Here is a 57671-nt window from a genome sequence, read left to right as displayed (position 1 = left end):
ACGAGGATATGGCGAGGCTTAAGCAAAGTCGTGTCTCTAAGTTCAATATCGGCACCTGCTTACGTCAAGCCTTAGGTAACAATCTACGCGGCTATATGAATGATGAACCTGAGAAGTTTGATAGAATTTACTTCATGCAAAAAGCAATGCCGTACGTAAAAGATGAAGCTATTCGAAACTTCGAACTTTTATCTTAGAATTAATACCCCAAGTGTTAAAGCTTGGGGTATTATTGATTTATAAACCAATATTTAACGGGAAAGAAGTTAGGTATGGAAGTTGAAACTAACGAGATTGTACATGTGCCTAGTGATTTAGACTCTCTGAAAGAGTTAATCGTCAAACGCTATGACAATTTGAGTCAACGCTTACAGCAAGTCGCGGACTATGTGTTAGCCCAGCCTATGCTAGTTGCCGTTGAGACGATGGCGACCATTGCGGAACAAGCAAATGTCCCATTGTCGACATTAAGTCGATTTTCAAATGCGATGGGCTTTAGTGGGTTTAGCCAAATGCAGGCGCTGTTTAGAGACCAATATCTAAATAGACCTCGGGATTATAAAGACCGAGTGCGTAAAGCCAGAGACCAAGTAACATATCAACCAGAATCGCCAACCGCTATTTTTAATGATTACGGTGTCGCTAACGTTGAAGCGATAGAAAAGTTACAAGTATCAGTTTCACCACAGAAGCTTGAGAGAGCCGTGAGCCTGATGGATCAAGCCGAAACAATATATATACAAGGGATGCGCCGAGCTTATCCAGTTGCTTTTTACCTTTGGTATGCTTTGATGAAGTCAGATAACAATGTTGTCTTGCTTGACGATCATGGAGGGATGCTGACCCCTATGATCCGCAATATGAACGAGAAAGATGTATTGCTAACTGTGACTTTTGCCCCCTATGCAATAGAAACCAGTAATGTCATCGAGTGCGCTCATGACCGAGGTGTTCCTATCATCGCGATTGCAGATAACCAGATGATGGCGCATGGCAGCAAGATGGACGTGTGTTTTGAAGTGGAAGAAGGGGAAGTGATGGGCTTTCGCTCACTGAGTTCTTCGATGTACCTAGCTCAAACATTAGCCGTGAGTTTGATGTGCCGTGAGATTAAATAGCGTTTACCTCAGAACGTTCTAGATAACACTAAAAAGCCGATAATTATCGGCTTTTTTAATGTTTGTGAAGAACCTAAATAAAGTCACTTCCGAGCATAGAAAAAGCTACCGTATTGGTAGCTTTTTTTGGCTCACGGTTTGGTTATGAGAACAAACGCTTCATTCCTGAAAGCATGCTGGTGGCTGTCTCGTAATGATCGCCTTCCCAAAGTTGATCATTGAGAAACTCACCAGAATAGAACCCGTCATATCCCGTACTTTGAATGGCTGACGTCCATTCTTGTAGTGGAATTTCACCTTGGCCTAGCAAGCAATTTCTAAGCTCTTTCTCATCGACCCAAGGCGCACCAATTCCAGGGCGGTGTCCATCGGAAAGGTGAACATTGTAGATGAGCGATTTATCGACTTTTGCCATGTCTTCCGGTGTTGCCCCGCGGCATGCCCAGAAGTGCCAAGTGTCGAGCACAAAGCCAAAGTTATCTCGGTTGACTGCATCATGTAATTGATAATATTGCTCTAACGTAGCAATGGGGGTCCATGCTGCACCTTCGTATTGGAAGCGGATTCCATGCTCTCTTCCGATATCGGTTATATTGCGGATGTTTTGCGCAGTAATACGAATGTTATCTTCAACCGATAGACCTGTCAGCGCCTCGAAAGCGTTTAATTGAATGGTTGGCGCACCAATGTCTTTGGCAAACTGACACAGAATCTCTGTATCTCTAAATAACTGGTTTTGTGCTTCTTTGGTCGTACTCTCCACACTACCGATAATATCGATCGCAGAAGGTGCAATATTGGCGTCGTTTAGCCTTGTTTTTAGGTCTTGGCTCGTTAAACCAGCATTGATGTATCGCCACAATTTTTCTGTATGGATTTCTAACCCATCATAGCCTGTTTCTTTGGCCAAACGGATATCGCTAACAATATTATTGTGTAGTGAACACATCCCGTGTAGTGCATAGCGCATAAAGTAGTCCTTTGTCAGTCGCCAAAAAGCTTGTGCTGCTGGCGTAATTAATCGCGTTAAGAATATTATCTTTCTAATGATAAATTTTTTCCATTTTATTTATTTTTATTTGTGATATTAACTAGGTAAAAACAAGTTTGACTACTTTTCGATTGATTTTTCGTGGATTTATGAGGTTTTATCATGTAATTTTGGTGATAATATTTTTTCATTATTGTTGGCTGTTAGTTCTATGTTCGGGCTTAACGGATTCTGTTGATGAAAATGGAATATAAATTGGAAATCAGAGGGTCACTAAGATGTGACTCTATTTAGCTAGTGCTGTTTATTCACTTAAGCAGCCACTCTACGTCATGAGGGAAAGTATGTTTAACATCGCTTTATTTGGTGCGGGACGCATTGGCAAGGTTCACGCGGTTAATATTAATAACCACCCGAGAACAACCTTGTATTCTATTGTAGATCCATATGTTGAGGGCGCTAACCAACTAGCAAGCCAATACAATGCAAAAATCCAAACAATTGAAGAGGCTATGGCTGACCCTAATATCCATGGAGTTTGTATTGGTTCTGCAACCGACACACACGCTGATTTTATTGAGCTAGCGGCAAAGAATGGTAAGACAATTTTATGTGAAAAGCCTATCGACTTAGAATTGAGCCGTGTTCGTGATTGCTTGGGCGTGATTGAACAATATCCAGTGCCAATGCTGGTTGGTTTCAATCGCCGCTTTGACCCTCAGTTTCGCAAGCTAAAAACTCAGTTAGGTGCTGGTGTGATCGGTAAGGCAGAATCGCTGCTGATTACGTCTCGTGACCCTTCGCCACCACCTGCACATTACGCTAAAGCTTCTGGTGGTATGTTTCGCGATATGAGCATCCATGATCTTGATATGGCGCGCTTTATCCTTGGAGAAGATCCAATTTCAATTACGGCACACGGTAGTTGTATGGTTGATAAAGCTATTGGTGAAGCTGGAGATATTGATACTGCTGTTATCGTTATGAACTTTCCATCGGGCGCGATTGCCACTATTTCAAACAGCCGTCGTTCTGGTTATGGCTATGATCAGCGCCTTGAACTGCATGGCGAGAAAGGCTTACTACAAGCGGGCAATATGAAGGAAGATCTCGTTCAGCATTGGGGAGAAAGTGGCTGTGTTAGCGCGAAACCGCAATATTTCTTCTTAGAACGTTACGAACAAGCATATATCAATGAATGGGAGCACTTTGTTGAAATTCTAGCGGGTGAAGCAGCGCCGCTTTGCAGTGGTAAAGATGGAGAGTTCGCTCTCGTGCTTGCTGAGGCTGCTTTAGAGTCCATGAACACTGGGGCAACGGTCAAACTCTAACCAAGAGGTTTGTAGCTTTATTCACCCGCAAGGTGTTACTGGCCTAGGCAAGGCAGAACTTAGAATTAATCGAGGGTTCTGCCTTTTTTAAATGCGAGTGATATTGCCAAAGATTGTGCAAGACATAATGAAGCCGACTGTGATCGAAAGGCATCGACACTGGCTTCTTTTACCGTAAAACACACGTCGCTGAATGCCGACAGTGGGCTGACTTGGTTGTCTGTAATCACGATTTGCTTGGCCCCCGCTTTAGACGCTATTTCACACAGTTTGATGGTTTCTTCTGCATATGGATTAAAGCTAATTGAGACAATCACATCATTAGGCCCAACCATACTTACCTGTTCTTCAAACATCCCGCCTAAACCATCGATAAGGAACGCTCTACATTCGATATGACGTAGTGCATATGTGAGGTATGACGCCACGCTAAATGAGCGTCTTAGCCCAATTAGATAAATGTTATCAGCATTGGCTAGAACATCGACTGCTTGCTTGAGCTTCTCGGAAGAGGTGAGCTTGGCGAGTTGCATCATTGCATGTGAGTTGGCTTGAGCAAATTCGTATAAAATATCTTCAGGCTCTTCTTGCAGACTGCCATCATTGAGCTCCTTAACTAAACGTGTACGTTGAGTGTAGCTGGCGGTTTCTTCTACAAGGTATTGACGGAATATTTGTTTCAACTCGTTAAAACCATTAAACCCAAAGGCATTTGCAAAGCGTATTAGTGTCGACGGTGGAACATCGGCCGCCTTGGCAATGACGGCAACGGTGTCAAAGGCAATGCTGTTTGAATTTTCGAGTACATAATGCGCGACTTGTTGTAGTCGTTTGCTCAAGGTACTGTGTTGTAGGCGAATTTGGTTCTCCAATTCGTTGAGATTCGTAGCTGTATGCATAAACAATATCCTAAGTTTAACGGCGAAGATGACCGGAATGTTTTCTATATATCAGAGTAGATAGATTATGTGAAGTCGAGTTGGCTTAGATGAAACATTTATTTCATTTGAGATGATATTTAAGACAGAGACATAACAATCACGCTCTAAACAAAAAAATGCCACGAGAGTGATGAGCTTACGTGGCATGGAAAACCTCATTTGAGGGCCCTACATTCAACTTGTTGTATGAGCGATTTATTGATGGTTAACATCAACGCTTAGCACTTTTTGTGTATCACATTAGTATTCTTGATCACGATGTTAAAGCCTGCGTAAATGCATAGTGGCTAATCATCTACGTATTTATTTACTTTTCTTTTGGCGCTTCATATCAAAAATAACGGCTACGACAATCACTAAGCCTTTTACTACTTGTTGCCAATAGGCTGATACATTGAGTAGGTCGAGTCCGTTTTGTAGTACTCCCATAATCATGGTGCCTACGATAGTTCCTTGGATTGTTCCTATTCCGCCGGCATGCGATACCCCACCAACAGTGGCAGCAGCGATAGCATCAAGCTCATACATGTTACCTAAGCCAGGTTGACCTGAGTTGATTCGAGCTGTCAAGATAAGTGCTGCAATACCAGCTAGAAGGCCAGCGTAGACGTAGACGAGAATTTTGTACTTTGTGACGTTGATCCCCGATACGTAAGCAGCAGTTTCGTTGCCGCCGATAGCATAAGCATATTTGCCAAATCTGGTGTAGTTGAGGAGTACATAGGTGAACAATGCCATAACGAGGAATATCACTACGGGCACGGGGATCCCTACAATGTTTCCTTGTCCGATCCATTGGTATGAATCGATTAGGCTACTGATAGGGCGACCGTCTGAATAGAGTAATGCAGCCCCTCGAGCGATGATCATCATGCCCAGTGTAGCAATGAACGGAGGGATTCCTGTATAGGCGATGAGTGCGCCGTTAATCAACCCACAGAGTGCACCAACTCCTAATGCAACCAAAATCGGAACAATAACAGGCAGCTCAGGTAGGTTGGGGTACATTCTCATCCCCCAATCGAGGGTTTGAGCTGTGCTCGCTGAGACTACAGCTGCAACCGCAAGTACTGAGCCGGATGAAAGGTCAATACCGCGAGTGATGATGATGATTGTTACACCTAAGGCGAGCAGGCCGATACTGGCCATCTGAGTCATTACATTAAGTAAATTGGCAACGGTGAGAAACACCGGAGACAGAATACTCATGACAATACACATGCCGACAAAGACGACGTAGATCGCGTACTTGGATAAAAAACGTGTTTTTTTGCCAGTTTCGGGCTGTTCTGAAGTGGCTTGAAGAAGTTTAGCTATCATAACTACTTTCCTTGATATGTTGGACTAGCTTATTGTTTTTAGTTGAACGCCAATGACATGACTTGTTGTTGTGAGGCTTCGTGACCGTCGAGCTCACCTTTAAATTGCCCATCGTGCATGACGAGAATGCGGTCGCTCATTCCAATCACCTCTGGTAACTCAGATGAGATCATGACCAAGCTTTTCCCCATGCCGGTGAGCAGGCGCATCAATTTATAGATTTCAGATTTGGCGCCAACATCAATGCCTCGAGTTGGCTCGTCGAGAAAGAGAATGTCTGGTTTCGTTAACATCCAACGCGCGAGCAATACTTTTTGTTGGTTGCCACCACTTAAATTATCAATGGCTTCAGACATGCCAGGCGTTTTTACTTTGAGAGTCGAACATTGCGTTGAGCAGTCTTTTTGCATTTTTCTTACATCAAGTAGGCTAACGACTTTATTGCGATAAGCATCAAGGTGGGCGATGGAGGTGTTAGCGAAAATATCCAGCATCAAGTAAAGCCCGGAGTGACGTCGGTCTTCTGTTAGGAAGGCCATTTTGTGATTGATAGCATCGGTTGGCGTTTTGATTTCTACTTGATCGCCGTTGATCCAAATCTCACCGACATCTTTTTGTCTTACGCCAAACAGAGTTTCAATTAATTCGGTGCGCCCAGAGCCAACAAGGCCAGCGATGCCAAGAATTTCACCTTCATGCAGCTTGAAGCTGATGTCACTAAATTGCCCCTCAACAGTTAGATTTCGGACGTCTAATCTGACTTTTCCCGGTTTGGCGGTGATCGGTGGATAAACATCGCCTAAATTACGTCCTACCATCATGTGAACGAGTTCGTCATTATTAGTCGATGAAGCTTCTCTCTCGCCAATAAAATTGCCGTCTCGGAAGATCGTGATGTCATCACAGATACGGAATATTTCGTCCATTTTATGGCTGATATATACGACCGCCACTCCCTGAGATTTAAGTAGTTCTATGATCTCAAATAGGTGGTCAACTTCTTTACCTGTAAGGGCTGAAGTTGGTTCATCCATGATGATCACTTTCGAGTGATACGAAATGGCCTTTGAAATCTCGATCATCTGCATTGTGGCTACCGTGAGCTCACTCATAGGCGTTCGAGGGTCGAGTTGCAGGTCCAATTTTTCTAACAGCTTGGTAGTGTCGCTGTACATTTTTCCGTGATCGATAAGGTTGAATGGTCCTTTGGTCGGCTCTCTACCTAGCCAAATGTTTTCTGCAATACTTCGGTGAAGTATTGGGGACAACTCTTGGTGGATCATCGATATTCCAGCTTCAAGGGCATCTTTAGCACCACTGAAGTTAACTGGCTGACCTTGATAATGGATGGTGCCGCTATCTCTTTGGTAAATACCAAAAAGAACTTTCATTAGGGTGGACTTACCTGCGCCGTTTTCGCCCATTAAGGCCATGACACGACCTTCTTTTAATGTGAGTTGCACATTATCAAGGGCTTTCACTCCGGGAAATGACTTTGATATTCCACGCATTTCTAGTAAGGCTTGGCTCATATTTACTGCTCCGATTGAAATGATCTATGCATCGAACTTTGTTAGTGGGGTGGCACATAGATCATATGAGTGAAGAGGGCGTTAGCCTTGCTTAGCTTTGAATTCTTCTAGGTTGTCTTTGGTAACAAGCTCTGCAGGAATCCAAGTGATTTTCTCGCGTGGCTGATTTTTGATACCACTGATTGCGGCATCAATTGCGCCCCGAGCTTGGCCACCACCATCTTGGAATACAGTGGCGTCAAGAGCGCCATTTTCAATTGCCATTAAGCCATCAGGAGTTGCATCAACGCCGACCACAATCGTGTCATCGAGTTTTCCAGCAGCACGCAGAGCTTGAATTGCACCTAGAGCCATATCATCGTTATTGGCAATAATTACATCGAGTTTATCTCCCGAATTGATCCAGTTTTCCATTACTACCATTGCTTGTGATCGTTGCCATAGAGCGGTTTGTTTACGAGTGATGTTGAAATCAGGCTTATCTTGGAAGTAATCTTCGACGCCTTCTGTACGAAGAATTGCAGCTTCAATTGTCATCATGCCCATCAGAATTCCAATGTTTCCACCTTCACTTTTATCTGCGACATACTTAGCTTGTTCTTTACCAAATTGCAGCTCTTCAGAGCCAACGTACGCAACACCTTCAGGTAAATAAGAAGGGCGACGGTTGAGGTAAACGAGCTCAATTCCGGCATCTAGAATCTTGTCCGTCATAGGTTGGGTCGCGTCAGTATTAACTGGTACTAAAATGATGCCGTCGACTTGTTGGATAATGAAGTTTTGAACTTGGCCAAGCTGTTTCACTGTGTCTTCCTTGGCGTCCACAAAAATGAGCTCAACGTTATCTTGCTTTTCAGCGTATGCCGTCATGGAATCTTTCATGTTTACAAGAAATGTATCGTCGAAGTTGGGGATCGCGACACCTATTGTGACGACATCACTTTTTGTCTCTTCACCACCACAGGCAACGAGGCTGAGTAAACCTATTGCAATGAACCCTGTTTTTACTCGTCTTGCTGCTGAGCTTTGGAAGATGGTGGTTTTGTGAGCAAAACGACGTATGAACTTTGAAAATGTGTTTGTTATCGATGACATGCTATGTCTCCTTGTTGTTATCACTGCTTCTGCCAATTACAAAATATTTTGCGATTGAATCTCCGAGAGTGCTTTATTTCTCCTAGAGATTTGGCAACTTTCATTCCTTTAAGTAGACGTTTTAAACTTCCACTTCACTGAAAAATATTTTTCATTTTCATCGTGAGTAACTATATATTCAGAATTTTTTTTTAGCCATTAGATATAATGCGCAATTGTTATAATTGTTACATAGATCTTGTGGTTGTTAAGCTTTGTGGTGAGGTTGTCTTTGTTTAACTTGTTGATTTCTATTAATTTATAATTAAACCTCTCATTTTAATTATGGCTAAGCCATTGATTTTAATTGTTAAAAAAATATAATGATTGAAATTGTTCGAATGAAAAAATAAGTGAAAAATATTTTCTGACTTTTCCTTTATTTCTGAGCTTAAAGTCTGCTTTTGCGATTAAATGTAAACTCGATCACTTTAATGAACTGTATGTTTCGTTTTTCTTTGATTTTGGAATTTTTATTTCATATAAAGGGAGAGTGCAGTCTACAGGTGAGATTTATTTCTATGGCTGAGTTTTAGTTTGCAGAGGTGACAGAGTTTCCTCTTCGTAAGCGATGAGAGCTGAATATAAGCGAACCAATTTGTCTACAAGGAATGGGATTATGCAGTTACAAGATAAAACACTGGATTTGATTTGTTTGGGGAGAGTGGCGGTTGACCTCTATGGGCAACAAATTGGTTCGCGATTAGAATCTATGGGGTCATTTTCGAAATATTTAGGAGGGTCGTCGGGCAATGTTGCTTATGGGACAGCAAGGCTTGGATTAAAGTCATCAATGCTTGCTCGTGTTGGTGATGAGCATATGGGGCGGTTTGTTCGCGAGGAGTTGCAATCTGTAGGGGTTGATACTCGCCATCTCATCACCGATCGTGATCGTTTAACAGCTTTAGTATTGTTAGGCATAAAAGATGAAGAGACGTTTCCACTAATTTTCTATCGTGATAATTGTGCCGATATGGCGCTTAGTGTGGATGATATTTCAGAATCTTACATAGCCTCAGCACGATGCTTAGCGATTACAGGTACTCACCTTTCAAACCCGCAGACCCGAGATGCGGTATTACTCGCCTTAAAATATGCTCGTAAGCACGGTGTTAAAACTGCGTTGGATATCGACTATCGGCCCGTTCTTTGGGGATTAACTAGCCTTGGCGATGGCGAAACTCGCTATATCGATTCTGCTGAAGTGACGCATCAACTTCAGCAAGTATTACCCCTTTTCGACCTTATTGTTGGTACCGAAGAGGAGTTTCATATTGCGGGCGGCTCCACAAATACAGTTGTCGCTCTAAAGTCGGTTCGATCTGTGAGCCAGGCTGAACTCGTGTGCAAACGAGGTGCGCTGGGTAGTTCTGTTTTTTCGGGTGATGTGCCTGATTCGCTGGATGAGGGTATCACTGTAGAAGGCGTTAAAGTGGATGTTCTTAATGTACTTGGTGCGGGTGATGCCTTTATGTCTGGCCTGCTACGAGGTTACCTCAATGATGAAGGTTGGGAGAAAGCTTGCGCTTATGCCAACGCGTGTGGTGCATTAGTGGTATCACGCCATGGCTGTGCGCCAGCTATGCCTACTAAAGAAGAGTTAGATAATTATTTAGCTCGTGCCCAAGATGTTCTGCGACCAGATCAAGACAGTCAACTAAACCATTTACACCGAGTTACGACACGTCAAACTCAGTGGGATGAATTATGTGTTTTGGCATTCGATCACCGTAGTCAGTTTGAACAAATGGCGAAAGATGTTGGCGCTGATCTTGACCGTATTTCGATACTGAAGCAGTTGATCTATAAGGCGTCGCTAGATGTCTGCCAAGAAGAGAATCTGTCTGGACAGTTTGGTTTGCTTTGTGATGGTACTTTTGGTCAGCCAGTCCTTAATACTGCAACCGGCACAGGTACCTGGATTGGCAGACCGGTAGAAGAACCTGGTTCTAGACCTTTGCAATTAGAGCATGGCGACATCGGCAGTCAGTTGAGAACTTGGCCACTTGAACATGTTGTGAAGTGTTTGGTTTTTTGCCACCCAGACGATGACATTGCCTTGCGTCTATCACAAGAAAAGACAGTAAAAGAAGTCTACGACGCGTGTTGCCAATCGGGGCACGAATTGCTGCTAGAGGTTATTTTACCCAAGGAAATGACGTTGGGGGATAAGCAGTATCTTACGTTGATGAATCAATTTTATTCCATTGGTGTTAAACCTGACTGGTGGAAATTACCGCCGCTTTCGGAGTCGTCCTGGAACCAAGTGGAGTTGTTGATACAAGACAATGACCCACATTGTCGAGGCATATTGATTCTTGGACTGGATGCGAAATTAGATGAGGTACAAGCTGGATTTAATGCCGCAGCAAATTGTTCGCTGGTAAAAGGCTTTGCGGTTGGGCGAACAATATTCGGATTGCCATCAAGTCTGTGGCTATCGAATGACATAAATGATCAGGAGCTCATTGCTCAAATAAAGTCGAACTATTCGAACTTGGTTAGAGCATGGCAACAGCGCAATGTATCTACATCTTGTCAGTCATCTTTACAGTCTCGTCTTAAATCACAAGGCGCACCTTCATTGATTTCCAACTAAAGGACCCAGTTATGAAAACCGTATTTAATTTTATTAATGGTGAAATAAGCGACTATCAAACGGAACGCGTTGCTCCGATCTTTGATCCGGCAACAGGCCTGCAAACAAAGCAAGTTGTTTTAAGTAATGAAGAACAAACGGCACAAGCTATTGAGTCCGCTCAACATTCTCATCTGGGGTGGGCTAAAACATCACCATTGAAACGTGCCCGTGTGTTGTTTGCATTTAAAGCCTTAGTCGAGGCTAATCTTGACCGTTTAGCGCGCCTGATCTCTAGTGAGCATGGGAAGGTCTATTCAGATGCCGTTGGGGAGTTAGCTCGAGGACTCGAAGTGGTTGAGTTTGCTTGTGGTATCCCACATCTACAAAAAGGCGAGCACTCATCTAATGTTGGCACTGGCATAGATAGTCATTCATTAATGCAGCCATTGGGCGTGTGCGTTGGCATCACACCATTTAATTTCCCTGCAATGGTTCCTATGTGGATGTTCCCTGTAGCACTGGCTACGGGTAATACATTTGTTTTGAAACCTTCTGAAAAAGATCCGTCACTGGCCATAGAACTGGCTTTGTTACTTAAAGAAGCAGGGCTACCCGATGGCGTCTTCAATGTGGTAAATGGCGATAAACGAGCTGTGGATGTATTGCTTACCGATGAACGTGTACAAGCGGTCAGCTTTGTTGGCTCTACACCGATTGCGGAGTACATCTATACCACAGCTTCTGCTCATGGTAAGCGTTGCCAAGCATTGGGTGGTGCGAAAAACCACTGCTTAGTGATGCCAGATGCTGACCTAGATATGACCTCTCAAGCCATCATGGGAGCGGCATATGGCGCTGCGGGTGAACGTTGTATGGCATTATCTGTGGTAGTGGTTGTCGGGGATGAAACGGCCGATCGTTTAACCGATAAATTACAAACGCAGATACAGTCCATGCGAGTCGGGCCTGGGATTGTGGAAGGACGGGAAAACGATATGGGTCCTGTTATTTCAGCGGCTCATAAACAAAAAATTTGTGATTATATTTCTGAGGGAGAGTTGCAAGGTGCTTCACTTCTGGTTGATGGACGATCGCTTGAGGTTAAAGGCCACAAAGAGGGGTATTTTGTTGGGCCGACTTTGTTTGACCATGTTTCCCCTGAGATGATAATTTACAAAGATGAAATTTTTGGTCCAGTGTTGGTGATTGTGCGAGTACCTAATTATGCAACGGGCTTAGACCTAATTAATCGACACGAGTATGGTAATGGTACGGCTATTTTTACTCGAGGTGGTGAGGCTGCGCGTCAGTTTCAAGAAGAGGTGTTGGCTGGGATGGTGGGTATCAATGTCCCTCTTCCTGTACCAATGGCATTTCATAGTTTTGGCGGGTGGAAACGCTCTATCTTTGGGCCTTTAAATATGCACGGTAATGATGGGGTTCGTTTTTATACAAGAATGAAAACGGTCACGAGTCGCTGGCCTGCCAGCGTGCGATTGGAAGAGCACACTAGCAGCTTTAACTTTCCGACGATGTAATCGGAGCTATTGTTTTAGGTAGTTTCAAAATAAGCAGTAGCCATTTAGGTTACTGCTTTTTTGTACTAAAAAAGGAAGATACGCAGTTACTGCATTAGATGATGCGTTTAATTAATCGAAAGGATCGGTGCTTTTTAATCGATAACCTTGGTGCAGCCGTGAACACAATAAAAAAGCCCATGCTGTAACAGCATGGGCGAATATGACGTGGAGCAGTCATAACAAATAAAAACGCAGTAACACGATTCACTATTTAGAAAATCTAATGTTTTGGAAGTGGCATAATGTTGAGAGGTGTCGGGATTATCAAGGTTGCTTCTGTTGCTTGTTGCACTTCTTCAGGGGTGTAGCCAGGGGCTATCTCCGTTAATATCATTTGGGACTTATGAATGGATATCACGCCCATCTCTGTGATGACCATGTCGACCTGATTAAGCGCGGTTAATGGCAGAGAGCAGGTTTTAAGAAGCTTGTGTTTACCTTTCGCTGTATGCTCCATTGAGACGATGACTTTTTTTGCGCCTACGACTAGATCCATAGCACCTCCCATCCCTGGGACCATTTTCCCAGGGATAATCCAGTTAGCAAGATTACCTTGCTCATCGACTTGCAGTGCTCCGAGAACCGTTACATCAACATGACCACCGCGAATAATGGTGAAAGAGTCGGCACTGTTAAAATAGCTTGCGCCTTTGGTTGCAGTAATCGGTTGTCCACCTGCATTGACTAAATCGGCGTCCGTATTACTGTCGTCAGCAATAGCATCAATACCAAGTAATCCATTTTCAGATTGCAGTATGAGCTCGACTTCCGAATCAATTTCATTTGCAACCAAAGAGGGCATGCCGATCCCCAAGTTCACGACGTCGCCGTCATGCAGTTCTTGAGCTACTCTCCAAGCAATATTTCGGCGTATTACTGCCTTATCGGTAATCTTGCTTGCCAAAGGCGCATCGCCATAAACAGATTGAGGTTTACAAATAATATCCGTCATTATTTCGCTTCCTTTTGATAGACGTGATCTACATATAGACCTGGGGTATGTACTGACTCTGGTTCGATGTCGCCAACTGGAACAAGTTTTTCAGCTTCAACAATCACAAGGTCTGCAGCGGTCGCCATTAATGGATTGAAGTTTTGAGTGGTTTTCTTGTAAAACACATTTCCTTTGGTATCGACAACTGAACCGCGTATAAAAGCAAGGTCCGCGCGCAGAGGTTTTTCTAATAAATAATCTTCCCCATCAATATTGATAACTTGTTTACCCTCAGCCACCATAGTGCCAAGGCCTGTTGGGGTGAGAATGCCGCCAAGTCCAGCGCCTCCTGCGCGAATACGCTCGGCTAATGTACCTTGTGGCACCAGTTCGACATCTAGCTCTTGATTGTTCATTTGGTGCCCCGTTTCTGGGTTGGTACCAATGTGAGATGCATAGAGTTTTTTGATGAGTTTTGCTGCAATAAGTCGACCGGAACCTGTAGTTTGAGTCCCAGTATCGGTCGAAATTAGCGTGATGTCTTGGATGTTATGTTCGAGTAGTAGGTCGATAAGGTTCTCTGGTGCGCCATTTGCCATAAAGCCGCCAATCATGATGGTCATCCCATCATGCAATTTTTCCGCAATCTCGTTGGCACTAATTTTTTTTCTCATAATTCGCCCCTATACAGAGTTGGCTCATCGCCTTGTCTAACTTAATTTTTGGTATGACTGCGGCTGATAATTTTTACACAATCATGCTATTTGTTTTTTACTTGGTCGTTTCTACGTTGTCGTTTAGTACTTGGCTACGAGCAACGTTTGATGATTACGGCAGTACCCATGCCTCCACCTATACATAAAGACGCTAAGCCATAGTCTTGTTGCTTTCGCTCTAGTTGATACGCCAAGCTGACAAGAATACGGATCCCAGATGCACCAAGTGGATGGCCTAAAGCAATAGCACCGCCGTTATGGTTTGTGCGTTCTAGTATCCAGCTTTGATCAACGTTGTGTTTCTCTGCGAGCTGCTTTGTAACGCCGATAGCTTGAGCTGCAAAGGCTTCATTAAGCTCAAAATACTCGATGTCTTGCAGTGAAAGGTCGGACTTTTCCAGTGCATTGGTGATCGCGGGAACGGGGCCTAGCCCCATAATGTCCGGAGACAAACCTGCTTGAGCGTAGCTAACGATTTCTGCCATCGGCTTTAGTTGGTATCGCTCTACTGCTGATTTGGATGCCAAGATGATCGCGGCTGCACCATCGTTAATACCCGAGGCATTTCCTGCTGTAACAGTGCCATCTTTTTTAAACGCTGGACGTAAACGACTAAGACTCTCTGATGTGCTATCTGTCTTTGGATATTCATCAAGCTCGACGGTATATTGTTTTCGACGCAACGATACTTCTATTGGTTCAATTTCACTTTTAAAACCGTGGCTCTCCAGTGCGCTTGCTGCGTTTAGCTGACTTTTGAGTGCAAACGCATCTTGTTCTTCACGCGAAATAGATAAGGATTCTGCAATGTTTTCTGCAGTGATACCCATGTGATAATGATTAAATGCATCGGTTAAACCATCGGTAATGATGCTGTCTTCTAACGAAATATTTCCCATACGAACGCCACTTCTAACTTTGTGCGTTTGTACAAATGGGGCTTGAGACATGCTCTCCATTCCGCAGGCAACAACGATCTCAGCATCACCCGCTTTGATATGACTTGCCGCATCCATGACCGTTTTCATCCCACTTCCACAAATCATATTGAGAGTGTATGCAGGGACTGTTTCTGGAATACCGGCTTGAATTGAGGCTTGGCGACCCGGTCCCATACCAATACCAGCACTGAGTACGTTACCGACTATTACTTCATCAATAAGCGTCGGGTCGATATGACATTGACTGATTGCACCTTTAATTGCAGCTGCGCCTAGTGTGGGCGCAGAAACTGAAGATAGTGCGCCGTTGAAGCTGCCAATTGGTGTACGTTTCGCTGCAATAATGTAGATAGGTTCCATCGTAATATCCTGTATCAAGGTAAAGCTGAGTTAACAGTTCAATGAGGCGCTGAGAGTTCGTAAATACACAGAACGCAGCGTGCGGTTATTCTTTGTTGATGAATTCATTCTAAAGGCACTGAGAAGGAGGTGTTATAGCCGTTGGTAGAAACGCGGTTTGCATAAATGCAACATGAGGCTGCAAGTAATTGGCGTATATTACTTAAGCGTTATTGCTGCGTATTAACGCTAAATCGAATGGAGAATAGTCATGAATAGCTTAATTGCATGCGCACCTTGTTGTTGGGGCGTGGAGTCTGCCACTAACGTCCATAATCCATCATGGAATACCGTTATCGTGGAAAGTAAAGCCGCTGGATATCAAGGAATAGAGCTTGGCCCATTTGGCTATATGCCTCTAAAAGGAGAGCTTGTTAATACGGCGATCAAAGCTAATGGCTTGGTGATCTGTGCTGGTACACTTTTTGAACCGCTTTCATCTTTAGAGCATAAAGAGGACATCTTGAACCGAACACATGATTTATGCTCGATGCTTCAACGTATTGGCAGCAAAAAGCTGGTCGTGATTGATTGTGTAAATGATGTGCGCAGTGCATGCGCTGGATTGAGCGACGAAGCTCCAAGATTAGGCAACCAGCTCTGGGACATAATGATGCAAACCATTCGTGATATTGCTGCTATCGCTAGATATTATGATATTCGCCCTGTTGTTCATCCTCATGCGGGTGGTTATATAGAGTACCGTGATGAAATTGACCGAATGTTGGCTGATTTATCGAGAGAAGAGGTTGGGCTCTGTTTAGATACTGGTCATCTGTATTATGCCGCCATGGATCCAGCGAAAAGCCTAATTGAGTACGCATCTCGATTAGAATATGTCCATTTCAAGGATATCAATGACGCCGTATTTTCCGATGTTATCGAAAGCAAGGTAGGTTTCTGGGCTGCTTGCGCACAAGGAGTGATGTGTCCTATCGGCGAAGGTGCGATCAACTACGCCGAAGTACAGTTGGCTATCAATCAAATCGGTTATTCAGACTGGATCACTATTGAACAAGAGCGTGCTCCCCAAGATGCTGATGGAACTCTAGCTGATATCAAACGCAGTCGATTGTTTTTGAATCAAAAAGGGTTTGGTTAATGGTTAGGTATAGCATTGCTAAAAAAACCTTAGTCAACAAAGGGTACAGCACATGCTCATTGTGACTGAACCTTGGTTTTATGTGACTGCGATTCCCGCCGTGTTGATTTATGGAATTGGAAAAGGGGGATTAGGCGGTGCGTTAGGTATTATCGCTGTTCCCCTTATGGCAATAACCATTGCACCTACTCAAGCTGCTGCCATCTTATTGCCAATATTGTGTGTAATGGATGTGTTTGCGGTAAAACATCATTATCGTAATGCTGATTATTCAGTCATTAAGAACATGCTTCCTGGGGCGGTTGTTGGCGTCATCTTGGCAGGGTTGTTTCTGAGTATTACACCTGAGGCTGGATTGAAGTTACTCATTGGGCTTCTTTCTCTGCTATTTTGCGGTCAGTATTTACTCTTGGGTGTGGACGAGAAAAAAGCGGGTGGAAAAATAAGTGCGTGGTTTTGGAGCACGTTGAGTGGTTTTTCTAGCACTGCAATTCACGCGGGCGGTGGGCCAGCAAGTATTTACATGTTGCCATTGAAACTGGATAAAGTTGTTTTGGTAGCGACCATGGCCGTATTGTTTGGCTTAGTCAATTTAGCCAAATTGGTTCCTTATGCTGCCTTAGGTGAGTTCGATACGATCAATATGATGACGGCATTGATTCTGATGCCTCTCGCTCCTGTTGGCGTTAAGCTCGGAGTGTGGTTATTACATCGCGTTAATCAAATATGGGTGTATCGATTGTGTTATCTGTTTCTTTTTATTTCAGGAATTAAGTTGACGGTTGACGGCTTAGTGAGTGTCGTTCTGTTTTGTTAGTATTGGGTATTAAGTTAAATGACTTCCCACATGCGTAGTCATTTATATATTGATCTGCTCCTGTATCTGTGGACACGAACATAAGCGAATTTTATATACTTTCAATAATTTACGTTTCGCTAAATTTGCATTTAAGGTGAACGGAATTTTCCGAAAATAAGTTTGTTTAATCGCTATTATCAAATTCTAACACTGCGATAAACGCATCTAAATACTGCTCGATAGTCAGATCCGCAGATACGGGCGGTAGCTCTACAGTAATGCATGGCAGGTTTCTTTCTTGGCACCAAGTGCCGAATGAGCCTGGAGTTTCGTAATCCACGTCTTCAACGAGCGGTAGGTTGAACTGTTTGCCTAGCCAAGTGGCAAGTTCCGATTGACTTGGGTCGTCGACCATGGCGAGTGGTTCGTGGAAAGAGATGACGAACTTGGGTTTGCGCTGTTCAATGAGGTTGATCAGTGATTGCACTTCAGGTTCTAGCTGGTCGGTTTGTCCCGTTTTTACTTTTACATCTCTGACTGGTGTGTGAGAACTCCAGCGATAGACGGTGCCGTTTTCTGTCCAATTTTGAGTCGGAAAGGCGCGGTTCAGATCGACTTGATTGGCGTTGGCGCGTGTGCCTAATTGATTGCCGTCTGGGTTCATCGACAGAACCACATCATGTCGCAAATTGGCGGCTGGCAAACTTCTTAGTGCGCAAGACAAGCCTGCGATAGAAGCGGTTTCATCACCGTGTGTGCCTGCTAAAATCAGCCCGCGAGATTCGCTTTCTATTTGCGCGGGGAAATAGATCAAAAGCGCACCCAACACTGATTTCCCATATGATAGCGGCTTTATTGAAAACGCAGCTCTTTCCGTTCTTGGAATTAAACTCACCTTTATCTCCTGATTGATCAAGTACTATCAAGTATTAACGATTACACAAGCTTACTTAAATAAACTAAAGCGTTAAAACTCGTCAACAGTCGCATTGTTAATTTTATTACTTGCTTCAAAGATAGGCTAGGAGAGCAAAAACATATGGATTTTAAGAAACATTCAACGGCTTTACTCATTTCATCTCTATTGACCCCTTTTATCTCAGTAACTGCCGTTGCTGACACATTGCCTGCGGGAACTTCTCTGGCGAAAGAACAACATTTAGTGCGCGCGAATGATGCGGAGGCTGCGACACTAGATCCTGCAAAAGCAGAAGGCTTGCCGGAGATGCACATTCTACGTGACTTGTTTGAAGGTTTAGTGATTCAAGATCGCGATGGCAATATCACCCCAGGTGTCGCGGAATCTTGGGAAACAGAAGACAACAAAACCTTTGTATTCCACCTGCGTAAAGACGCGCAATGGTCGAATGGCGATCCGGTGACGGCAGATGATTTCGTGTATGCGATACGACGCGCGGTAGACCCAAAAACCGCATCGCCAAATGTCTGGTATCTGAAGCTCACCAAAATCAACAATATTGCTGATGTGGCAGAAGGTAAGAAGCCGATTGAAGAACTAGGCGTTTCGGCTGTTGATAAACATACAGTGCGCTTTGAACTCGACAGCCAAGTGCCTTACTTTGTGGCGATGACAGGTCACACCTCAATGATGCCTGTTCATAAGGCAACGCTAGAAAACAGCGACAAGCCGTGGAGCGATCCTAAGCAATTTGTCGGTAATGGTGCATTCGTACTAGACGAGTGGGTGGTGAACGAGCGCATCGAGCTTAAGAAGAACCCGAAATACTGGGACAGTTCAGATACCCAATTAACCCAAGTAACTTATATTCCGTTTGAGAATCAGAATGCCTCGATTAACCGTTATGCAGTGGGCGAGGTCGATATTACGTCGGACGTGCCGACGCACATGGCGCAGCAGCTTAAAAGCAAATACCAAGATGCGTTTACCACAGTGCCTCTGCTGTGTACTTACTACTACGCATTCAATACTACGCGACCACCTTTTGATGATGCGCGAGTACGTAAAGCTGTCTCTTATTCTATGATGCGTGACGTTATCACCAATGGTGTGACTCAGGTGGGCAACTTACCGGCTTATACCTTTGCACATGAGTACACGGCTGGTTTTGATGCGACACAACCTGAATACAGTACGTGGACTCAAAAGGAACGTGATCAAAAAGCAAAAGAGTTACTGAAAGAAGCGGGCTACGATGCGTCTAACCCGTTGGATTTCAAACTGCTTTACAACACCAGTGAATCGAACAAGTCGATTGCAGTGGCGATTGCGTCAATGCTGAAAGGTAACCTAGGCGCACAAGTTGAACTGGAAAACCAAGAGTGGAAGTCTTACTTGGTGTCACGTCGCCAAGGTGATTTCGATGTAATGCGCGCCTCTTGGTGTGGTGACTATAACGAAGCATCAACCTTCTTGAGCCTATTGCGCTCTGGTTCTTCGGGTAACTTTGCTCGTTACAGCAGTGACAAGTACGACGCAGCAATGGACAGCGCGTTAGCTGCCACCAGTGAACAAGATCGTCAAGGTTTCTATGACCAAGCTGAACAGTTGCTGGCAGAAGACATGCCGATTGCGCCAATCTACTACTACATGCAGGCTCGTCTAGTGCGACCAAGTGTTGGTGGTTTTGCGAAGAACAACGTTGAAGGGCGTATCTACTCTAAGGATCTCTACATCAAAGAATAGATAGGCCGGATGCGAGTTCAGACATATCAGGTCTAAAATATGATAGAGCTATGAAATAGCGCATAAAGGTCAAAAACAGAAGAAAAGGGATGTTGAATATAAATATATGATTAACGTCCCTTTATTATTCCCATGTTTGTAATGAATCTAATTATGGGTGATTTAAATTGTCGATAAATGAACAATTGAGCTTGAAGTTGATACTAATCCCTATTATTTGTAATTTTATCATTGAGAACTGAGATAAGATTATTGATATTTATGATGTTTGTTTCTCTTGAAAATAAATAAATCCCTATTTATCGAGCTCTATATTCCTATTTTTCTATTTAGTCTATTTGTGTTTAAGTTGATATCGATCAATTGAAATAAATTCATTCATTCCTACGCTTAATTGTATAAACAGATCAATGGAAGTTAGGAGAGTAACAATGAAGTACTCAATAATTACACTATCAACCGTGGCTGTACTTACGATCATTCCAGCCAGTGCTGTTCACGCAAAAGATAAGATACTAGAGAGCAGTAAGCTTACCTCAAATATAGTTATCGATGGCAACGTTGATGCCGTTTGGGAGCAAGCTAAACCACTGACACAGAAGGTGAACAAATTACCGTATAAACCAAATAATGGCTATGAAGGCATTAAAAAAACCAGTGTGGAAATGAAGTCGATGTATGACAGTGAATACATTTACTTCTTGTTTACTTATGCCGACCCGACCAAAAGTATTGATCGTTTTCCTTGGATTAAACAAGAGGATGGGTCATGGAAGCAGTTGAAAAATAAAGATGATACTGGGCACGACAATACTTACTACGAAGATAAATTTGCGGTCTATTGGGACATCAATGCTGAAGGCTTTTCTGAGAAAGGGTGTAATGCTGCATGTCACAGAGCTAAAAAGGGTAAAAACGCAGGTCGTGATGATAAGAATCCAGCACGTAAATACACCAAGCAGGAAGGCGAGTTTATTGATATGTGGCACTGGAAAGGTGTGAGAACCGCGGTACATAATCAGCTTGATGACCAATATGTTGATAGTAATACCGATCCAAAACAAAACAAAGGTTGGGGACGTAAAGGAGACAGCAAAACGGGGGGTGGCTACGTTAATAACGTAAAAGACGGCCAGCCAGCATATGTATCAGATAACTTAACCAATGAAACATTACTTATTTTAGATTCAGAGAAGAAGCCGTTTACAATTGACTACAATAAGCTAGACCGAATTCCAGGGTTAACGGGTAAGCCATTTACTGGTTCCCGTGGTGATATCGAAGTCGGTGCTATTTGGAAAGAGGGTGTTTGGACTCTGGAAATGAAGCGTAAGCTTGTAACTACGGGTGAAAATGCAGAAACGCAAGATGTACAATTTGACGATTTGAGCCAACTATATCCATTTGGTGTTGCGGTTTTTGATAACTCTCAAATTAATCACATATACCATCGTGGTGTGTTAAACCTTGAGTTTAAATAAGTATAACACTCGTAACTAACTGAAATGATTTGTGTCGAAATAATCGGCTCAAATCATTTCTTCACAGAAGAGTACTATTATGGTCAAAACAGTTACTCAATATGTTTCTTATTTATTTGTGTTGACCACGTTGAGCATATTCTTTATGCCGCTACCACTCTGTTCTGAGTCAACAGTTCAGGATCCCGCTGTCCATAATATAAAACCGTTTTCTAGCCAAATTACCAATGAAGCGGAAATGCAGATTTTAGTAAAGGAAAATAAGCGTTGTATACGATGCCATCAAAAAAAGCGTCTGCTTAAAAATATTGATGCCATCGCTTCTGTAGGCGCACATGCCAGTACCGAGTTTTACAACAATTGCACGGCTTGTCATGGCAGAAAAGGTTCTCATCCCAAAGATTCTGATGTGGTGAGTGTGATTCCATTCGATGATCATATCGACTTGCCAATTTTCGAGCAAAACCAAAAGTGTATCGCCTGTCATTCTCCTGAAAGCTTGAGGGTCAGTGAGTGGACTCACGATGTACATGCCACCAAATTGACATGTTCCAATTGTCATAATTTACATCGCGATTCAGACCCGATTATCGGTATCAGTAAGAAGTTTCGCATTGGGTTATGTGCAACCTGCCATGAAGCTATTCTGCGTGAGAAAGAGCTTAAGTCGCATCGGTAAGAAGGAGCCAGTTTTATGAGTACGACTAAATATTTAATTGGTGTGTTACTTGCTGGAGTATGCGCACTGGTGGTCGCTGAAGATTTACCTAATCCAGATGAGCATAATCTTGCGAATATTCACCTAAAGGATGAAACATGTGCGGGGCAGTGCCATCTAGACGAAGAGCCTTCTGACGATCTTGAGTTTGAATATAACAGTTGCGTGGAGTGTCATGATGATTTTGGTCACCTCGAAGGGCGCCAGCATAATCTAAAGCACAAAGAGAGCGAAGAGATGGAGTGCGTCGAGTGTCATCTTCCCCATGAAGAATTTGATCCTAAGGACACTTGTACCGATTGTCATGATGAAGAAGACGAAGAATTATCAAACTTTTATTCAGTTAGGCTAGATCGCTATTTAAACATGTCTAGCCTTGATATTGAGCCGTAAATGACGGAAGTTTTGATCTGGTAAAAATAAAAATCCCCATTCGTTGACTAGACGAATGGGGATTTTTCTTAATAGGGGGTAGTTACTTTATCAATAGTGAGCATTCACTAATTTATTGATTCTTTTAGATAGCTTTTGGCTTTAGATAGTCACCATGTCTGCGGCTTTCTTCATCGCTTCCTTGGTTGAACACTCAATCACGTTCGCGTTAGCAAAGCGGTGAGCGTCTTTTACTTGAATATCGTGAGCCAAGATAACCAATCTTGCGTTCGCGACATCTAGGTCAGTGATGCGGTTCTGAATACCGTTTTGACCTTGAGTTTCTACCTTAATCTTAAGGCCAGCGGCTAAGCCTGCTTTCTCTAGTGCTTTCGCTGCCATGAAGGTGTGTGCAACACCAGAAGGGCAACATGTTACTGCTACGATGTCGTACTCGCCTTCGCCTGCTTGAGGAGTCGCTTGAGCTTGTACTGGGGCTTCAACAGCATCTTCTTCAGTCTCAACCGCCACTGGTTTCCAGAAGCCAACGATAACCGCTGTAGTCAGCGAGCCAAGTGCAATACCCACTACGTACATTGGAATGTTGCTTGATACTGGAGCAGTGATTAGGCCGCCCCACGGTGCGTGCAGTAGAACGTCTGTCATGAAGCCAAACACACAACCAACGATACCACCGGCTACGATTGAAGGAAGAACGCGCATTGGGTCATTCGCTGCAAATGGGATAGCACCTTCAGAGATACCGATAGAGCCCATGATTGCTGCTGCTTTACCTGCTTCTTGCTCTTGTTTAGAGAACTTGTTTTTGAATAGGAAAGTCGCCAGAGCCATACCTAGAGGTGGTGTACAAATCGCGATACCAACGCCACCCATTAGCCACGGTTGTGTGTCTACTTGAGTTTGAGCGAATAGGGTTGCCACTTTGTTGATTGGACCACCCATATCGAACGCAGTCATACCACCAAGGATTGTCCCTAGAACCATTTTAGATGCGCCAGCCATTGAAGCTAGGAACTCGTTCATTGAAGACATGAACAGTTTGATTGGCTCGCCGATACCCCACAGTACGATGCCGGCAGAGATTAACGTGCCTAGAAGCGGATAGATGAAGTAAGCACCTAGCGCGGTCATGTTGGTAGAAAGTGGGATCTTCTTAAGTTGGAACACCACGCCACCAGCGATAAAGCCTGCCACGATACAACCAAGGAAGCCGCCGCCCATGTCAGCCATGATGCCTGAAGAAATCATCGCAGGTGCCAGTGCTGGTTTATCTGCAATTGAGTAACCAATAAAGCCGCCAAGAATGATTGGGAAAAGAACAAGGCCCTTGATACCGATATTAGAGATGTCTGCCAGCAAACCGTCGGCTGGAACCGCACCTTTGCCTGATGCCATGACCGCTAAAGCCAGCAGAACACCACCGGCTACGATGAAAGGTAGCATGTGTGAGGTTCCGAAAAGCAGGTGGCCTTTCATGGTACTAAGGATTTTTTTAAAGTCGCTACTACTGTTTTTATTATTAGTATTCGTAGCTTGAGTTGTTAGGGTGCTCATAATTTTCTACGCCTTATGAATTAATTAAAATATTAAGGATTTGTTGTTCGTCTTTTGCGTTATGGATATCTTGAATAAATTCGTCGCTGAATTTTCCAAATAGTTCTTGTAGTACATAAATATGATGGTCTGCACCGTTATCTGGTGAGGCAATCATAAAAAACACGGTTGGGTTAATGCCGTCTTCATCGCCATACTCAATGCCTTCGCGCTTAACACCGACAGCGATTGCCGGCTCTGTTACCGCCTTGCTTTTTGAGTGTGGGTAAGCGATGCCGTCCATCGAGGTAATACTTTGAGATTCACGAATTTCGATGTCTGCCAAGAAGGCTTCTTTATTACTGATTCGGTTGTTCTCAAATAACATGTCTGCCAATTCTTCAAACAGTTCTTTTTTATTATTCGCTTGAAGGTTGTTATTAATTAAGTTGACGTTAGTTAGCTGTGTGATCATTTATTAACTCATTCACTATTGAAGTTCTTGAATTAAAATTAATTGATTAACTCGATTCGCGAAATAGCAAATAAAAGCCCTTCACTGTACATTTGTACCAAGCAAAATTAACTGTGATTTGCATCATTCATCCAGTGTGAGATGAGTCATATTTGATAGCGTATTGATTATGTTTTTGACACGCTCATAGTCTTCGTTAAAAACAAAAATACCCCGCAAAGCAGGGCATGATTAGTGTTTGTATTTACTCGAGATAGCTAGCTGTAAGCACGCGCGACACGTCCAACGCAGTCCAGTTTGTAACTCTCAGCATAAGCCGGAATAAACACCGACTGGCCTTTTTCTATCACACAGGTTTCGCCACATTGGTGAGTGAGCACCATTGATTCGTCGAGCGGCAATAGGATCTCGGCACCTTCGGTGGTGATCTTCCTCTGATGTGAGTTTTGCACGATAGAGAACTTAAAATCCTCGACTGGAATTTGGTATTCCATCACATCACCTTGCTCAATAGGGCTTAGCAGTAATCTATCCGCAGGCTTTTCATTAAATCGAGTACAAGAAACCAGCTCGTTCACGTCCATGTACTTAGGCGTTAACCCGGCACGCAGTACATTGTCTGAGTTCGCCATGATCTCTAAGCCTGTGCCCTTGATGTAAGCGTGAGGTGTTTCTGCATCTAGATACATGGCTTGCCCCGGCTTTAGCGTAATCACGTTTAATAGCAGCGGAGCGAATAGGCCGACATCACCAGGGTATTGAGCTTCAAGCTCTGAAATCAATTGGAATACACGTTTATCTGAAAGCTTGGCCTTCATCAGCAGCATGGTTAGAGCCATACCTTTTTGTTCACCTTCCAGAGACAACAGGCTTGCAAAGAAGCAGGCTAATCCATTGGGAGTTTGGTCGCCCGCGAGATCGTTAACCATTGAATGCAGCTCTGGAATATCGAGGTAATGGAAGTGCTCAAGAATCTCGCTGATTGATCTAAAACCATTCATCGCGGTGTAGTCGGTTAGGGCGTACACCAGTTCTGGCTTGTGATTAGGATCCTTGTAGTTACGGTTACCTGCTGTCATCGGAATGCCTTGCTGTTCTTCTTGGGCATATCCAGATTCGGCTTGCTGCTTGTTTGGGTGTACTTGAACCGATAGCGCTTTCTCTGCTGCTAATACCTTGAACAGATACGGTAGTTCACCAAAACGACTCGCGACTTTCTCGCTTAGAAACAGGTTTAGGTTCTTGGAAATCAAGTTCGACAATGTGGTTTGCTGACCATTGTCAGTGACCATCGAACAACCATTTGGGTGAGCGCCCATCCAGATCTCCGCTTGTGGCTCACCAGACTGGTTATCAATGCCAAACAGTTGGTTGAACGAAGATGGGCTACCCCATGCGTAGTTCTGAATCACGTTGGTCATAGGGTAGAAAAAGCGTTGTACGAACGAGTCGTTCGCTAAAGAAAAATCAGACATCGAAATCACCATGAAGGAAAACATGGCTTGAGCTGTAATCGACTTATTTGTTGCTAAAAGTATTAGTTACTAAAAACAGCAGGGTCGAAGGGCTCAAGCCATTGGAGTTGAAATGGCTTAAGCCGCTGCTGCTGTTAGCTTGGCTTTGCGTAGATTTTTAAGCGCGATACAAGTAACCGCAGTTACGCCCGCACCAGATGCCATGCACACGAGTGCTAGCATTGGGTAGTTCATTGCGCCAAGTAGAGCGACCACTGGGCCACCGTGAGCAACGCTGTTGGTGATACCAAATGAGAATGCCATTACCGCAGCTGTCATTGAGCCAAGCACGTTGGCTGGGATAACTGACATTGGGTCTTGAGCCGCGAAAGGAATCGCACCTTCAGAGATACCCACTAAGCCCATTGCGCCCGCGGCTTTGCCTGCTTCGATTTCAGAAGATTCAAACAGGTCGAACTTACGGCCAAGTCTGGTTGCGATAGCCATACCTAACGGAGCGACAGGGATTGCACACGCCATTGCACCCATGAACTGAGTCTGACCGCTGGCAATCATGCCGACCGAGAATAGGAATGCCACCTTGTTGAATGGGCCGCCCATATCGAAACCAGCCATGCCACCAAGGACAATGCCAAGCAGAACCACGTTGCCTGTGCTCATGCTAGTTAGCAGCGCAGTAAGCGCATCCATCAGCCCAGCAATTGGAGCGCCAATAACAAAGATGAACAGACCCGCGATGAACAAAGAACCAGTGATCGGAGCGATCATGATAGGCACAAGCGGTTGAACGAATTTGTGGTAGTTAAACGATGTAATCCATTTAACGAAGTAACCCACCAATAGACCTGCGATGATTGCGCCGATGAAGCCTGTACCTGCGTCAGCGCCGTAGAAAGAACCGTTGTTGGCAATCCAACCGCCAATCAAACCAGGTGTTAGAGCAGGGCGGTCGGCAATCGCGTAAGCAATGTAGCCAGCTAAGATTGGAATCATCAGTGTGAAAGCAACTACGCCCACCTCTAGGATTTGGTTCCACATACTGCCAGCAGGAATCGCCATGCCAGATTCACTCGGCTCACCACCAATGGCTAGTGCTAAGGCAATCAAAAGACCGCCAGTCACCACGAATGGGATCATGTGAGATACGCCATTCATCAAGTAACGGTAAAGGTCTGAACGTGCTTGTGATGCTTTCTCAGCAACAGATTGGTTGGTCGGCGCTTGTTCAGCTTGGTAGCTAGGTGCATTGAGCGCTTGCTGAATCAAGCCTTGCGCGTCTTTGATTGGTGCTTTTACGTTGGTGCTTATAACGCGTTTTCCGGCAAAGCGAGCCATGTCGACCTGTTTATCACAAGCCACCACAATCGCGTCGGCACGTTCGATCTCTTCTTGAGTCGGGTTGTTTTTAACGCCTATCGAGCCGTTGGTTTCGACCTTGATGTCGTAGCCAAGAGCCGCTGCGCCTTTCTCTAGCGCTTCAGCTGCCAAATAGGTGTGTGCGACGCCAGCTGGGCAGCCTGTCACACCAATGATGAAGCCTTGATTCTCAACATTGGTTTCTGTCTCAGCAGGTTCAGGTTTGGTAAGCAGTAGTTCTAATGCTTGTTGTTCAGATTGAGCATTCATGAAGCTTTCGATAAAGCCTTCTTCAATCAGTTTTGAAGAAAGTTCTGCCAGTACTTCGATGTGGTGATTATCGCCGCCATCAGGAGAGGCAATCATGAAGAATAGTTTTGATGGCTGACCGTCATCGGCGCCGTACTCGATACCCTGTTGGTGGACACCGATAACAACCGCAGGTTTGATGACCGCAGCGCTTTTCGCATGTGGCAGAGCAATACCTTCTTCAAATCCGGTATTACCTTGTTCTTCACGAGCCTTAATGTCGGCAAGAAACTGTGCTCTGTCTGAGATTCTGCCTTGTGCGTAAAGCACGTCTATTAGCTCTTTAAATACGTCTTCTTTTGAATTAGCGCTAAGCGAAAGCTTAATCAAATCTTGATTGATCAATGTCGTGATCATAATGAACCCCTACTCTGTTTTTATTTTGTTAGGGGTATTCTGGAATCTACGGCTTACCTTCTGTAGTGAAGAAAAAATGCATTTACTGGATGATTGTTGCGTTATAAATGGAGTGTGATTTTGATCGGTCGAGTGGTCGTTTTTAGGGCGGTGTTGACAGAGTTTAAGATGTGTTGAGGCTTTTATTTATAAGGGGTGTAGCGTATTTGTTTATCATGGTGGGAACGTGCTATTTCAGTTTCGGTACTGGAGATTTATTTCCGTGACTGGATTTTTGTAACCTAGATCTCAAATTGTGATTTTGCTCAATAGCGCTATGTTTCACTAAGGGGTATATCTATTCCCGTAGCCTTATTGCTGCCCACTAGAGTTCGAATAATGATATTTCATGACTTAATCTCGTCTGTGTTAAATGAGCGAGAACCGTTTCATAACATCTGGTTTGCTGGAGATTTTCACACGCCTTCAGCATGCAGTTATCAGGTGAACTTTCCGCGCTTAGAGTTAGTGCTGGACGGAGAGTATATTAATGAAATGGAGAGTCATGATCGCAAAATCACCAACGTTATCGCCAAAGCCGGAGACGCAATTTTTATCCCACCGAACTGCTGGAATAAACCCAATTGGGATACCGACTGTTCGGTGTTGAGCATGCTATTTGGTCGTCGTCAGCTTGGTTTAAGTTTGGTGAGTAAGCGCAAAGGTGAAGAGAGCTTTTACGATATCCAAAAGCACAGTATTCAGACTCGTTCTGGGTTCGCGATTGATAACATTTTGGAGGCGCTCAGCTCGTTAGCGAGAGAGAGTAACAAGCAGCCGATGGATGAGTTATTGTTGCAAGCTCTACTGCAATACAGTAAAACCATGCTGGAAGCGCCCGTAGAAAAATCTCATAGCCGAGTACAGGATGTGTATCAGGGGATTTGTATCTACATTCAAGAGAACTTCCACCGCCAAATCACCCGAGACAGTATTGCCTCGCGCTTTAGCATTTCATCGAACCACTTGTCGCGAATGTTCCGCCAACAAGGCCACATGACGCTGGCTGAGTACATTACCCGTGTTCGTGTCGACCGTGCCAAGTTTATGCTCAAGAAGTACAACTTCAAGCTCAATGAAGTGGCTGTACGTTGCGGCTTTAAGGATGTGAACTACTTCTGTCGCGTGTTTAAGAATCGTACAGGAAGAACGCCGACTGAATATCGTGGATCTATTTAATTAAGCGGCCTTTTAAAGTCGGAGCGTATTTTTTTGTTGAGCCGTATTTTGGAGTGAGTAGCCTTAAAGCAGGCGAGATGATATGTACATCAACAGTGCTTGCAGATCGACACTGCTTCTGGTTTTTTGCAGACGTTCATTGACCTGATCGTGGAGCAGGTTTCGCGTTAAATTGGTGGCTGCCACAATATGTTCACGTTGTGGTTTAGTTGGCAGAACGAGTGCGATGGCAACGTGTACTTGGCCAATTTGAGATGCCCAATCGATTGGATCATCACTGATGATAACGGCAATCGAGAGGTCGTGGGTCGATTCAAACATCACATGCGGCAAGGCGATTCCCGGTGACACACACGTAGACGAGCGTTCTTCTCGCTTAATGAAGGCAAGAATCAGCTCATCCGGGTCTGCAGGATGCACTAATTGAGCGAGCCCTTTTAGACACTCAAATTTGGTGAGTTGAGTTTGTGCTTTAGCGTGGTGCCACTTGATGTCACAAGGCGGGCATATCTGGGGCATGCGCTGGATTAAATCGTTAGAGAACTCATGGTTCACTTGTGAGCCAACCATTGCGTAATGTTCGGCAATCACGTCTTTTATGACAAAACACGCTAACTCCGCATCAATACCCACCGCGGTTATTTGGCACAGATCACCACGAAGCAAACCCACTTGCAACATCGCAACAGATTTGGAGAGATCGGCGGTTCGGTTCTGAGTGATGTTGATAATACGGATGGTACTTCTGAACTTTTTTGCTAAGCGAGCCAACGGCTGCGCGACGTGTGAGTTCGCCGTTGGGTCGTCAACAAAGAAGGTGATCTGATATTCGTTCATGAAAGGATCAAGCTCGGCAATGCTTAATAAAAACCTTGTCGACACTCAACAGCACTTCTTCCATTGGAATGAATACGGTTTTAGCCGGATCGAATCGGCTTGGTTGTTCGATGTCGATATCAGAGACGATTAGCACTTTGTCTGCGAGGGTAATATCTTGGGCTGTCAGTAAGTTTTCAATACCCATAGCGCCTTGCGTCTCGACCTTGATGGAAACGTTGAATTTAGGGGCTGTTTTATTCAATGCATCAGCAGCCATATAGGTGTGTGCAATGCCTGTAGGGCACGCAGTTACCGCTACAATTCTCATTATTATTCTCGGCTTTATCTCGCCACCTTGTTCTCTAGTATGGAAAATCCAGTATAGAAAGGTCGCATATGGTAGGGGCGATACGTTTATGGGTTCTGTGAATTTTATGGATTGCCGTTTTTTATTCTAAGGTGGACGTCACACTCTGAACTCTTGGTTACAATAATCCAGTTAATGCACCTTTCGTCCTATATGATGATCACCAACACACCGCTAATCTTTTCATCCTATTAACATCGATTTTTAATTTGGATCGGAAGAACCTAATTACTTCAGTCTGAAATCAGGCGAGGCAGAAGAAAGCATGGATATCACTAACATTATTGAGCCCGAGATTATATGTTTGGATTTGCAAGCAGACTCAAAACAGGCGGTATTTGAAGAGCTTGTCGAGCTGCTCGACTGCGCAGGTAAGCTCTCTAGTAAAAGTGACTTCCTTGATGATATCTGGAAGCGCGAAGCCATTGGTAATACCGGCTTTGACGATGGTATCGCGATTCCACATGCGAAGAGTACCGCTGTTGCTAAACCTGCTGTCGCGATAGGTATTAGCCGTTCTGGCATCGATTATGGCGCAGACGGCGGCGAACTGTCTGATGTGTTCTTTATGCTCGCTTCACCAGACAACAACGACGACCACCATATCGAGGTGTTGGCACAGATCTCGACCAAACTGATTGAAGATGACTTTGTTACAAAATTAAAGGCAGTCGAGTCGGTCGAGGAAGCTCAAGAGCTGTTTCTTGAAGCCAATTCAGATTCCTTTGATAGTTACGCCTCTAGTCATCATCAAGTCTACGTCGAACCACTCAGCCCTTGGGCTCAATCCCTTAATCGTCTTAAAGAACACTTGTTATACGGTACCTCACACATGATCCCATTCGTGGTTGCAGGTGGGGTGCTTTTGTCTCTGTCGGTAATGATGTCTGGCCATGGCGCCGTACCTGAGAGCGGTGTACTGGCTGATATCGCACAAATGGGTATTGCGGGCTTAACCCTGTTTACTGCCGTATTAGGTGGTTATATTGCGTACTCAATGGCCGATAAACCGGGTTTAGCGCCGGGAATGATTGGTTCTTGGGTGGCGGTCAATCAATACAATACCGGCTTTCTTGGAGCGATTGTGGTCGGATTTTTCGCAGGCTTTGTGGTGAATCTACTTAAGAAGATCAAACTGCCAGACAGTATGATCTCGCTGAGCTCTATTTTCATTTATCCGTTAGTTGGCACCTTTGTAACCTGTGGTGCGGTGATGTGGGTGATTGGTTCCCCGATAGCCCAAGTGATGCTTGAGATGAATCAAATGCTGACGGGTATGGCTGGCTCAGGAAAAATGGTACTCGGTAGTATTCTTGGTGCGATGACGGCCTTTGATATGGGCGGCCCAATCAACAAGGTTGCGACGCTGTTTGCTCAAACTCAGGTGAATACGCAACCTTGGTTGATGGGTGGGGTGGGAATAGCGATTTGTACGCCCCCACTGGGTATGGCTCTTGCGACTTTCCTATCACCGAAGAAATTCAAACGAGACGAACGCGAAGCCGGAAAAGCCGCGGGTATCATGGGAATGATTGGTATCAGCGAAGGTGCGATTCCTTTTGCGGCGGCAGACCCCGCACGTGTCCTGCCTGCTGTAGTTGCTGGTGGTATTGTTGGTAATGTGGTCGGCTTTATGTTTCATGTGGTGAACCATGCGCCATGGGGCGGCTGGATTGTTTTGCCTGTGGTGGATGGCAAGATTGGCTATGTCGTCGGTACACTAGCAGGTGCTCTAACGACAGCTCTGATCGTGATTCTTCTGAAAAAGAACGTGGTCGAAGGCGATGAACGTTCACATCAATTTATGGGTGGTTCGGTGACCGAAGAGGGGCAAGCAGATGTATTGGCTATTACTTCATGTCCGTCTGGTGTTGCACACACGTTTTTAGCCGCTAAGTCTTTAGAAAAGGCAGCGCATCAGCTTGGGGTTCGGATAAAGGTTGAAACACAAGGTGCTAACGGGATAGGCAATCGTATCACACCGAAAGACATTGAAAGAGCAAGGCTGGTGATTTTTGCTCATGATGTGGCGATTAAGGAAGTTGAGCGCTTTGCGAACGTGAAAACGCTAGATGTCAGCACCAAAGAGGCGATGCTCAATGCACAGGCGTTGATCATGAGAAAGGTGTAATTCTTAAGTCGCAAAGTTTATCGGACCTAAACTAAAAAAGACTCCGCTCTAGACCCGTTAAGGTGAAAGTGGAGTCTTTTTGTATTGTGCCCAATCTATAAAGTCAGACACTAAAAAGGGTGGTACTTAAATACGTCTTCAACCATTGAGTTGAGAAAATCGATATCGTCACAGGTTTTAGCGTAAGCACGCAGGCCTGCGATCTGAATCTGAACGTGTCGAGCAAGCTGAGCAGGTTCACGCTCACGCTCCTTGCTTACCTCACCCAGTTCTTGTACTTCGGTAATCAACTTCGCGAACTCACCTTCCATGCTCTTCAGTGATTTCTTTGCTTCTGCTAATAATTCTGCGCGCTCATCAGTCAGTTCTGCGACCGTTTTAGCCAACATACACATGCTGTTTGGCGCACTCTTTTTCGATTCAACCACCGCACGTTTTACAAAGTTTTCTAGCGCTTTGATCGGAGAGTCCGTTTCACAGCGGAAGCAATTCAGATTAAGGATGCTAAGTTCTTCCAGCCCGGACGCATATCAATCACGTCTTGCAGATTGCGTATAGAAGTCGCATGAAAGCCCTTCTCCCAATACAGGCTAGTTGCTTTATCTACTACGTCTTTTCTATCGAACTCGTCATTGGGTTCGATTGTTTTTCGTTGATTGAACTCTTAGCTTTTAGGGGCAGCATTATACATCAGTTGGTACTGAATATGTAGTGACTCCTGAGGGCGTGATTTGTACTTGATATCTTATTTATTCTGATTTTAGTTTTTATTTTTCAATTGCTTATGTGTTATTCGGTTGCCGGGTGTTTTCTTGTCGTTTAGTTGGCTGATTGGCGGCTTTTGTCGATAATCCAATGAGATTTTATGATAATCCAATGTTTTTTATAAGGTTAAATGTTAGCTTCTTCCCTTGCCGAGTTGCCATCGATGGTGATTGAGAAACGGAATAAAAACAAAGTTATATATGGGTATATCTTGTCAGAAGCTTGCCAAATTAGATGACTGATAAAGATTTGTTAGCTGCTAGGAAATGAAAATGAAAATGGAATTAACTGATATGTCTTTTAAGCAAAAAATAATCGTTTTGATTATATTGCCGATTTTGGGGTTTCTATGGGTTTGTGTCTCCGCTATTTCAAGAGACATAGAAACCACCAGCGAAATGTCCTCATTAAACCAACTTACCCGCCTTTCCGTTGTGTACAGTGAGCTGGTTCAGGATTTACAAAAAGAGCGTGGAATGACTGCGGGTTTTATTGGTTCACAGGGCACTAAGTTTGGTGGGGAGCTGCGCTCACAACGAACCAACGTGGATAATAGAGGGAATCAGAGAAATGAATACTGGCAGACCGCTGACATTCGTTTACCACAGGTTCTTCGACTAAATAACGAGATCAGGAAGAGCCTAAATCAGCTGTCTTCTATTCGAAGTCGAGTTGATTCTCAGTCGATCCTGCTTTCAGAAGCTTTAAGCTATTACACAAAGCTTAACGCTAAATTACTGAGTTTAACCGTATTAATTACAGAGTTGAGTTCTGATTCCACTATTACTAATGAAACTATCGCTTACTATAATTTCCTGCAAGGTAAAGAGCGGGCTGGCATCGAGCTTGCGGTTCTTAATAATACCTTTTCAAAAAACGAATTTGGCCCGGGTATGTTGGTTAAATTCATCTCTTTGGTGACAGAGCAAAATACCTATTTCTCCAACTTTGAAGTTTTGGGTAGCTCTGACAACGTTCGCTTCTTTGAGCAACAGTTAAATGATCGTTCGATAACGGAGGTAGAGAAGCTTCGTGATTTAGCCGAATCGAAAATGAGTGGCTTTGATGTTGACCCTGCGTACTGGTTTTCTCAAGCAACGGGGCGTATTGTCCAGTTAAAGAAAACAGAAAACCAGCTGGCAGACTCTCTGATTGCGTTGACTGAGAAAAAGGCGAGTGAGGCTCAATCTGCAATGGTTACAAGCATTGTGGTGTTTGTAACTATCACTCTATTAGCAGCACTCGTGAGCTTTAAGGTCATTAGCGACTTAGCAAACAGAGTGAAAAATCTAACCTCAGTGCTTTCTGTCGTACGTGACCACAATGACTTAACTGTGAGAGCAAAGTATCATGATAACAGTGAGTTAGGGCTTATTTCATCATCACTTAACGAAATGCTAGAGAAGTTTTCTCGAGTTATTGATAACTTGTCTCAATCGAGCCTTACATTGGCTTCAGCCGCAGAAGAGACGGCTCAGACTTGCCAGTACAACTCTAGCACCTTAGTGGATCAGCAAGACCAAATTGGTTTGATTGCAACAGCAACCGAAGAGCTTTCTGCGACTGTGAATGAGGTTTCCACCAAAACGCAACAAACTGCTGGTTTTGCCAAACTCGTGGATGAGCAGTCGCAAGAGGGTATGAGTACCGTTCAAGACTCTTACCACTCTATCGAAAAACTGGCATATGAGATTAATGATTTGGCTGAGAAGATCACCCGACTACACGAGAGCAGCAATAACATCAACAGTGTGATTGATGTGATTAAGTCGGTAGCAGAACAAACCAACTTATTGGCATTGAATGCAGCGATTGAAGCAGCACGAGCTGGTGAGCAAGGTCGTGGGTTTGCAGTCGTTGCCGATGAAGTTCGCACGCTGGCACAACGTACTCAGCAATCAACATTAGAGATCGAAGGTTTCGTCAATTCACTGCAGTCTGATGTGCAGACGGCGTTCAATGTTATTGATAACAGCCAGAAGATGTCATCTAAAGCGGTAGAAGATTCCAGAGAGGTTGAACAGACTCTTCAAGGTATTTCTAACGCTGTTAGTGAAATCTTTAGCATGACTGAGCAGATTGCAACGGCAACAGAAGAGCAAGCGGTTGTGACTCAAGACATCGCTCAAAACGTCATGGCGGTAGAGCAGAAGTCGACAGAGTCGACAACAGGCGCAACACAAATTGCGGCGACAGCAAAAGAACAAGCTGAACTGGCTGCATCATTGAAAGATATTGCAAGCTCGTTTAAAAGCTAACGCTGTTCAATGCGCAGGCGTTGATCATGAAAAAGGTGTAATTCTTAAGCCGCAAAGTAATCGGACCTAAACTAAAAAAGACTCCGCCCTAGACCCGTTAAGGTGAAAGTGGAGTCTTTTTGTATTGTGCCCAATCTATAAAGTCAAACCCTAAAAAGGGTGGTACTTAAATACGTCTTCAACCATTGAGTTGAGCAAATCGATATCGTCACAGGTTTTAGCGTAAGTACGCAGGCCTGCTATCTGAACTTGAACATGACGAGCAAGCTGAGCAGGTTCTCGATCTTTGCTGATCTCACCTAGCTCTTGCGCTTCTGCAATCAACTTAGCGAATTCACCTTCCATGATCTTGAGTGATTTCTTCGCTTCTTCTAATAACTCTGCGTGCTCATCAGTCAGCTCTGCAACGGTTTTAGCTAGCATACACATACCGTTTGGTGCGCTCTGTTTCGATTCAACCACCGCACGCTTTATGAAGTTTTCTAGCGCTTTGATCGGAGAATCCGCTTCACTACGGAAGTGGTTGAGGTTGATGATGCCAAGTTCGGTATAGCGAGCAAGCGTCTCTTTAAACAGACCCTCTTTGCTGCCAAAAGTCGCGTAGATGCTGCCCGGACGCATATCAATTACGTCTTGCAGGTTGCGCATAGAAGTCGCGTGAAAGCCCTTTTCCCAGTAAAGGTTAGTCGCTTTATCAACTACTTCTTGTCTATCGAACTTTGCGGTCTTAGCCATAACATCCACTTTATTTATCCGAACATATGTTCAATATTTTATGCTGAACGTTCGTTCCAGTAAAGAGGGGGGGACGTTTACTCTGATTATTTTGCCAAGATCTAGAACATGAGAGTTAATAACACGTGTTATTTTTTAGATAGTTATATCAACCATCAATCATCAACCACTTCTACGGTTTTATGTTGTGCACCGTAATAGGTACCTTCATCGATGGTATACATCAACGTTTCTTGACACTCAGGACAATCGAATTCCTCATTGGGTTCAATTGCCGCTTCTTCTACCCATTCCCAACCGATATGTTCTTCACAAGCGGGACAGTCCATAAAAACCTCTGATTATGCAGCTATATTAATTAAGTTGTTAATTTTACGAGCCCGGAATTATACATAGTTGGTGCTGAATATATAGTTACTATTGACCGCACTTTTGGTGTTTTCTTACCTCTTTAGTATTATGCATAAACTGTCAATTTTCAGTCACTTGCGCCGGGAAATTGTTGTTATGTATTCTTTTCGAAAAGTTAAGTCGATAAGATAACAATTTCATTGATAATCCAATGAAATTTATAAGGTTAAATGTTAGTTTCTTCACGTGCCGATTTGTGAGTACGGTATTTGATTCGAGTGAATAATTATACGGTTGCAGATCATGGGCAATCCACTTTCGGTATGCGTGATCCGATAATCAATAAAAATGTGTTAGCAGCTAGGGAAGAAGAATGAAATTAACTGATATGTCTTTTAAGCAAAAAATAATCGCTTTGCTTATTTTACCGATCTTAGGATTTCTGTGGCTCAGCGTTTCTGAGATTTCTAAAGGCGTAGAAACCACTAGAGAAATGTCGTCATTAAATCAACTTACGCGTTTGTCGGTTGTGTACAGTGAACTTGTCCATGAGTTGCAAAAAGAGCGCGGAATGACGGCTGGTTTTATCGGCTCACAAGGTACAAAGTTTGTGAGTGAGCTGCGAGCGCAAAGAACAAGTGCGGATAACAGACGCAATCAGAGATCTGAGTACTGGCAGTCTGCAGAAATCGACTTACCCCAGATCTCCCGTCTGAACACTGAAATCAGCCAAAGCCTAAATCAAATTACGTCTATTCGTAATCGTGTTGATTCTCAGTCGATCCCACTTTCAGAGGCTTTAGGTTACTACACTAAACTGAATGCAAAACTGCTCAGCGTATCAGCTTTAATTGCTGAGTTAAGCTCCGATGCTACCATCACTACGGAAACCATCGCTTATTACAACTTCTTGCAAGGCAAAGAGCGAGCTGGTATCGAGCGTGCTGTCCTAAATAACACTTTTTCTAAAAATGAGTTTGGCCCAGGTATGCTGGTTAAGTTCATCTCTTTGGTGACACAGCAAAACACGTATTTCTCGAACTTTGAAGTTCTGGGTAACCCAGACAACGTTCGCTTTTTTGAACAACAATTAAATGATCGTTCGGTCGCGGAAGTCGAGAAGCTTCGTGATGTGGCTGAATCAAAAATGAGTGGTTTTGATGTAGACCCTGTGTATTGGTTCGCGCAATCAACGGCTCGTATTGTTCAGTTAAAGAAAACGGAGAATCAACTGGCTGAATCACTTATCGCATTGACTGAAAATAAGGCGAGTGAAGCTCAATCTGCGATGTTCGCAAGTATTGCGGTATTTGTTGTAATTACTTTCTTTGCGACCTTTGTAAGCTTTAAAGTGATTACAGACCTAACGCTCCGAGTAAAAAATCTAACCTCAGTACTTTCTGTTGTTCGTGATGATAATGACCTAACGGTGAGAGCTAAGTATTTAGGAGAGAGTGAGCTAGGGCATATCTCTTCGTCTCTCAACGAAACGTTAGAGAAATTCTCTCAGGTAATAGATAACTTGTCTCAGTCTAGCTTGACACTTGCTTCTGCAGCTGAAGAGACGGCGCAAACTTGCCAATACAACTCCAACACCTTGGTTGAGCAGCAAGACCAAATTGGTTTGATTGCGACAGCAACAGAGGAGCTATCGGCAACGGTGAACGAGGTCGCGGCTAAAACTCAGCAAACAGCAAGCTCAGCTAAATTGGCAGATGAACAATCACAAGCAGGCTTGAGCACGGTTCAGCACTCTTATCAATCGATTGAAACCTTGGCATCTGAGATTAACAGCCTAGCTGAGAAAATTACGCATCTTCACGATAGCAGCAATAACATCAACAGTGTGATTGATGTGATTAAGTCAGTTGCCGAGCAAACCAACTTATTAGCGCTAAATGCGGCGATTGAAGCAGCACGTGCTGGTGAACAAGGTCGTGGTTTTGCTGTGGTTGCAGATGAAGTACGTACTTTGGCACAACGCACCCAAGAATCTACCTCAGAGATTGAAGGCTTCATTAGCTCTCTACAATCAGATGTGCAAACTGCGTTTAATGTGATTGATAACAGCAAGAAAATGTCTTCAAGAGCGGTGGAGGATTCTCGAGGCGTAGAGCAGACGCTGCAAGATATTTCAGGCGCTGTGAGCGAGATATTTAGCATGACTGAGCAAATTGCGACCGCAACCGAAGAGCAAGCTGTCGTGACTCAGGATATTGCTCAGAACGTTGTGGCAGTAGAACAGAAGTCGACAGAATCTACGACGGGTGCAACGCAAATTGCTGCAACAGCCAAAGAGCAAGCCGAGCTGGCAACATCACTGAAAGAGCTCTCGAATACGTTTAAGAGCTAACTAGTAAGCATTCTAATAAGAAGTAAAAAGCCCGTTAGTCTCCACTTTTTATAGCAGGACTAACGGGCTTTTTGTGTCTATCGTGTTTTGAGTACGAGGTTTAATCTTCGCTCACGAACACATACATATCACCACGGCAGCGGTTGATGCTGTATTCAATAGGCACGCCTTTTTTGTCGTAAGCCGTTTGTTCGATCAACAGAACAGGCACGGTTTCGTCAATGTTGAGCTTCTCCAGAAACTCTTCTGTTGGCATTTTTGCGGACACTCGGCTTTGAGTTTTGGTTGGCGAGATATCTTGGCTGCGGAAGTAATCGTAAAGCGATAGTTGAATTTCATCTGGGTCATGGATCAAATGAGCAGGGACGTAAGATTCTTCAATGGATACGGCTTGCTCGTCGATGTAACGGACGCGCTTCAACAGAAAGACTTGATCGTTCTCGGCGATTTTGAGCATCTTGGCGATCTCTGAAGAACAAGCAACCACGTCTTTTTTAATCCATAGTGTGTCAGGTTTTTTGCCTTTCAGAACCACTTGTTGAGAGAAGCCTGTCGCCTCTTTACTTGAGTATTCAACAGTCTCGCTGATCATAGTTCCCAAGCCACGAGAACGAACAATCACGCCTTCTTTATCCAATATATCCAATGCTTTACGAACGGTAATACGAGACACACCAAGCTTGTCACTGAACTCGCGCTCAGTTGGAATGAAGTCTCCGCCCTTGAGCATTTGTTGCTCAGTCGCCAGCTTCACTGAATCGGCAATCTTCAGATACAGAGGTGATTTATCTTTCTGGTCGATTCGTTCCTGAATCAGGGTAAGCAGTGGTTGATAAGCGCTCATAAAGGTCTGTTTTAGCTTTTTTATTTAACCGAAGTATACCCGAAGTCTAAGCACACACTTAATAGAAATGTGAAATCTGAGGGCGAAACAAAGATTCCGCCACTCAGAGGTTTTATTGAGTTAGCTTGAACGTTCCAACTGATAACTTGAAGTCGATTCTTTATCGATACATGGCTCTGTTGAAATGGGCTTTACTCGGAAGGTCAGTACTGTCGCGATGCTCACCAAGACCGCACATGTCAAATAAGCGATTGAGTAACTGCCGTACCAATCCACCGATATTGCCGCAAGGATAGGGCCGATAAAGCCGCCAATCCCCCAAGCGGTATAAAGCACGCCGTAGTTGGCACCGAAGTTCTTCAGGCCGTATAAGTCCGCCATGATTGAAGGAAACACGGCTAATAAAGTACCGTATCCAACGCCAGCCAAAGCTGCACCGACCATCAGAGTAGGGCTAGAGACAAACTGACTGAACAACAACATATTGATGGTTTGCAGCCCAAGTGCGATAGCTAACGTTTTTAATGCGCCAATCTTGTCGCTCAATAATCCTGATACCAATCGACCTGCCGAGTTAAATATCGATAAGGTCACGATCAAATAAGCACCCTCTAAGATATTGGCTTGTTCTGCGGCAATTGAAGTGATGTTGGCGATGATCATCAAACCCGCGGCCGCGCCAAAAGCGTAAGTGAACCACAGTTGGTAGAACTGTTTGGTTGCGAGCATCTCTTTCCACATGTAGTTGCGGCTCGGCTTTGAAACGGGCTTGGAGGAATCCGACTCTGATGAGCGAGCTTTGGGTTCATACCCAGCTGGTGGATTTTTGATCGAACAAGCCAATGGGAAAGCGATCAGTACTAGCCCTACACCTAACGCGCGTAAGCTTTGATCTAACCCAATAACAGATATTAGATAGCTAGTTAACGGAGCCAAGTAGATAGCAGCAAGACCGAATGCAGTCGCGAGCAACCCGTTGACCATGCCTTTTTGTGAAGAGTGAAACCACTTCATCGCGGTTGGATTCAAGCACGCATAAGCAAATCCGATACCCGCACCAGTGACCAAACCAAAGCTGATATTTAGGTTCCAAGGGGTTAAGGAGAGGCTTGCTAAGATCATTCCAGAACCAGCCATTAAGGAGCCAACCATTAATACTTTTTGTGGGCCAATTTTGTCCTGAATACGGCCTGCAATCAGAAGCGCCAATGAAAGGGTGATGATGGTGATGGTGTAAGGCATTGAGGCTTGAGTGTTGCTCCAACCAAGGTCCAAAAGAGAGTTTTTAAATACACTCCAGGTATAGAGAACGCCGATGCAGAGGTTGATTCCACAACTCGCGAGCAGAATCCTAGTAGCTTTGTTATTTGCATTAGAAAAACGGTTCATAACAGAAGAGTGACTCATAATAGAAAGGCCAAAAAGCTAGGTAAAATAAAGATAGGCGTAACAAAAAGGCCCAGTAATACTGAGCCTAATGTGTACATGAGGAACAAGGATTAGTATTGATTGAGGTAGTCAGTTATCTCAGCAACACTAGGAGCACAATCGCCACCTACATGGCTCACCACATAAGATGCAACCGCATTACCTAACAAAATTGCGTCAGGCAGTTCCCAGCCAGAAACTAAGCCTGCTAATACGCCGCCTGCATGAGTATCTCCCGCGCCGATCGTGTCAACCACGGTTGCTTTAAATGGTGCAACATTTCCGTAGCCATCTTGCGTGGCGAACAGAGCACCATCGCTATCGATGCGTAAAATCAGCGGGCAGCCATAATGGTTATGCCATTGCTCAACAAAGGTGTTGATGTCTTGCATACCCAGTACTTCGGCTTCTTGGCGATTCAAAGAGATGGTTGGTTTCAGCTTGATTAGGCGCTCAAACACGGGCTTAGGAATATCTCCAATGCGAGGACCAAAATCGATGAACAGTTCAACGCCGCTTGGCAGTGTTTCAAGCCAGCTAACGATCTGCTCTCCACATGCTGAAGATAATTGGTAACCCGAAAGGTAGACGATTGCATCGTCTTGAAGATCCAACTGCTCAAGTGCTTGTTGATTCCAATTGTTCTCAACACCGCTAACAGATAGGAAGGTACGTTCACCATCGGGTTCTACTAGCGCTAAACACCAGCCGTTGTCGCCACTTGGATCTTGTAGGCTACTTGTCAGGCCTTTCTCAGCCATTGCAGCAGTAATGATATCTGCCCATTTACCTTGACCAATTGGCAGGGCATTAACGGAGTCAACACCGAGCTTTTTCAAAGCAATGGCGATGTTGAGAGCGCAGCCGCCGACATGAATGCCTTTCTCGATTAACTCGACATCTGTACCACGTTTCGGTAGCGCAGGTGTCTCTGTCACGATATCGACCACGGCAGCGCCGATTAGGCACAATTGTCGTTTGTTTTGTAGAGTTGGAATCAGCTGAATCAAAGAACTATGAGGCATACCCTTGCTCCTTAATCTCTCTTAAGCGCAGGAAGGAGGCTGCGTAACCTGCAAAATCGAGTTGGTTTTCGTCATCGAGTTGCTTCTTCAACTCGATATCAATCGATTGGATGCCATTCAGTGCCCCACAAATTGCCGTTGCCATCGCACCAATCGTATCGGTATCGCCGCCTAAGTTGGCACAAAGAATTGCACAGCGGTTAGGGTCGGTTTGTGCGAGTTCAACCATGGCGATAGCAGCCGGAACCGACTCAATCGTACTTACGCCTGCACCGACTAAGTTGTAGATTTTTTCCATGCGCTCTTCAACGCCACTCTTTTCTGAAGCCACCATAAGAGCAAGCTCAATACGAGCGCCCATTGAAGCACTGAAGGTGGTGATGTTCTTAGTTTGTGCTGCGTTAGCAACCGCAGGTAGTTGGTCTTTAATTGCGCTCCAGCTGTGTCCTTCAATCGCTTTCGATACAGACCAAGCAATCGCAACCGCACCCGCAATCGCTACGTCTGACTTATGGGTTGGGCTTGAAGCCAGTGCGACTTGGTCGATAAAAGTGTCTAGGTTGGTGGTTGGAACAAGGCAGCCCATTGGCGATACACGCATTGCAGCGCCGTTGGTCACACCGTTGTTTTCAAGCTCATTAATTGAAGTACCTTCTTTAATCGCGCGCATTGCGGCTTTCGAGCTTGGGCCAAAAATGTTTTTATTGAAAGCATCGAAGCCTTCAGCCCAGTTTAATACGTTGCGAGCAATGATCTCTGGTGAGATCTCACCGTCGCATTCGATGATAGCGTCAGCAAGAGCCAGCGCCATTGAGGTGTCATCCGTGAACTGGCAAGCATCGAAGTAACAAGCGGCATTGTTTTCAGCAGGCCCTGGCAGGAATGAGTCAATCCAACCAAAGTGCGCTTTTACTCGGCTTCTTGGCCAAAGCTCTGATGGCATTCCCATCGAATCACCCAGTGCTTGACCATAAAATGTGCCTAAAATTCTGTCTTGTTTTGAAATGTTCATCTTACTTCACCAAAAATAGGTTATCTAAAAGCTGCTCAGTCAGAAGCTAGGGGGAGAGACTGAGCAGGTAAAAAATTACGCTTGAGCTTTTTCTACTTGAGTCTGCTCTGATGCGTTTCCATCTGATTTGTTGTTGATATTAATCTCTTTGATCTCACCGTTTGGTTCACGGAAAAAGTACGTGAAGATAACGAGGATGATGGCGATCATGATGGCACCGAAGCCCCACATACCTGCCCAATCAAATGTCAGACCATTCTGTGGTTCGTCGTAAGCAAACATCTTCTCCATTAACACACCACCTAAGCGGTAACCCAGCAAGCTACCAATACCTTGGCAACCCAATGTGATAAGGCCTTGCGCTGCGGTACGCATGTGTTTAGGCGCTTTTTTGTCGACATAGATGTAAGCTGTTACGAAGTAGAAGTCGTAGCTCACACCGTGTAATAGGATGCCGGCGAATAGCAGTGAATATAGGTACCAAGTGTCTGCGCTGCCGTAGACGAAGAAACCGTAGCGAACTGCTGCCGTAAAGAGACCAAGTAGTAATACCTTCTTAATACCAAAGCGTTTGGTGAAGAAAGGTAGTGCCAGCATAAAGAAGATTTCAGAGAATTGACCTAGCGTCATCCAGCCAGTTGCATTACTCATACCCACTTCGGTTAGGTAGCCGTTTGCAAAGATGTAGTAGAACGCCAGCGGCATGCTAAACATGAAAGAACAAACGAAGAATGCTAAGAAGTTTTTGTCTTTCAGTAACACGATAGCGTCTAGGCCAAGCATCACTTTAAGGTTTAATTTACCGGTACTTTTTGGCGGTGTGTCTGGCAGAGTCAGTGCGAAGATGCCCAGTGCAGCCGAAGCGAGAGCCGTCAGAATAAGCGGGATATTGCTTGATGAGATATCACCGTAACCCAACCAGCCTGGTAAGAAACCAATCGCGATACCAGAAGCAATCCAGCCGATAGTACCCATTACACGGATACGCGGGAAGTCACGTTCTACATCTTCTACATTAGAGAAAGCAATGCTGTTGGTCAGTGCGATCGTTGGCATGTAGGTTAGCGAGTACAACAGAAGTATTGGAAAGAAGGTGGCAAACTCGGTTTGTTGAGCCGCTAGGTACATTAAACCTGCACCCGCCAATAACATCACAGAAAGTACTTTCTGCGCAGCGAAGAAGCGGTCGGTGATTGATCCGACTAAGATCGGCGAGATGATCGCGGCAATTGCACTGCATGCGTAAGACCATGCGATCTCCGTTGGCGTAAAGCCATTGGTATTAAGTATTTGCCACAAGGGAACAAACCATGCTCCCCAGATAAACCATTCAATGAACATCATTGAAGACAGTTTGAAGTTATTCGATTTCATTATTATGTCCTTTAGTACTGTAGGGTACGCGAGTGATGGTATTTCAAAAGATAGTACCAATACAATACCAATGAGGTTGTTTTGTGATCTAATTATCAGATGTGTCAACAATAGATCTACTGTATATGATCATAGGACATGGTGTTTTGAACTGGGCTTGAGATCGAAAAACTAGGGGATACTGTTCTAAGCGATTGTTTCTATTTACGTAGTTTGAAAGGGAGAGTGAATGTGGGCAAAGTGCGGGGAGGGGATATATTAACAAGAACATCAGGCACAAAAAAAGAGCAGCCAAAGCCGCTCTTCTTGGTATCTTTTAGGTCTATGATCGAGTGTTGGTTACCCCATAAACCAAGATACGAAAATTAGCGCCCCAAAGCCGAATGTTGCCATCAATGCCGTGTCGCCACCGGCTGCGGTATAGCTGCCTTCAGCTTGTAGGTGAGGGAAGTCAGGTCTACGAACTTTAACTACCATTGCGAGTGGGCCCCAGATAGCTAGGAACACCAGCACCATACCTGCGTAGTCCAACATGCTTACAAACTGGCTAGCGAACAGCTCTGCCAATACCAAAGGCAAAATGAAGGTCAGCGCATAAGCCAACGCTTTGTTGTTGGTCACTGCATCTTTGTTTTGGTCGTAAAGCGCCATAGATACACCAAGGAAAGAGGTCACTAACGCTAGAGCTGAGAACAGTGCAATCACTACTTTTAGCCAAGCAGATTGCCCGCTAAAGGCAGAGATCAACTCAGATATATTGTGGAACTGGCTGATCGCATCTGTGCCAAGGTTACCGATAATCGCGAATAACCAAGTTAGGTAGCACACTAGCGGGATCACAGAACCTAGCAAAATCATATTGCGGATCTGCTTTTGAGTGGCTTCTCGGTTGTAGATAACCAGTGACGGGATCACCACCATAGAGGCAAAGCTGGTAAAGATAACCGCGCTGTATTGCACTACGTCATTAGCCGTGTATTGGCTAGTCTGAGTCAGGTAATCAAGGCGAATATTGCTAAATAGAGAGGCGATAACAATAAACAGCATCACAACCATCAAAATGAATAGACCGCGATTCAGTTTGTCGATATACGATTTGCCCGAGACTACTATAACGCCCATTAATAGACTGAAAATGGTATAGGCAACCGATGTAGAGATATCGATACCTACATCAAGTAAGAGCTTATGGATGATATCACCGACGCCCAAGATATAGGCGATCAACATACATACCAGCAGCAGGTAAAAGAGTGCATTGATAAAATGTTTCCCTTTGCTGCCCAGAGTTAGGTAAGCAACACTGCTCATGCCACTGTTGTCTTTGGTTTTTGTACACGCTTCTGCCAGCAGAAGTGCAGAGTAGGTGGTGCCAATAAAGATAAGTAGCATCAGCACCGAGCTGATCATGAAGCCAAATTGGGCCAACACCATTGGGATGGCTAACATACCAGCCCCTAATGCAGTTCCTGAAAGGATTAGGGAACTGCCGAATAATTTCATATTCAAGAAAAACAACCTCTAGCTATCCAATTAGTTTTTATTTGGATTGTAAATATTTGTTGCCAAGCCTAACAAATTACTCAGTAAAATTAGGGGTTAATTTCTAATAAATTTTGATTTTTTATAAAAAAGTTACGAAGAGATTGTTGTTTGTTATTAGTGCGCTCTGTATGTATTCGCCTGGTGATTTTATTTAGCGCTTGGTTAACATTTATTAATTGTTGAACGATTTAGAAGTCGATCCACTTAGCTAGTAAAAAGTATGTTTTTTGAGTGGTTTGTTTTTATTTCATCAAGTTCATATCTTATTTGTCTAAGTCTGGTTGGGTAATGTCGGTAACTAGCCTTCTATGGTTGAAAGACGTACTTAGAGACCTTTCCAATTTAAGCTTAAGGGCGGGAAACTAGGAAAAGAGGGGGCATGAAGTATAATTTCGTATTGACCTGACTATAGCTTCATAGTTTACCTTATAGATAGAAATGAGGGAGAAGTGCATGTATCGCATATCTGAATTAGCTGAACTTGTTGGCCTGAGTCGCTCCACATTGTTGTATTACGGCAAGCTAGGTTTGATTGAGGCTCAACGCCAGAGCAATGGTTATCGCCTTTATTCTGAAAAGGATCTGCAGCGTGTTCGTTTGTTACAGCAACTGCAAGCGGGCGGGCTAACGCTTAAAGAGTGCCAAGCCTGTTTAGATGCAAAGATAGAACGTAGTTTGTTGGAAAATCGTCTTAAGCAACTGGACGAAGAGCTCGTGCAAAAACAACGTTCACGAGATTTATTAGCGGCAATGCTGGGTGAGAGCGGCTTAGAAGAGTGGCATGAGTCGATGGACAAGATTGCGCCAGATGCACACCTCGATTGGTTAATTAAGCAAGGTTTTGATGAGAAACAGGCGCTGAGATTGAAGTGGTTATCGAAAGACATGAATGAACATGAACAATATATGGCGGATTTTGGCGCCATCTTCGAGGGTTTAGAGCGCTTAGGACCAGGAACTGCTGAAGATACCTTAGAGGCGTTGGTCAAAGTGCCTAGTTCACCGGAACAGGTACTTGAGATTGGTTGTGGCAAAGGCATTGCAACAACTGTGTTAGCGAGAGCTATTAAAGAACATCAAGCGGATGTGCAGATAACAGCGGTAGACAACGATCAACCTAGTTTAGATATTCTGACTCAGCAAGCACAGGCTCTTGGCTTAGAAAGCCATGTCCAAACCGTTTGCGCGAGTATGATGGATCTACCGTTTGAAGCGAAGTCGTTTGACTTAATTTGGTCGGAAGGCAGTGCCTACATCATGGGTGTCCAGAAAGCACTTAAACAGTGGCGGAAGCTCCTTACCGATGATGGCATCTTGGTCGTGAATGATTTGGTGTGGAACACAGAGAACCCAAACGAATCTATCAAAGCGTTCTGGCAAAAAGAGTATCCAGACATGACGACGGTCTCTGAGCGTATTGAGCATGCAAAGGCGGCCGGTTATAAAATCTTGGATGACTTTGCTATGAGCGATGCCGGTTGGCTTGCTTATTATCAGCCTTTGCAAAAGCAAGTGGAAGCACTAAAAGTAACGATGCCGAGTTCGAAAGCGCTCGCAGATTGCGACAATGAAATTAAACAATTCATCAATAATAGCAGGCTTAAGAGTGAACTTTCGAAGGGTTCCCAAAGCTCTGCTGAACGTGATTTTGATTATCATTTTTTTGTATTGAAGAAAGTACATAAGTGAATAACACCATGAAATTTAGACTACATAGTTCAGACGAAAGCGAAACGATCACTCAAGTTTTTACCCAAACCTTTACCGATGCAGAAGGTGAGAGCGAAGGTAAAACAGTGGGTAAGCTTGCCTACGATCTTTTAACGACTACGGATTCGACAGAGCTACTTTGCTTTGTTGCTGAAGATGATTCTAGTGAGTCAGATACGGATAGCACGATTATAGGCGCGATTATCTTTACACCACTTTCATTTGACGATGAAACGAAGGCATATTTGCTTTCACCAGTAGCGGTGAGTACTCAGGTTCAAAAACGTGGTATTGGCCAAAAGCTGATTAACTTTGGTTTACAGGTTCTTAAGGAGCAGGGCGTTGAACTTGCTGTGACATACGGTGACCCTAGTTACTATTCAAAAGTTGGCTTTGGGCAAATTACCGTTGAGCAGGTCCCTGCGCCATTTAAATTGAGTTTCCCTCACGGTTGGTTGGCTCAGTCGTTGATTGGCGGTGAAGTTAAAGTAACAAGTGAAAAATCGAATTGCGTTAAAGGCTTGGCTCATGCTGAATATTGGTAGTTGCTTGAAATAAAAATTGAGAAGTAGAGAAAGCCCAATAGGTCCTTCCTATTGGGCTTTGTTGTATTGATCGGATTAAGTAATTTGATTGCCTATTAATTGGCGTTTAATGCTGCCTTAAGTCGTACCAATGCATCATCTAATACTTCAGCAGGACACCCTAGATTCAAACGAATAAACCCAGAACCTTCCTCGCCAAAGGCACATCCCATACTCGGAACAATGCCAGCGGCAATGATCTTTTGTTCAAGCTCAGTATCACTTAGTTTCAGTGCACGGCAGTCAAGCCATGCAAGGTAAGTCGCTTCGGGTTTTGTGAAACGAATATGAGGCAACTCTGTTTTTACGAATCCACTCAGCGTTTCTATGTTGTCTTGTAGATACTGTTTTAAGTCCGCTAACCAAGCTTCACACTCTTGATACGCAGTGGTCGCAGCGGACATTGATAGGTTGTTGAAGCAATCCATGCCATGAGCATCCAAACGGCGAACAAACTGCTCTTTCAATTCTGCATTTGGAATGATGAAGTTAGAGATCCTTAATGATGACAAGCCAAAAGTTTTACTGGCCGCAGTCGCCACAATAAGTTTGTCGGTTAGCGAACTTGGTAGTTTCAATGTTGAATGGAATATGTTGGATGCTAGCGCTAGGTCGCTCCAAATTTCATCACTGATTAGCCATACACCGTGTTTTTGGCAAAGCTCGGCAACTTGCAGGATCTCTGGTTCGCTCCATACTCGGCCTGTTGGGTTGTGTGGGTTGCAGAAAATCAACGCTTTGGCGCCACTCGCAAAGCAGTCTTCCAAATGTGCGAAATCAAGCTGGTAATGACCTTCTGATTCAATCAATGGGTTGTTCAACACCTTACGATCATTCAGTTCGATGATCTTACGGAATGAACCGTAGCCCGGGCTTTGAATAACGATTTGGTCATTCACTTGTGTGAGCATTTGCAACGCCATAGCAATACCGGGCAAAACACCGTGTACCGTGGTGATCCACTCTCGTTTGATTTCTGTTTGATGTTGGTTTTTAAACCAATCAATAGCGGCTTGGTAGTAGTCGTCTTGACGTTCTGAGTAACCAAAAATACCATGCGAAATATCTTGAGCTAAGCGATCTAATACTTGTTGAGGTGCTTGGAAATCATAGTCAGACACCCACATTGGCAGCAACTCGGTGCCTTCTAAGCCAAGCTTCTGCTCCATAAAGTCCCACTTTACCGATCCTGTATTTCGGCGGTTAATCGTATTGTCGAAAGAATTCATAGGATGTGAGCCTTATTTAGTACTGTGAGCTAGAGAAGTTTCTACGGAGTTTTCTGACTGTTCAGGCTTTGCGCGTGCAATACCAAACCCAGTGAAGCCATAAATCAGAGCGAAAACGACACCGGTGTAACATTGGATTGCCCAAGGTAGGTAATCTAGCGTCGCAACACCTAGCGTGCTTGCCATGTAAATACCTGCCGCAGTCCAAGGAACCAGTGGTTCGATGATTGTGCCTGCATCTTCGATGGTTCTAGATAGGTTTTTGGTGTCGAGTCCCATCTTGCGGTAAGCGTTTTGGAACAGTTCACCTGGAATAAGAAGTGCTAATTTACCGTCAGAGGTCGTGAAGACGACTGTGATGGTTGCAATCACAGTTGATGCGATAAGTTGGCCTGTTGAGTGGATGAGATGTAGGAATCGACCCAGTACCACATTCAACGCGCCCGTCAGGCTTAAAATACCAGCGAAAGAGAAGGCACAGAACACCAGTAGAATGGTGCTCATCATTGAGAACAGCCCACCACGGTTAAGCAGTTTTGATACGTCTGGGATTAGCCCATCAGTCACTGTTCCTTTTGCTTCAAACAATGAAACATTGAAGCCGTTGACATAAGCTTGGAAGCCTTGTTGTAGAGAGAATCCTTGTAAAACCATTCCCAGTACAATCGCTAGTGCTGAAGCTCCTAACATTAGTGGTAGAACGGGTTTCTTAGTTAATGCACCCCATAGGATCATAACTGGTGGGATGATAAGGAGGATGCTGAAGTTATAAAGGCTATCTAGCCCCGCAAGGATTTGCGTTACTTTCTCTGGCTGACCAATGTTTGCTACATCAGCGCTTTGTCCTGCAAAGAAGAAGACAACAGAAGCAATCACAAACCCCGGTAGTGTTGTGTAAAGCATGTGCTGAATGTGTTCGTACAGCGTGGTGCCTGAAACGACAGGCGCAAAGTTTGTTGAATCAGAAAGAGGCGATATCTTGTCGCCAAAGTAAGCACCAGATACAACAGCACCCGCTGCGGCAGCAAGTGACACGTCTAAGCCTGCCGCAACCCCCATCAATGCAACACCAACCGTACCTGCAGAACCCCATGAAGTACCAGTACATACCGAGACGATAGAAGTTACGAAGAATGCGGCGATCAGGATGTATTCAGCACTGATGACTTTAAGCCCCCAGTAAACCATGTATGGGATGGTGCCGCTGATCATCCAGCTGGCAATGAGGCCGCCTACGGAAACTAAAATCAAAATGACGGGCATGGCTTTAGCAAGTTTCTCAACAATGGCGTTGATGATGTCATCCCAGTTATAGCCCATCTTCCAAGCAATGCATGCAGTGAAAGTTGCAGAAATCAGTAGTAGCACTTCAATGCGAAGTCCTAAAACACCGTATCCAATAGCAAGCAACGCAAACATAACGGCTATAGGTGCTAGAGCTAATCCGAACGATGGTAGAGGCTTTGAGTTATTCATATTTGTTGTCCTCAGGTGAATGTAGGGTTTGTTCGGAGTGGATAATAAGTGGGCTCTAGCATTGAAAGTGAGACTTCAATACTGTTTTCATGTAAGCGGTTACATGAGGTTCGTACATGAGATTTCGGTCACGTTTTGTCTAATTTTAGCGCTTGATTGGCTTAACGGTCTGCCTTTCAACCAAGGTTGTTTCGAATTTATGTTGTGTTGGCGGTACGTAACCCGCTGACTTTAACTTAATTGCGAGGTTGGCTGCGTAGGTCGACATTTCATCAATAGGATTGTGCATTGTGGTTAATCGAGGATAAAGGTAGCGAGCGAGTAAGACGTCATCAAAGCCGATCACCGAAATATCGTTGGGTACAGAGATACCTTGGTCTTGCAGGCTGGTCATTAAGCCAGCGGCCATCACATCATTAAAGGTGACAGCTGCGGTAACCTCAGGGCATTGGCTTACTAAGATGTCACCTGCCGCTTCACCGCCTGACTCACTAAAGTTTTGGCTGATGATCCAGTTGGGATGTATTTCTATATTGGCCGCTTTCATCGCTTTTCGATAGCCTTCCAATCGATCTGTTCTGTCTTGAATGGGCAGGTCGCTGGACACATAAGCTATTTTTCTGTGCCCAAGCTTGATCAGGTGTTGCACTGATACTTGAGTGCCTAGTCTATTGTCTACCCATACTGAGCGGTTCGATACTTGGGCGATGGTGCGGTTGAGCAGTACCATCGCGGGTAACTGAGCGGTGTAGCGTAATAGCGTCGCGTCATCGAGCATTTTTGAGTGAACCACCATCGCCTCGCAGCCTTGGCTGATAAGAAAGTCGAGACCTTCTTTCTCGCGCTGAGCATTGTGGCCGCCGCTAACTACAACCAGTTGATAGCCGTTGGTGCGGGCAACTTCTTCAACACTTTTTGCAACCAGTGCAAAGAAAGGGTCAGCCAAATTGCCGGTTAATAAACCTAAGGTGTTGCTACTTCGATTCGCCAGAGCGGTTGCTCGTGCATCACGATGGTAATTAAGTTCTTTGATTGCTCGTTCTACACGTTCTAACGTGATTGGTTCGACATAGCAGGTGCGGTTCATTACTCGTGAAACGGTTGCTGTTGAAACTCCGGCAAGTGCCGCTACATCTTTGATAGTTGCCACGTCGGACTCCGCTAGGCATAGAAAGGCTGCGAGTGTAGCGAATCTTTGCTGTTGAAAATGTTAATAAGGTCAAACCTTATTCATGATTATCACGGTATATAGGGCAGGCCTGACACTTTCTAGTGTGTATGCCTGGCGATTATATTCGCTAGTGCCACAACCCCTTCTTTCCACTCTTTGCTCTCTTCAATATTGGCGACAGTGAAGCGAAGGCAATGTTTATATTGGTCATTCGTCCCAAACACTGTGCCGGGTAAAATCCCCAGCTTATGCTTTAAACAGTCTTGATAGATCGCGTAGCTATCGACTGACTCAGGCAGTGTTATCCAGTTTAAAAAAGAGCCTTCAGGTCTTGATAAGTGGTAGCGCCCGACAAGGTGAGGGTGGCCATCCAATGCTTGAATCAAAAGGCTTTGGAATTGCTTTTGATTGGTTTGGTAAAGCCGTTTCATTTTCGAAAGGTGACTGCGGTATTTGCCTGTGGTGAGGAACTGCCCCACCGCCGATTGCATCAGGTTTGAGCTGCCCATGTTGTCACATAAAAGGTACTTTTCGACTAAAGGTTGGTAGCGCCCGGACAGCAACCAACCGATTCGCAAGCGTGAGTCTAAGGTTTTAGACAGTGAGTTGACGTAGATAACTCTATCTTGATCATCAAGCTCTTTGAGGCTGGCAATTGGTGCGTCAAACGCTAAGCTACCAAAAACATCATCTTCGATAATCGGCAAAGATCCGGTTACCTCCAACAAGGCTTTTCGATTAGCACGAGGCATTCTAGAACCTGTCGGGTTGGTAAAGTTTGGCGTTAGCAGTAAGGTTGTCACTTCCCATTTGTCTAACGCGCTCTGTAGTGATGGAATATCAATACCGTGGCTAACACTGCTTGGAATTTCAAGGGCTTGCAAGCCAAGCGACTCAAGTAAAAGTAGATTACCGAAGTAACATGGCGACTCGACGGCCACTATGTCGCCGGGCTTGGTGAGCGCACGCAGAGCCAGGCTGATCGCCTGTTGAGCACCATGAGTAATCGCAATCTCTTTCGATCCCGCAGGCACACCAAGATCATGGGTGATCTTTAACAATTGCTTTACTAACTGCTCGTCTCCAGGAGGCAGTTGGTAATAACCGGGAAGCTGAGTTTGCAAACGACTATGCCGACCGATTTCGGCGTACAAGCTACGAATCGCAGGGTTGTTGATGTTCGGGTGTGCTGAGCCTGCCAACAACTTCAGACGACCTTTTGGACGAGAGAGTACAGACTTGGTGACCGACAACAGGTCAACTTTTTGAGGTTGGTTTGGCGAATCCCAGCTTGTGGTGTTGGGGGCTTTCACGCGATAGCCAGATTTAGGTACTGAATAAACCCAGCCTGTCGCTTCCAGTTCTTGGTAGGCACGAATCACGGTATTTTTACTCACGCCAAGCTGTTCGCTTAATTGACGAATTGAGGGAAGGCGATCGTCTGGATGAAAGAGTCCTTTATCGATCTGAGCTTTAATATGTTGTTCGGTCGCAAGGTATTTATTGCCGCTGAGTTCTGCTTCCACGTTTTTCTCCCTCGTTGCTCACTCTCAATCTGTAACCATTTAAAGTGTTATATCTGTATCTTTATTAGTTATCTGTACCCAACTAAGGTAACAGCATTGATGAAGAGTTGACCAGAGGTTTGTAATGCTGATTAAAATGATTCCGTTTGTGTTTGTAATATTGTGGTCGTCAGGCTTTGTTGGCGCACGTCTTGGTGTGGAATACGCCGAACCCGCAACATTACTTTCACTGAGGATGGTAGCCAACGTGGCGCTGTTCTTGGTTTTGATTGCAATCCTTAAGCGTCGTATCCCACGTGGTCGAGCATTCTTCCACGCTTGTGTGGTCGGCATCTTGATTCATGGTTTCTACCTTGGTGGTACTTATCTAGCAATTGATATGGGTATGCCTGCCGGGTTAAGTTCTTTACTTGTTGGCTTACAACCGATTCTCACCGCATTAATTATGATTAGCTGTACTTCGCAGCGTTTTAATTTCGCACAATGGCTGGGCTTAGCGCTTGGTTTTGCGGGTATCAGTTTGGTGTTGATGGGCAATATTGAATGGCAGTCAGACGATCAAAAAGGCTTGGCAACATTATTGTGTTTGGTTTCTTTGGTGGGTATTACCTGCGGCACTCTGTATCAGAAGCGCTTCTGTCAGGGGACAGATATGGTCGGCGGTGCGATGGTCCAATATTTGGCTTCTGCTGCTCTGTTTCTACCGTTCGCAATGCGCTACGAAACGATGCAAGTGAACTGGACTGTAGAATTCACGTTGACTCTAATCTGGCTGGTGGTAGTTCTGTCTTGTGTTGCCATCCTATTATTGCTGTACATGGTAGAGCACGGCGCTTCTTCAAGTGTGGCATCGGTGTTTTATCTGGTTCCGCCAACGACAGCAATCCAAGCTTGGCTCATCTTTGGGGAATCGTTCGACTTCTACGGGGCAATGGGTTTTGCGTTGTCAGCAACAGCTGTGTATTTGGTGGTGAGGAAGCCGGAATGGGTTAAGGCTCGTGGGCGAATAGCGTTAGAGCGGTAGTTTGTATACCAAACTAATTCTACTCAAAGCTGATGACTAGAAACAAAAAAGAGCCTGAATATTCAGGCTCTTTCTGTATCAAATATTGGCTAGCGACTTTTGATTAGCGCTTCATCAAGCAAGCGTATGCCGTAGTAAACGGCGCTTCTTGGTATTGTTTAAGGCCAGTTTCTTTGAACTTCATCATTAGAGGGTTACGTTTAAGGCTCTCTTTGATGTCAGCTGGTGATACAACGGTTACGTCTAGGCCGTCGATCAGTTGAATTGCAGCTTCTAGTTTGAAACCAAAGCCACCGCCAGCAAATTTGCCTTTAGTTTGGCGCTGACGAATTACAACTTTATCTACTTGGTAATCTTCCATTAACTTTGCAAAAGAGAATTGAAAGTCTTTCATATTCTGTGTGTCGTTTGCGTCGCTAATTGAAACTTTAGAAACTCGGCAATCAGGAATGTTAAATACACCATCTGATAGAGAAAGAAGACAGATGACTGCATCGTTACCTTTGATTTCAACACCACAAATTTTCATGTTCTTACCTACTTATTTTAGAGCCCTACATTATGGTGTTATTTCTCACACTTCTCCAGTATTTGCGCATACTCAGCGGAAAATAAGTCTAAATCAGAGCATACCCTAACGTTTGAGAGTTAACCTCTGGTTGAATAATCACCACGAAAATTAACGACATCGTTTGCTATGAGATAGGGCTCACAAATCCTTAGTGAGATTGCATATGTGTGCTGTATATTGCGCGCGCATCCCTATTTGAAGTGTGGTTATTAATCCCAATGAATATCAATAATCTTTCGATTAAGAGTAAAATCGCGATCCCGCTGTTGGTGATTGTGATTGTTTTTTCTACCGTTACTGTGCTCAACGTTATCAGATCAAATGCTCAAGCTGCGATTAATAACGAGCTCAATAATGTGGTTCAGCCAGTGCTAGATAACCTAGAAGATGGCTACCGAGATATCTACCAGATTATCGCTTCGGCACAAGGTCTGTTGCTTGCTAAAGACCAAGCGGCGATCGAGTACCAAAAGTTTGAATTTAAAGACAACGCTTACAAAGCGGTTCCTCGTTTTCAAAGTGTTGAAACCTTATATCAAGCGGGCGTGTTGGATCCATCTTCACGTGGTGAGTTATCAAAGCTTGTTAATGCGATGAGCAAGTGGGTGGCACTGCACGAGCCAATGTTCGCTGATCCAGCAAACGCAGACCAATACAATATTGATTACTCAGCTGCATTAGATGCTGAGTTTGCAACTATTCGTAAGCAACTTCGTGATATCCGAACTCTGATCGAACTGAAGCAGAAAGAGCTTCGTCAACAAGCCGATGACTCTATTGAATCAAGTAAGTTGATCATAGAGGTGGGTATGGCGGTTGCTATCTTAGCGGCGTTGTTTGCGATGTGGTTGTCGAATCGTTTTATTGTTCGTCCAATTCAAAATGTCGAAAAAGCGATGAGCGAGATTGCTTCTGGCGACGGCGATTTATCACAGCGTATGCATGTTGAGGGCAATGACGAAATTGCACGTTTGAGCTCTGCGTTTAATCAATTTGTCGGTAAGATTCACGTGACAGTTGAGCAAGTTATCTTAGCGTCAAATGCGGTACGTTCAGAGATGGAAAACATCAAATCATTGACTCAAAGTGTTGCTCTTTTCTCTGCTAATCAACAACAAGAAAGTGAAGTAGTGGCTGCGGCAGTACATGAAATGCAAGCGACCAGTGAAGTGGTCAGCGGTAACGCATTAGATGCGGCCACAGCAAGCAATGTAGCAAACCATGAAGTGGAATCTGCGGATACTACATTAGGTTTAACCGTCACTTCAATTGAGCGTTTAGCGCAAGATATTGAAAATGCGGGTGGTGTGGTTCAAGAGTTGGATACCGATGTGAAGAACATCGCTTCTATTTTGGGGGTTATCAAAGGCATTGCAGAGCAAACCAATTTACTGGCATTGAATGCGGCGATTGAAGCGGCACGTGCGGGTGAACAAGGTCGTGGTTTTGCGGTTGTGGCTGATGAAGTTCGTGCGCTTGCGAGCAAAACTCAAGACAGCACCGGTGAAATCCAATCAATGATTGAACGCTTAGAAGTGGGCGCGAAACACGCGGTTGGCGTGATGACTGAAAGCAAAGTGAGTGGCGAGAAAACCATTGTTCAAGCCGGAACGGCGGCGTCTTCCTTGAGTGAGATTCGTAACTCAATTGGCAAGATGAATGAGATGAACACGCAGATTGCCACAGCGGCTTCCCAGCAATCTCAAGTGTCGGAAGAAGTGAATCAAAACGTCCAACGTATCGCAGAAAGCACCGTGCAAATGGTAGAGATGGCGAGCAGTGCTGAGAACGCATGTATGGCGTTGGCAGAACAGTGTGAAGTGCTTGATAGCCTTGTTTCTCAGTTTGAAGTTTAGTTTTCAAAGCTAGACAGAGGAATATGAGCTGATACTGGTTGTTCGTTTGAATTCCATTAATCAGCGCTGAACGACAAAAAAGCCCGTGCTCAATGAGTACGGGCTTTCTTTTAGATAC

47 protein-coding genes and 1 pseudogene (1 of these 48 running past the window's edge) are annotated in these 57671 nt (G+C 44.5%); 19 read left to right on the top strand and 29 right to left on the bottom strand.

The annotated features are described in order from the left end of the window. On the top strand, positions 1-197 hold the 3' portion of the coding sequence (locus tag ATB74_RS21495) for a class II fructose-bisphosphate aldolase (RefSeq protein ID WP_061019696.1). The gene continues 631 nt to the left of window position 1, outside the view; only the last 197 of its 828 coding nucleotides appear in the window; the start codon falls outside the window, past its left edge; the stop codon is at positions 195-197. Between the two features lie 75 nt (positions 198-272). Beyond that, positions 273-1118: a MurR/RpiR family transcriptional regulator gene (locus ATB74_RS21490; RefSeq protein WP_061019695.1), complete on the top strand. Its 846-nt coding sequence runs from the start codon at positions 273-275 to the stop codon at positions 1116-1118. Between the two features lie 142 nt (positions 1119-1260). Here the strand turns inward: ATB74_RS21490 and ATB74_RS21485 are convergent, their stop codons facing one another. Continuing rightward, the gene (locus ATB74_RS21485; protein WP_061019694.1) at positions 1261-2088 is read right to left on the bottom strand and encodes a sugar phosphate isomerase/epimerase family protein; all 828 of its coding nucleotides are present in this window, start codon (positions 2086-2088) and stop codon (positions 1261-1263) included. Between the two features lie 365 nt (positions 2089-2453). Here ATB74_RS21485 and iolG point away from each other — a divergent pair, with 365 nt between their 5' ends. Beyond that, a complete protein-coding gene (gene iolG / locus ATB74_RS21480) occupies positions 2454-3440 on the top strand; it encodes an inositol 2-dehydrogenase (RefSeq protein WP_061019693.1) in 987 nt (328 codons plus the stop codon). Positions 3441-3505: 65 nt separating this feature from the next. On the opposite strand, the gene ATB74_RS21475 is transcribed toward iolG, so the two are convergent. The 4 genes from ATB74_RS21475 to ATB74_RS21460 form a co-directional block, all read right to left on the bottom strand. Beyond that, positions 3506-4339, bottom strand: coding sequence for a MurR/RpiR family transcriptional regulator (locus ATB74_RS21475; protein WP_061019692.1), 834 nt, complete (start codon positions 4337-4339; stop codon positions 3506-3508). Between the two features lie 345 nt (positions 4340-4684). After that, positions 4685-5701: an ABC transporter permease gene (locus ATB74_RS21470; protein ID WP_061019691.1), complete on the bottom strand. Its 1017-nt coding sequence runs from the start codon at positions 5699-5701 to the stop codon at positions 4685-4687. A 38-nt stretch (positions 5702-5739) separates the two neighbouring features. Next, a complete protein-coding gene (locus tag ATB74_RS21465) occupies positions 5740-7233 on the bottom strand; it encodes a sugar ABC transporter ATP-binding protein (RefSeq protein ID WP_061019690.1) in 1494 nt (497 codons plus the stop codon). A gap of 81 nt (positions 7234-7314) precedes the next feature. After that, complete coding sequence (locus ATB74_RS21460; RefSeq protein WP_061019689.1) at positions 7315-8328, bottom strand: sugar ABC transporter substrate-binding protein; 1014 nt, start codon at positions 8326-8328, stop codon at positions 7315-7317. A 658-nt stretch (positions 8329-8986) separates the two neighbouring features. Here ATB74_RS21460 and ATB74_RS21455 point away from each other — a divergent pair. Together ATB74_RS21455 and ATB74_RS21450 are read left to right on the top strand one after the other, a co-directional pair. Beyond that, positions 8987-10966 (top strand): bifunctional 5-dehydro-2-deoxygluconokinase/5-dehydro-2-deoxyphosphogluconate aldolase, encoded by a 1980-nt coding sequence (locus ATB74_RS21455; protein WP_061019688.1) that lies wholly within the window; start codon positions 8987-8989, stop codon positions 10964-10966. A gap of 11 nt (positions 10967-10977) precedes the next feature. Further along, complete coding sequence (locus tag ATB74_RS21450; RefSeq protein ID WP_061019687.1) at positions 10978-12486, top strand: CoA-acylating methylmalonate-semialdehyde dehydrogenase; 1509 nt, start codon at positions 10978-10980, stop codon at positions 12484-12486. A gap of 262 nt (positions 12487-12748) precedes the next feature. Here ATB74_RS21450 and ATB74_RS21445 read toward each other — a convergent pair whose 3' ends face one another. The 3 genes from ATB74_RS21445 to ATB74_RS21435 form a co-directional block, all read right to left on the bottom strand. After that, entirely contained in the window at positions 12749-13480 is a 732-nt protein-coding gene (locus ATB74_RS21445) for a 3-oxoacid CoA-transferase subunit B (RefSeq protein WP_179946935.1), read from the bottom strand. Next, positions 13480-14136: a CoA transferase subunit A gene (locus ATB74_RS21440; RefSeq protein ID WP_061019686.1), complete on the bottom strand. Its 657-nt coding sequence runs from the start codon at positions 14134-14136 to the stop codon at positions 13480-13482. Before ATB74_RS21440 ends, ATB74_RS21445 begins: the two co-directional genes overlap by 1 nt. Positions 14137-14270: 134 nt before the next feature. Then, a complete protein-coding gene (locus tag ATB74_RS21435; protein ID WP_061019685.1) occupies positions 14271-15479 on the bottom strand; it encodes an acetyl-CoA C-acetyltransferase in 1209 nt (402 codons plus the stop codon). Between the two features lie 250 nt (positions 15480-15729). Here ATB74_RS21435 and ATB74_RS21430 point away from each other — a divergent pair, with 250 nt between their 5' ends. Further along, a complete protein-coding gene (locus tag ATB74_RS21430) occupies positions 15730-16620 on the top strand; it encodes a TIM barrel protein (RefSeq protein ID WP_061019684.1) in 891 nt (296 codons plus the stop codon). 52 nt (positions 16621-16672) lie between these two features. Then, on the top strand, positions 16673-17437 hold the full coding sequence (locus ATB74_RS21425; RefSeq protein ID WP_081090161.1) for a sulfite exporter TauE/SafE family protein: 765 nt from the start codon (positions 16673-16675) through the stop codon (positions 17435-17437). A 166-nt stretch (positions 17438-17603) separates the two neighbouring features. On the opposite strand, the gene mpaA is transcribed toward ATB74_RS21425, so the two are convergent. Further along, positions 17604-18314 carry a murein tripeptide amidase MpaA gene (mpaA, locus tag ATB74_RS21420; RefSeq protein WP_081090160.1) on the bottom strand — a complete coding sequence of 237 codons (711 nt, stop codon included), beginning with the start codon at positions 18312-18314 and terminating at the stop codon, positions 17604-17606. 144 nt (positions 18315-18458) lie between these two features. Between mpaA and ATB74_RS21415 the strand changes: the two genes are divergently transcribed. From ATB74_RS21415 to ATB74_RS21400, 4 genes are all read left to right on the top strand, one after another. Beyond that, positions 18459-20084 carry an ABC transporter substrate-binding protein gene (locus ATB74_RS21415; protein ID WP_061019682.1) on the top strand — a complete coding sequence of 542 codons (1626 nt, stop codon included), beginning with the start codon at positions 18459-18461 and terminating at the stop codon, positions 20082-20084. 431 nt (positions 20085-20515) lie between these two features. Beyond that, positions 20516-21565 (top strand): ethylbenzene dehydrogenase-related protein, encoded by a 1050-nt coding sequence (locus tag ATB74_RS21410; protein ID WP_061019681.1) that lies wholly within the window; start codon positions 20516-20518, stop codon positions 21563-21565. A 79-nt stretch (positions 21566-21644) separates the two neighbouring features. Next, positions 21645-22244, top strand: coding sequence for a cytochrome C (locus ATB74_RS23960; RefSeq protein WP_081090159.1), 600 nt, complete (start codon positions 21645-21647; stop codon positions 22242-22244). A gap of 15 nt (positions 22245-22259) precedes the next feature. After that, positions 22260-22676: a cytochrome c3 family protein gene (locus ATB74_RS21400; protein WP_061019679.1), complete on the top strand. Its 417-nt coding sequence runs from the start codon at positions 22260-22262 to the stop codon at positions 22674-22676. 141 nt (positions 22677-22817) lie between these two features. On the opposite strand, the gene ATB74_RS21395 is transcribed toward ATB74_RS21400, so the two are convergent. The 4 genes from ATB74_RS21395 to ATB74_RS21380 all read right to left on the bottom strand — a co-directional run bounded on the left by ATB74_RS21395 (position 22818) and on the right by ATB74_RS21380 (position 28181). Then, the gene (locus ATB74_RS21395) at positions 22818-24230 is read right to left on the bottom strand and encodes a fructose-specific PTS transporter subunit EIIC (RefSeq protein WP_061019678.1); all 1413 of its coding nucleotides are present in this window, start codon (positions 24228-24230) and stop codon (positions 22818-22820) included. 13 nt (positions 24231-24243) lie between these two features. Then, entirely contained in the window at positions 24244-24684 is a 441-nt protein-coding gene (locus ATB74_RS21390) for a PTS sugar transporter subunit IIA (protein WP_050651341.1), read from the bottom strand. A gap of 257 nt (positions 24685-24941) precedes the next feature. Further along, complete coding sequence (gene manA, locus ATB74_RS21385) at positions 24942-26159, bottom strand: mannose-6-phosphate isomerase, class I (RefSeq protein WP_061019677.1); 1218 nt, start codon at positions 26157-26159, stop codon at positions 24942-24944. Positions 26160-26276: 117 nt separating this feature from the next. Continuing rightward, positions 26277-28181, bottom strand: a complete 1905-nt coding sequence (locus ATB74_RS21380; protein ID WP_061019676.1) for a PTS fructose transporter subunit IIABC — start codon at positions 28179-28181, stop codon at positions 26277-26279. 378 nt (positions 28182-28559) lie between these two features. On the opposite strand from ATB74_RS21380, the gene ATB74_RS21375 reads away from it, so the two are divergent. Then, a complete protein-coding gene (locus tag ATB74_RS21375; protein WP_029223612.1) occupies positions 28560-29399 on the top strand; it encodes a helix-turn-helix transcriptional regulator in 840 nt (279 codons plus the stop codon). A 63-nt stretch (positions 29400-29462) separates the two neighbouring features. Here ATB74_RS21375 and ATB74_RS21370 read toward each other — a convergent pair whose 3' ends face one another. Beyond that, a complete protein-coding gene (locus ATB74_RS21370; RefSeq protein ID WP_061019675.1) occupies positions 29463-30236 on the bottom strand; it encodes a PTS sugar transporter subunit IIA in 774 nt (257 codons plus the stop codon). A gap of 7 nt (positions 30237-30243) precedes the next feature. Further along, positions 30244-30546, bottom strand: coding sequence for a PTS fructose transporter subunit IIB (locus ATB74_RS21365; RefSeq protein WP_061019674.1), 303 nt, complete (start codon positions 30544-30546; stop codon positions 30244-30246). A 304-nt stretch (positions 30547-30850) separates the two neighbouring features. Here ATB74_RS21365 and ATB74_RS21360 point away from each other — a divergent pair, with 304 nt between their 5' ends. Then, a complete protein-coding gene (locus ATB74_RS21360; protein ID WP_061019673.1) occupies positions 30851-32716 on the top strand; it encodes a fructose-specific PTS transporter subunit EIIC in 1866 nt (621 codons plus the stop codon). A 110-nt stretch (positions 32717-32826) separates the two neighbouring features. Here the strand turns inward: ATB74_RS21360 and ATB74_RS21355 are convergent. Beyond that, positions 32827-33359, bottom strand: a pseudogene (locus ATB74_RS21355) (TetR/AcrR family transcriptional regulator). 400 nt (positions 33360-33759) lie between these two features. On the opposite strand from ATB74_RS21355, the gene ATB74_RS21350 reads away from it, so the two are divergent. Further along, complete coding sequence (locus ATB74_RS21350) at positions 33760-35739, top strand: methyl-accepting chemotaxis protein (RefSeq protein WP_061019706.1); 1980 nt, start codon at positions 33760-33762, stop codon at positions 35737-35739. Positions 35740-35889: 150 nt separating this feature from the next. On the opposite strand, the gene ATB74_RS21345 is transcribed toward ATB74_RS21350, so the two are convergent. Together ATB74_RS21345 and ATB74_RS24180 are read right to left on the bottom strand one after the other, a co-directional pair. Then, entirely contained in the window at positions 35890-36474 is a 585-nt protein-coding gene (locus ATB74_RS21345; protein WP_061019672.1) for a TetR/AcrR family transcriptional regulator, read from the bottom strand. A 155-nt stretch (positions 36475-36629) separates the two neighbouring features. Then, positions 36630-36803 carry a hypothetical protein gene (locus ATB74_RS24180; protein ID WP_155645162.1) on the bottom strand — a complete coding sequence of 58 codons (174 nt, stop codon included), beginning with the start codon at positions 36801-36803 and terminating at the stop codon, positions 36630-36632. A 395-nt stretch (positions 36804-37198) separates the two neighbouring features. On the opposite strand from ATB74_RS24180, the gene ATB74_RS21340 reads away from it, so the two are divergent. Then, entirely contained in the window at positions 37199-39178 is a 1980-nt protein-coding gene (locus ATB74_RS21340; protein ID WP_061019671.1) for a methyl-accepting chemotaxis protein, read from the top strand. Positions 39179-39278: 100 nt separating this feature from the next. Here ATB74_RS21340 and ATB74_RS21335 read toward each other — a convergent pair whose 3' ends face one another. The 6 genes from ATB74_RS21335 to ATB74_RS21305 form a co-directional block, all read right to left on the bottom strand. After that, positions 39279-40022 carry a GntR family transcriptional regulator gene (locus ATB74_RS21335; RefSeq protein ID WP_061019670.1) on the bottom strand — a complete coding sequence of 248 codons (744 nt, stop codon included), beginning with the start codon at positions 40020-40022 and terminating at the stop codon, positions 39279-39281. 120 nt (positions 40023-40142) lie between these two features. Beyond that, the gene (locus ATB74_RS21330; protein ID WP_432215319.1) at positions 40143-41429 is read right to left on the bottom strand and encodes an L-lactate MFS transporter; all 1287 of its coding nucleotides are present in this window, start codon (positions 41427-41429) and stop codon (positions 40143-40145) included. A gap of 92 nt (positions 41430-41521) precedes the next feature. Then, the gene (locus tag ATB74_RS21320) at positions 41522-42475 is read right to left on the bottom strand and encodes a PfkB family carbohydrate kinase (RefSeq protein WP_061019667.1); all 954 of its coding nucleotides are present in this window, start codon (positions 42473-42475) and stop codon (positions 41522-41524) included. Then, the gene (locus ATB74_RS21315) at positions 42465-43487 is read right to left on the bottom strand and encodes an ADP-ribosylglycohydrolase family protein (RefSeq protein WP_061019666.1); all 1023 of its coding nucleotides are present in this window, start codon (positions 43485-43487) and stop codon (positions 42465-42467) included. The genes ATB74_RS21320 and ATB74_RS21315 overlap by 11 nt, the downstream gene beginning before the upstream one ends. A gap of 75 nt (positions 43488-43562) precedes the next feature. Next, entirely contained in the window at positions 43563-44861 is a 1299-nt protein-coding gene (locus ATB74_RS21310) for a nucleoside permease (RefSeq protein WP_061019665.1), read from the bottom strand. 339 nt (positions 44862-45200) lie between these two features. Beyond that, the gene (locus tag ATB74_RS21305; RefSeq protein ID WP_060981059.1) at positions 45201-46364 is read right to left on the bottom strand and encodes an amino acid permease; all 1164 of its coding nucleotides are present in this window, start codon (positions 46362-46364) and stop codon (positions 45201-45203) included. A gap of 495 nt (positions 46365-46859) precedes the next feature. On the opposite strand from ATB74_RS21305, the gene ATB74_RS21300 reads away from it, so the two are divergent. Together ATB74_RS21300 and ATB74_RS21295 are read left to right on the top strand one after the other, a co-directional pair. Beyond that, positions 46860-48095 (top strand): MerR family transcriptional regulator, encoded by a 1236-nt coding sequence (locus ATB74_RS21300; protein WP_061019664.1) that lies wholly within the window; start codon positions 46860-46862, stop codon positions 48093-48095. After that, complete coding sequence (locus ATB74_RS21295; protein ID WP_061019663.1) at positions 48092-48661, top strand: GNAT family N-acetyltransferase; 570 nt, start codon at positions 48092-48094, stop codon at positions 48659-48661. The genes ATB74_RS21300 and ATB74_RS21295 overlap by 4 nt, the downstream gene beginning before the upstream one ends. A 95-nt stretch (positions 48662-48756) precedes the next feature. Here ATB74_RS21295 and ATB74_RS21290 read toward each other — a convergent pair whose 3' ends face one another. From ATB74_RS21290 to ATB74_RS21275, 4 genes are all read right to left on the bottom strand, one after another. Further along, positions 48757-49929, bottom strand: a complete 1173-nt coding sequence (locus ATB74_RS21290; RefSeq protein ID WP_061019662.1) for a MalY/PatB family protein — start codon at positions 49927-49929, stop codon at positions 48757-48759. Positions 49930-49941: 12 nt separating this feature from the next. Beyond that, entirely contained in the window at positions 49942-51405 is a 1464-nt protein-coding gene (gene nhaC, locus ATB74_RS21285) for a Na+/H+ antiporter NhaC (protein ID WP_061019661.1), read from the bottom strand. 145 nt (positions 51406-51550) lie between these two features. Then, a complete protein-coding gene (locus ATB74_RS21280) occupies positions 51551-52555 on the bottom strand; it encodes a LacI family DNA-binding transcriptional regulator (RefSeq protein ID WP_061019660.1) in 1005 nt (334 codons plus the stop codon). 119 nt (positions 52556-52674) lie between these two features. After that, on the bottom strand, positions 52675-54102 hold the full coding sequence (locus ATB74_RS21275; protein ID WP_061019659.1) for a PLP-dependent aminotransferase family protein: 1428 nt from the start codon (positions 54100-54102) through the stop codon (positions 52675-52677). Between the two features lie 124 nt (positions 54103-54226). Here ATB74_RS21275 and ATB74_RS21270 point away from each other — a divergent pair, with 124 nt between their 5' ends. Next, on the top strand, positions 54227-55126 hold the full coding sequence (locus ATB74_RS21270; protein WP_061019658.1) for a DMT family transporter: 900 nt from the start codon (positions 54227-54229) through the stop codon (positions 55124-55126). 103 nt (positions 55127-55229) lie between these two features. Here ATB74_RS21270 and ATB74_RS21265 read toward each other — a convergent pair whose 3' ends face one another. Further along, complete coding sequence (locus ATB74_RS21265) at positions 55230-55655, bottom strand: DUF3010 family protein (protein ID WP_017069797.1); 426 nt, start codon at positions 55653-55655, stop codon at positions 55230-55232. A gap of 260 nt (positions 55656-55915) precedes the next feature. Here ATB74_RS21265 and ATB74_RS21260 point away from each other — a divergent pair, with 260 nt between their 5' ends. Further along, on the top strand, positions 55916-57553 hold the full coding sequence (locus ATB74_RS21260; protein WP_061019705.1) for a methyl-accepting chemotaxis protein: 1638 nt from the start codon (positions 55916-55918) through the stop codon (positions 57551-57553). Positions 57554-57671 lie beyond the last annotated feature (118 nt).

Origin of the sequence: Vibrio splendidus (assembly GCF_001557875.1) — a bacterium.
Classification (GTDB): domain Bacteria; phylum Pseudomonadota; class Gammaproteobacteria; order Enterobacterales; family Vibrionaceae; genus Vibrio; species Vibrio splendidus_F.
This window is presented reverse-complemented; position numbering and strand designations above follow the sequence as displayed.

Excerpts from the sequence above, each read along its gene's own strand:
- ATB74_RS21490 (WP_061019695.1), top strand. The coding sequence starts at position 273 with ATGGAAGTTGAAACTAACGAGATTGTACATGTGCCTAGTGATTTAGAC.
- ATB74_RS21485 (WP_061019694.1), bottom strand. The coding sequence starts at position 2,088 with ATGCGCTATGCACTACACGGGATGTGTTCACTACACAATAATATTGTT.
- iolG (WP_061019693.1), top strand. The coding sequence starts at position 2,454 with ATGTTTAACATCGCTTTATTTGGTGCGGGACGCATTGGCAAGGTTCAC.
- ATB74_RS21475 (WP_061019692.1), bottom strand. The coding sequence starts at position 4,339 with ATGCATACAGCTACGAATCTCAACGAATTGGAGAACCAAATTCGCCTA.
- ATB74_RS21470 (WP_061019691.1), bottom strand. The coding sequence starts at position 5,701 with ATGATAGCTAAACTTCTTCAAGCCACTTCAGAACAGCCCGAAACTGGC.
- ATB74_RS21465 (WP_061019690.1), bottom strand. The coding sequence starts at position 7,233 with ATGAGCCAAGCCTTACTAGAAATGCGTGGAATATCAAAGTCATTTCCC.
- ATB74_RS21460 (WP_061019689.1), bottom strand. The coding sequence starts at position 8,328 with ATGTCATCGATAACAAACACATTTTCAAAGTTCATACGTCGTTTTGCT.
- ATB74_RS21455 (WP_061019688.1), top strand. The coding sequence starts at position 8,987 with ATGCAGTTACAAGATAAAACACTGGATTTGATTTGTTTGGGGAGAGTG.
- ATB74_RS21450 (WP_061019687.1), top strand. The coding sequence starts at position 10,978 with ATGAAAACCGTATTTAATTTTATTAATGGTGAAATAAGCGACTATCAA.
- ATB74_RS21445 (WP_179946935.1), bottom strand. The coding sequence starts at position 13,480 with ATGACGGATATTATTTGTAAACCTCAATCTGTTTATGGCGATGCGCCT.
- ATB74_RS21440 (WP_061019686.1), bottom strand. The coding sequence starts at position 14,136 with ATGAGAAAAAAAATTAGTGCCAACGAGATTGCGGAAAAATTGCATGAT.
- ATB74_RS21435 (WP_061019685.1), bottom strand. The coding sequence starts at position 15,479 with ATGGAACCTATCTACATTATTGCAGCGAAACGTACACCAATTGGCAGC.
- ATB74_RS21430 (WP_061019684.1), top strand. The coding sequence starts at position 15,730 with ATGAATAGCTTAATTGCATGCGCACCTTGTTGTTGGGGCGTGGAGTCT.
- ATB74_RS21425 (WP_081090161.1), top strand. The coding sequence starts at position 16,673 with ATGCTCATTGTGACTGAACCTTGGTTTTATGTGACTGCGATTCCCGCC.
- ATB74_RS21415 (WP_061019682.1), top strand. The coding sequence starts at position 18,459 with ATGGATTTTAAGAAACATTCAACGGCTTTACTCATTTCATCTCTATTG.
- ATB74_RS21410 (WP_061019681.1), top strand. The coding sequence starts at position 20,516 with ATGAAGTACTCAATAATTACACTATCAACCGTGGCTGTACTTACGATC.
- ATB74_RS23960 (WP_081090159.1), top strand. The coding sequence starts at position 21,645 with ATGGTCAAAACAGTTACTCAATATGTTTCTTATTTATTTGTGTTGACC.
- ATB74_RS21400 (WP_061019679.1), top strand. The coding sequence starts at position 22,260 with ATGAGTACGACTAAATATTTAATTGGTGTGTTACTTGCTGGAGTATGC.
- ATB74_RS21395 (WP_061019678.1), bottom strand. The coding sequence starts at position 24,230 with ATGAGCACCCTAACAACTCAAGCTACGAATACTAATAATAAAAACAGT.
- ATB74_RS21390 (WP_050651341.1), bottom strand. The coding sequence starts at position 24,684 with ATGATCACACAGCTAACTAACGTCAACTTAATTAATAACAACCTTCAA.
- manA (WP_061019677.1), bottom strand. The coding sequence starts at position 26,159 with ATGTCTGATTTTTCTTTAGCGAACGACTCGTTCGTACAACGCTTTTTC.
- ATB74_RS21380 (WP_061019676.1), bottom strand. The coding sequence starts at position 28,181 with ATGATCACGACATTGATCAATCAAGATTTGATTAAGCTTTCGCTTAGC.
- ATB74_RS21375 (WP_029223612.1), top strand. The coding sequence starts at position 28,560 with ATGATATTTCATGACTTAATCTCGTCTGTGTTAAATGAGCGAGAACCG.
- ATB74_RS21370 (WP_061019675.1), bottom strand. The coding sequence starts at position 30,236 with ATGAACGAATATCAGATCACCTTCTTTGTTGACGACCCAACGGCGAAC.
- ATB74_RS21365 (WP_061019674.1), bottom strand. The coding sequence starts at position 30,546 with ATGAGAATTGTAGCGGTAACTGCGTGCCCTACAGGCATTGCACACACC.
- ATB74_RS21360 (WP_061019673.1), top strand. The coding sequence starts at position 30,851 with ATGGATATCACTAACATTATTGAGCCCGAGATTATATGTTTGGATTTG.
- ATB74_RS21350 (WP_061019706.1), top strand. The coding sequence starts at position 33,760 with ATGGAATTAACTGATATGTCTTTTAAGCAAAAAATAATCGTTTTGATT.
- ATB74_RS21345 (WP_061019672.1), bottom strand. The coding sequence starts at position 36,474 with ATGGCTAAGACCGCAAAGTTCGATAGACAAGAAGTAGTTGATAAAGCG.
- ATB74_RS24180 (WP_155645162.1), bottom strand. The coding sequence starts at position 36,803 with ATGGACTGTCCCGCTTGTGAAGAACATATCGGTTGGGAATGGGTAGAA.
- ATB74_RS21340 (WP_061019671.1), top strand. The coding sequence starts at position 37,199 with ATGAAATTAACTGATATGTCTTTTAAGCAAAAAATAATCGCTTTGCTT.
- ATB74_RS21335 (WP_061019670.1), bottom strand. The coding sequence starts at position 40,022 with ATGAGCGCTTATCAACCACTGCTTACCCTGATTCAGGAACGAATCGAC.
- ATB74_RS21330 (WP_432215319.1), bottom strand. The coding sequence starts at position 41,429 with ATGAGTCACTCTTCTGTTATGAACCGTTTTTCTAATGCAAATAACAAA.
- ATB74_RS21320 (WP_061019667.1), bottom strand. The coding sequence starts at position 42,475 with ATGCCTCATAGTTCTTTGATTCAGCTGATTCCAACTCTACAAAACAAA.
- ATB74_RS21315 (WP_061019666.1), bottom strand. The coding sequence starts at position 43,487 with ATGAACATTTCAAAACAAGACAGAATTTTAGGCACATTTTATGGTCAA.
- ATB74_RS21310 (WP_061019665.1), bottom strand. The coding sequence starts at position 44,861 with ATGAAATCGAATAACTTCAAACTGTCTTCAATGATGTTCATTGAATGG.
- ATB74_RS21305 (WP_060981059.1), bottom strand. The coding sequence starts at position 46,364 with ATGAAATTATTCGGCAGTTCCCTAATCCTTTCAGGAACTGCATTAGGG.
- ATB74_RS21300 (WP_061019664.1), top strand. The coding sequence starts at position 46,860 with ATGTATCGCATATCTGAATTAGCTGAACTTGTTGGCCTGAGTCGCTCC.
- ATB74_RS21290 (WP_061019662.1), bottom strand. The coding sequence starts at position 49,929 with ATGAATTCTTTCGACAATACGATTAACCGCCGAAATACAGGATCGGTA.
- nhaC (WP_061019661.1), bottom strand. The coding sequence starts at position 51,405 with ATGAATAACTCAAAGCCTCTACCATCGTTCGGATTAGCTCTAGCACCT.
- ATB74_RS21270 (WP_061019658.1), top strand. The coding sequence starts at position 54,227 with ATGCTGATTAAAATGATTCCGTTTGTGTTTGTAATATTGTGGTCGTCA.
- ATB74_RS21265 (WP_017069797.1), bottom strand. The coding sequence starts at position 55,655 with ATGAAAATTTGTGGTGTTGAAATCAAAGGTAACGATGCAGTCATCTGT.
- ATB74_RS21260 (WP_061019705.1), top strand. The coding sequence starts at position 55,916 with ATGAATATCAATAATCTTTCGATTAAGAGTAAAATCGCGATCCCGCTG.